Here is a 56,863-nt window from a genome sequence, read left to right on the forward strand (position 1 = left end):
CCATCGCCGACTGGAAGGCGCGCAGTCACATCCTGCTGTCGCTGTTCTCGGCCGGCTTGCTGACGCTGGCCGCGGTGCACGCCGGCCTGCTGGCCGTGCAGGACCGTCTGCTGCACAGTCGCCGCATGACGCCGCTGGCCCGTTCGCTGCCGCCGGTGCAGACGATGGAGCGCCTGCTGTTCCAGCTGATCGGCATCGGCTTTTTCCTGCTGTCGCTGACCCTGCTGTCCGGCATCTGGTTCATCCGCGACTGGATGGCGCAGCACCTGGCGCACAAGACCATCCTGTCGATCGCGGCCTGGATCATCTTCGGCGTGCTGCTGTGGGGACGCGTGCGCTTCGGCTGGCGCGGGCGAACCGCGATCCGCTGGACGCTGGCGGGCTACACCACGCTTGTGCTCGCGTATTTCGGCAGCAAGCTCATTCTCGAACAAATTCTCGGCAGGCACTGGAGTTAGCTTCGATATCTCAAGTCGTTCGGGTTGACAGCGACCCGCCCGCTTGGGTAACAAACAGCATCCACACGGCCACTGCCGACCGCGCTTTTGGACGACATACCCCTATCCGCCCTGTTCGGGCTGCTCTTTGCATTGCTGTGCTGTTCGGCGTTCTTCTCCGGTTCCGAAACCGGCTTGATGACGATGAACCGCTATCGCGTGAAGACGCGTGCGCAGAAAGGCGAACGCAGCGCCAAGCTCGTGTGGGACATGCTGCAACGGCCGGACCGACTGATCGGCACCATCCTGCTCGGCAACAACTTCGTCAACACGCTGGCCGCCTCGGTCGCCACGCTGATCGGCCTGCGGCTGTTCCCCGGCGAGACCGGCATCGCGGTCGCCACCGGCGGACTGACCCTCCTGCTGCTGGTGTTCGGCGAAGTCACGCCCAAGACGCTGGCCGCGCTGCATCCGGAGCGCTTCGGCACACCCGCCGCCTACGTCCTCTGGCCGATGATGCGTCTGTTGGCGCCGCTGGTCTGGGCGGTGACGCTGGTCGGACACGGCATCCTGCGCGTGTTCGGCATCTCCGCGGACGAGGCGGCGCAGCACAGCCTCAGCACCGAGGAGCTGCGCACGGTGGTCGCCGAAGCCGGCGCGATGATTCCGCACCGCCACCAGAAGATGCTGCTGTCGATCCTCGACCTCGAGAAAGCCACCGTCGAGGACATCATGGTGCCGCGCAACGAGATCGTCGGCATCGACATCTCCGAGCCCTGGCCGGCGGTCAAGGAAGCGATCATCGGCAGCCAGCACACCCGCATCCCGGTATTCGACGGCTCGATCGACAACCTCAAGGGCATCGTCCACCTGCGCCGCGTCGTGCGCCTCGCCGCCGAGGATAGCCTCGACGTGCAGAGCCTGCTGGCGCTGGCCCGCGAACCCTACTTCATCCCCGAGGGGACGCCGCTGAACCAGCAGCTGCTCAATTTCCAGAACCAGAAGCGCCGCATCGGTTTCGTCGTCGATGAATACGGCGACATCCAGGGCCTGGTGACCATCGAGGACATCCTCGAGGAGGTCATCGGCGAGTTCACCTCGGATCCGGCGACACGCATCAAGAACGTCTATGCCGATGCCGATGGCAGCTTCCGCGTGAACGGCTCGGTGACGATCCGCAGCCTCAACAAGAATCTCGGCTGGAAACTGCCGACCAACGGGCCGAAGACCATCAACGGCTTGATGCTGGAGAAGCTGGAACATCTGCCGCAGCCCGGCGCCCGCGTCGAGATCGCCGGCTACAGTTTCGAGATCACCGAGATGCGCGCCAACGCGATCAAATCGACGCGCGTCTGGCCGCCCAAGGCCGCGGCACCCGGCACGCGCAAGGCGGCCTGATCCGCAGCCTCAGAGCTGGTCCAGCGCCTGGGCCAGGCGCGTGACCGGCACGACCTCGATGTCGATCTTGGCTGCGCGCCGCGGCTTGTTCGCATCCGGCACGATGGCGCGCCGGAAGCCCTGCTTGGCGGCCTCGACCAGCCGCTCCTCGCCGCCCGCGACCGGGCGCACCTCGCCCGCCAGACCGATCTCGCCGAAGGCGATCCAGTCAGACGGCCAGGGCCGGGAGCGGAAACTGGACAACGCCGCCAGCAGCAGCGGCAGGTCGGCCGCGGTCTCCTGGATGCGCATGCCGCCGACGACGTTGACGAACACGTCCTGGTCGCCCAGCGCGATGCCGCCGTGCCGGTGCAACACGGCGAGCAGCATGTTCAGGCGGTTGCTCTCCAGCCCCAGCGTGACGCGGCGCGGCGTGCCGATCGACGAACGATCGACCAGCGCCTGCACCTCCACCAGCAGCGGCCGGCTGCCCTGCCGCGCCACGGTGATCACGCTGCCCGGCACCGGCTCGGGATGGCGCGACAGGAACAGCGCCGACGGATTGCTGACTTCCTTGAGGCCCGCGTCGGTCATCGCGAACACGCCCAGCTCATTGACCGCGCCGAAGCGGTTCTTGATCGCGCGCACGATGCGGAAGCGCGAACCCGGATCGTGCTCGAAGTACAGTACGGTATCGACCATGTGTTCGAGCACGCGCGGCCCGGCGATCGCGCCTTCCTTGGTGACGTGGCCGACCAGCACGACCGCCGTCTGCGTGGCCTTGGCCTGGCGCACCAGCTGCGCCGCGCACTCCCGCACCTGCGACACCGAGCCCGGTGCCGAATCCAGCGTGTCGGTGTACAGGGTCTGGATCGAATCGACGACTACGAACGCCGGCTTGAGCTGCGTCAGCTGCGCGAGGATCTGCTCGACGCTGGTCTCGGCGAGCACCGGGATGTCCAGATTCGCCAGCCCCAGACGCTGCGCGCGCAGGTGCACCTGCGCCAGAGACTCCTCGCCGGTGACGTAGAGCGTCGTCAGCCGCGGCTGCAGCGACGACAGCACCTGCAGCAGCAAGGTGGACTTGCCGATGCCCGGATCCCCGCCGAGCAGGCACACCGCGCCGCGAACGACGCCGCCGCCGAGCACGCGATCGACCTCGGGCATGCCGGTCGATGCGCGCGGCGCCTCCTGCGTGCCGACCTCGCTGAGCCGCTGCACGCGTCCGCCCGCCGTGCCGCTGATGCCGCCTGCCCGTGCCGAGCTGCGCGGCATCGCCTGCGTCTCGACCAGACTGTTCCAGCTGCCGCAGTCGGCGCACTGCCCTGCCCATTTCGGGCTGCTCGCACCGCAACTCTGGCACACGTACTCGGTCCGCGTTCTGGCCATGGCCCTGCAGGCTTCCGTGGAAATCTGATGTGGCCGCTCGTCGAAAACGGCTAACATGAGCTTAGCTCATGCGCGTCGGGGGACTCCGCGGTGAAACCACAATTCTGGACCCGGGACTGGTTTGCCGCGGTCGCCTTCAGTCTGGTCTTCGCCGTGCTCGCGTTCGCCGTCTTCGCCGACGGCTTCGAGTCGCTGGAACGCTACACCTACGATCTCGGTGTGCGCGCGCGCGAGCGCACGCCTTCCGACCGCATCGCCATCGTCGCCATCGACGACGACTCGATCCGCAACCTCGGCCGCTGGCCGTGGCCGCGCACGCGCCAGGCCGAACTGATCGACAAGCTGCGCGAAGGCGGCGCCAAGGTCATCGGCAACACGGCGCTCTATCTCGAAGCAGAACAGTCTGGCGATGCTGCGCTGATCGCGACGCTGCGCCAGCAACTCGACGCGTCGCCGCTGACCCAGCAGATCCCGGTCGAGATCGAGACCTTCAATCTCATGCTCAAGGACGCGGCGCACGGTTCACCGCAAGTCGGCGAGATCGCGTCGGCATTCGAGACCTCGGCCCTGGTGCGGGACTACGGCCGGCTGGTCACCGAGCTGCTTGGCACCCTCGATGCCGCTGCGCGCGCCTCCGGCGACGGCCGGCTCTCCGGCGCCCTGCAGGCTCAGGGCCGCACGCTGCTGCCGATGGTGTTCACGATCGGCCGGCCGCAGGGTCGCCCGGACGCGCTCCTGCCCGAGTTCGTCCGCCGCAGCGCGCTGACGCGCATCGCGGACCGTGTCGGTGCGCGCGCGGACGGCGCCCTGCCGCTGCCGACGCGCGAGGCTTTCGTCCCCATCGCGGTCCTGGGCGAAGCCGCCGCCGCCGTCGGCCATCTCAACACCACGCCCGACGTCGATGGTGCCGTCCGCTACGAACCTCTCGTGCTCCAGCATTTCGACGAGTTCTATCCGTCGCTGTCCCTGCTGATCGCCGCGAGCGCGCTCAATCTCGGGCCGCAGGACATCGAGGTACGGCTCGGCGAAGGCGTGGCGATGGGCGGACTGGAGATCGGCACCAGTCCGGCGCTGCGCATGTACACGCATTTCTATCGCGGCGATGGCACACGCCCCGCATTCCCGGTCGATTCCGCGTATGACCTGCTGTCCGGCAAGCTGCCGGCGAGCAAGTACAAGGACAAGATCGTGCTGATCGGCACGACCGCGGTCGGCACCGGCGATACCTTCGCCACGCCGGTGTCGCCGGCGACCGCGCCGGTGGTCACCCTCGCCCACGCGGTCTCCAGCCTGCTGCAGGGCGACTACTTCACGCATCCGGCGTGGACCGGATGGGTCGAACTGGCCGTGTTCCTGGCCATCGTCGCCTACCTGGCGCTGGCGCTGCCCCGCCTGGGCCCGACGCCTTCGGCGGCGCTGACGCTGGCGCTCGCCGTCGGCCTGATCGTGACGCAGATCGGCGTCATGGCATCCAGCGCCGTATGGCTCAAGCTCACAGTCGCCGCGGTCTTCCTGCTCGCCGGCCACGCGTTCATGACGGTGAAGAAGTTCAACATCACCGAGCGACTCAAGCAGAGCAGCGAAGTCGAGAGCGCGGAGTCGAACCGCATGCTCGGGCTCGCATTCCAGGGCCAGGGCCAGCTCGACATGGCATTCGAGAAGTTCCGCCGCGTGCAGCCGGTGGACGACAAGCTGCTCGACCTGATCTACAACCTCGCGCTGGACTTCGAGCGCAAGCGGCAGTTCAACAAGGCCGAATCCGCGTATCAGTACATCGCCGGCTTCAACAAGGATTTCCGCGACATCCAGCAGAAGCTCAGCCGCGCGAAGAAGCTGTCGGAGACGGTCATCCTCGGCGGCAATGCCGCCAGCTCGCATCCCGGCGGTACGCTGGTGCTCGACGCCACCGCGCAGATCGAAAAGCCCATGCTCGGCCGCTACCAGGTCGAGAAGGAACTCGGCAAGGGTGCGATGGGCATCGTCTACATGGGCAAGGACCCCAAGATCGGCCGCCAGGTCGCGATCAAGACGATGGCGCTGTCGCAGGAGTTCGAGCCGGACGAACTCGCCAGCGTCAAGGAGCGCTTTTTCCGCGAAGCGGAAACCGCCGGGCGCCTGACCCACCCGAACATCGTCTCGATCTACGACGCCGGCGAGGAACACGATCTCGCCTACATCGCGATGGAGTTCGTGCGCGGCCACGACCTGACGCGCCACACCAAGCCCAATGCCCTGCTGCCGGTGCGCGAGGTCTTGCGGCTGATGGCGGACGCCGCCGACGCGCTCGACTACGCGCATGCCAACGGAATCGTGCACCGCGACATCAAGCCGGCCAACATGATGCTGATCGAGGCCACGCAGACCCTCAAGCTGATGGACTTCGGCATCGCCCGCATCACCGATTCGAGCAAGACCAAGACCGGCATGGTGCTGGGCACACCCAGCTACATGTCGCCCGAGCAGCTCGCCGGCAAGCGCGTCGATGGCCGCTCCGACCTGTTCTCGCTCGGCGTCACGCTCTACCAGCTGCTGACCGGCGCATTGCCGTTCCAGGCGGACTCGATGGTCAACCTGATGATGAAGATCGCCAGCGAGGCGCACACGCCGGCGACCACGCTGCGGCCGGATCTGCCGCCGGCGATCGAACCGATCATCGACAAGGCCCTGCACAAGAATGCCGACGAGCGCTATCAGCGCGGCGCCGACATGGCACGCGACCTGCGCGGCGTGATGTCCACCGTCACCGCGGGGTAGGGCTCATGGCGCTGAAGGACAAGGTCACCACGGCGCTGCTCTCGGACACTGGCCGCGTGCGTCAGAACAACGAGGACGCGGTCGGCGAGGATCCCGACATCGGGCTGCTGGTGCTGGCCGACGGCATGGGCGGCTACAACGCCGGCGAGATCGCCAGCGGCATCGCGGTCACGACGGTTCTCGACGTCGCCAAGCGCAACTGGCCCTCGCTCAAGCATGGCCAGATCGACGCCACGACCGGCCTGGGCGCCGAATCGCAGATGCTCAAGTCGGCGGTGGAGGACGCGCACCGGGCGATCCACGCGGTGGCGCAGAGTCAGCCGCAATGCGCGGGCATGGGCACGACCATCGTCACCTGCCTGCTGCACGACGACCGCATGTCGATCGCCTACGTCGGCGACTCCCGGCTCTACCGCTTCCGCAGCGGCAAGCTGGAGCAGATCACGCGCGACCATTCGCTGCTCGAAGAACTGGTCGCACGCGGACACTACGACCGCGACGAGGCAAAAAAGCTGGTGCGCAAGAACATCGTCACCCGCGCGCTGGGCGCAGAGCCCGACGTCCAGGTGGATGCCATCGAGGAACCAATCGAGGTCGGCGACACGGTCCTGCTGTGCTCGGACGGCCTCACAGATATGGTTTCGGATGAAGTCATCGGCTTAACACTCGGAAAATACGCTGATAATCTTGAGTACGCCGCAAAGGAACTGGTCGCGCTGGCCAATGAGGCCGGCGGCAAGGACAATATTTCCGTGGTCCTGGCCCGCCTGAACGCCTCGCTGGTCGCCGGCAAGCGCTGGTACGAACGTCTGATGGAGTGGTTCTGAAACTATGGGCAAGCTCATCGTCACCGACAGCAGCGGCCAGACCCGGGACGTTCCGCTCAACAAGGAGCGGATCACCATCGGACGCCATCCCGACAACGACATCTGCCTCAACGACAAGGCGGTGTCCGGTCACCACGCGGTGGTGATCACGATCCTGCAGGACTCGTTCCTCGAAGACCTCGATTCGACCAATGGCACCCAGGTCAACGGCAAGCAGATCGCCAAGCATCCGCTGACCCACGGCGACACCATCGCGATCGGCCGCAACACGCTCAAGTACGAGGGTGAGGGCGCTGCCGACGACGATTTCGAGAAGACTATGATCCTCAAGCCGGGCCAGTTCGGCGCGGCATTCGATGCGCAGGTCAGCAAGGCGGCCGCGCCCGCTGCAGCCGCAGCACCGGCGGTGCCGCCTGCCCAGCCCGCGGCGACGCCGGCACCCGCCAAGCCGATGCTCGGCAAGCTGCGTGTCACCACCGGCCCGAATGCCGGCAAGGAGCTCGAACTGTCCAAGGCGCTGACGACCATCGGCAAGCCTGGCGTCCAGGTGGCGGCCATCACACGCCGTGCCGACGGCTACTACATCGTCCACGTCGGCGGCGAGAGCGGCGGCACCAAGCCTCTGGTCAACGGCGTGCCGCTCGATGTGCAGGCGCGCAAGCTCAACCCCAACGACACCGTCGAGCTCGTCGGCACGCGCATGACCTTCACGCTCAGCGGCTGATCCCGGCGCGTTCAGCCGACGGACAGCGCCGGGGCGCACAATCTAAACCGGTCCCTCTATCCGGAGGCCCTCATGAATGCCCGGATCTGCGTGCTCTGCACCCTGCTGCTCGCCGCCTGTGCGGCACCCGCCCCGAAGGAGGCCGTGCCCGATACGGCAACGGCCCAGAACGTGTCGCCGAACTGCCTGCAGCAGACCGGCAGCCATCTACAGCGCAGCGAGGACCGCCCCTGCGTCGCCGCTCCCGGGCAGGTGATCACGCGCGAAGACATCGACCGCAGCGGCGCGACGACCACCAGCGAAGCGCTGCGCAAGCTGTCGCCCGCGGTGCGCTGAACCGCGCGGGAACCATCCTGCCCGCTCAGTCCGCCCCGTTCAGGTGGCGGAAGTGGACGCGCTGCGTCAGCCCGCAGAGCAGTTCGTAGGACAGCGTACCGGCCCACTCGGCGATTCGTTCCGCCGGCAGACCGTCGCCCCAGAGCAATACCGGATCGCCCACCGTGGCATCCGGAACTTCGCGCAGATCGACGGTGATCATGTCCATCGACACGCGGCCGGCCAGGTAGGCACGACGCCTGCGGATCATCACCGGCGTACCGCTGCGGAACGCGCGATGCATGCCATCGGCATAGCCCACCGCGACGACGCCGATGCGCATGCGCTCGGGACAGCGGTAGGCCAGACCGTAGCCCACACCTTCGCCGGCAGCGTACTCGCGCACGGCGATCAGGCGGCTCTCCAGGCGCATCGCCGGCCGCAGCCCCAGGCTCGCCGCGCTGACGCCCGGCAGCGGCGAGCAGCCGTACAGCGCCAGACCCGGCCGCACCCAGTCCACACGCGCCTGTGGCCAGGCGATCAGACCGGCGGAATTGGCGATCGAGCGCGCACCGGCAATGCCGCGCAAGGCCGCGTCGAAACGGCCGATCTGCTCGCCGGTGAACGGATTGTCGGGCTCGTCCGCGCAGGCGAGGTGCGTCATCCAGCCCTGGAAGTCCCAGCCCGGATGACGCTGGAGTGTCTCGACCAGCCGCGGCACATCGGCAAGCGGAAAGCCGAGCCGATGCATGCCCGTATCGAGCTTGAACCACAGCGACAGGCGCGCGCTCGCCGGCAGCGATTCGAGCAGCGCGATCTGCCAGTGGTCATGCACCACGATCTGCAGCTGCTCGTACACCGCCTGCGCCGCCTCCTCGCCAGAGATCACGCCTTCGAGCAGCGCGATCGGCGCCTGCACACGCGCCTGGCGCAGCGTCATCGCCTCCTCCAGGCAGGCGACCGCGAGCACATCGACACCCGCAGCGACCAGCGTCCGCGACACCGGCACGGCGCCATGACCGTAAGCATCCGCCTTGACCGCCGCCATCACCCGGGACGCCGGCGCCAACCGCCGCACGACGCCGAGATTGTTGCGCAGCGCCGACAGGTCGATGGTCGCAGTGACGCGCGGAATCATGCGTAGCCGTCGTCGAGGCCCTGCGCGAGATTGTCGAAGCGCGTGTACTCGCCCAGGAACGCCGTCTTGACCACGCCCAGCGGGCCGTTGCGCTGCTTGGCGATGATGATCTCGGCGGTGCCCTTGTCCGGCGAATCCTTGTTATAGACCTCGTCGCGGTAGATGAAGACGACGAGGTCGGCGTCCTGCTCGATGCCACCGGACTCGCGCAGGTCGGCCATGCGCGGCCGCTTGTTGTCGCGCTGTTCGACGCCGCGATTGAGCTGCGACAGCGCGATCACCGGCACCTCCAGCTCCTTGGCCAGCGACTTGAGGCTGCGCGAGATCTCGGAAATCTCGTTGGTGCGGTTCTCCTTGGTCCCCGGTACCTGCATCAGCTGGATGTAGTCCACCACGATCAGGCCCAGGCCATGCCGCGCCTTGATGCGCCGCGCACGCGCACGCAGCTCCAGCGGCGACAGCGCACCGGTTTCGTCGATGTACAGCGGCGCATCGCGCAGCAGGCCGCTCATCGACACCAGGCGGTCCATGTCGCGGTCTTCGAGTTCGCCGCTGCGCAGCCGGCCCATCGGGATGCGCGCGAACGACGACAGCATGCGCAGCGCCAGCTGCTCGGCGGGCATTTCCATGCTGAATACCGCCGCGGGCTGCCGGTCGGGCGAAGTCACCACGTGTTCGGCGATGTTGAGCGCAAAGCTGGTCTTGCCCATCGACGGCCGGCCCGCGACGATGACCAGATCGCCGGGATGCAGGCCGGTGGTCTTGGCATCCAGATCGGCGAACCCGGTGGACAGGCCGGCGACACCGCTGGGGTTCTGGCGCAGGAAGTCGATCTTGCGTTCCAGCGTGTCCATCAACTGTGGCATCGCGAAATAGCTGGAGCGCGCGTGCTCGGCGCGATTGCGCAGCGCGAACACTTTCTGCTCGGCCATGTCGAGCAGCTCGGCGTAGCTGCGGCCTTCGGTGCGGAAGCCCAGCTCGGCGATGTCGCCGCCCGCGGCGATCAGGCCGCGCAGCACCGCGCGCTCGCGCACGATCTCGGCGTAGGCCGTGACGTTCGCCGCGCTGGGCGTATCGTTGGCCAGGCTGCCCAGATAGACCAGGCCACCGGCCGCATCGAGCTGGCCGTGTGCCTTGAGATGTTCCGTGAGCGTGACGAAATCGCAGGGGCGGCCGGAACCGACCAGCTCGCTGATCGCACGATAGATCAGCTGGTGGTCTTCACGGTAGAAATCCTCCGGCGTCAGAACATCGCCGAGCTCGTTCCACGCGCGGTTGTCCAGCATCAGTCCGCCGAGCACCGACTGTTCCGCTTCGATCGAATACGGCGGTGTCTTGGGCGAGGCCTGGAATCTCGAAACGGTGGCGTTCATGGCAGCGACGATTCTCGCCCCTCGGTACGGTCGGCGGAAGCACCCGTGACTGGGCCATTCCTGGGCAGTTCCTGGGGAATTCCTGTGGATGATTCGCGGGGGCTGCATCCGCCGGCGGCAACCACGGCCCCGGTGCCGGGAACCCGCAAACACAGCGGCCCGCACGTGGCGGGCCGCTGGGACGACGCGGGCGTGAGTCTCAGGCCTGCGCCTTCTGCTCCTCGACGACGACCGTCAAGCTCGTCCCGACCTCGGAGTGCAGCTGCACACCCACCGTGTACGTGCCCAGCGCACGGATCGGGCCGCTGACCATGTCGATCTCGTTCTTGTGCAGCTCGACACCGCGCTCCGCGGCCACCGCGACGATCTCGGCCGGACCGACCGAACCGTACAGCTTGCCCTCCTCGGAGGCGAGCGCCCTGACCGTGAGGCTCAGGCCGGCGAGCTTCTCGGCGCGGATCTTCGCGGCATTGAGGCTGTCCTGGGCCTTCTTGACCAGATCGGCCTTGCGCGCCTCGAACACCTTGCGATTTTCCTCGGTCGCCGGCAGCGCCTTGCCCTGCGGCAGCAGGAAGTTGCGGCCGAAACCGGGTTTGACGTTGACGGTGTCGCCCAGATCGCCCAGCTTCTTGATCTTTTCAAGCAGAATCACTTGCATGGTCCGCTCCCCTCAGACGTGACGGTCGGTGTAGGGCAGCAGCGCCAGGAAGCGCGCGCGCTTGATCGCCAGCGCCAGCTCGCGCTGGTAGCGCGACTTGGTGCCGGTGATGCGGGCCGGAACGATCTTGCCGTTCTCGCCGATGTACTGCTTGAGCATGTTGAGATCCTTGTAATCGATCTCGGGTGCGCCCTCGGCGCTGAACTTGCACGACTTCTTGCGGCGGAAAAACTGCGCCATGGCTTAGGCTCCTGCTTCTTCGGCGCCGGCGTCGGCACCCTCGGACTCGCCGGCTTCGGCGTCGGACTTGCGGGCGCGGTACTCGCCCTTCTTCTCCTCCTCCGGAGCCTTGAACAGCGGTGACTGCACGCTGACCGGCCCGTCCTTCTTGACGATCAGGCGACGGATGACGGCGTCATTGAACTTGAAGGCATTCTCCAGCTCGTCCAGCGTCGGCTGGCCGATCTCGAGGTTCATCAGCACGTAATGGGCCTTGTGCGCCTTGGCGATGGGGTACGCCAGCTGACGCCGGCCCCAGTCTTCGAGACGGTGGACCTTGCCACCGCCGGCTTCGACCATGCCCTTGTAGCGTTCGATCATGGCCGGAACCTGTTCGCTCTGGTCCGGATGCACCATGACCACGATTTCGTAGTGTCGCATTGCATCTCCTTGTGAACGCACGCCCGGCCGAAGATGGCCCTGGCGCACGGCCCCCGGTCCGGCGCAGCCGTCCGTGGAGCAAGGTGGTGGAAACAAAAAACCGCCCGTCGCCGAGCGGGGCGGGAATATTAGGGGAATCAGCGCCTTGGTGCAATCGTCGCGCCGACCCTGCTCAGGCGCCGCCCTTGCGCGCGCGGCTGCGCTGGCGCCAGGCCTCGTACAGGCAGACGGCCGCGGCGACAGACACGTTGAGGCTCTCGGTCTTGCCCTGCATCGGGATCTTCACCAGGCGGTCGCAGGTTTCGCGCGTCAGGCGGCGCAGGCCCTCACCCTCCGCGCCCATGACCAGCACTGCAGGACCTGTGAAATCGACGTCGTACAGCGTTTCCTGCGCCTCGCCGGCGAGGCCGGTGATCCAGTAGCCCAGTTCCTTGAGCCGCTCCAGCGTGCGCGCCAGGTTGGTGACGGTCACGATCGGCACGCGCTCGGCGGCCCCCGCCGCGGCCTTGCGCGCGACCGCGGTCAGCCCTGCGCTGCGGTCCTTGGGAATGATGACCGCGGCGACGCCGACGGCCTCGGCGGTGCGCAGGCACGCGCCCAGATTGTGCGGATCCTGGACGCCATCGAGCGCCAGCAGCAACCGCTGCGGCTCAGCCGAGCGGTACAGCAGGTCCTCGGCCTCGAAAGCCTTCTCCGGCACATAGGCGAGCACGCCCTGGTGGCGCAAACCCGCGGCCTTGAGGTCGAGTTCACTCCTGGGCACCACGCGCAAACGCACATTGGCACGCTGCGCCAGCTGCTGCACCTTGTGCATCCGTTCGTCGCGACGCGAATCCGCGATGAGGACTTCGAAAGGTTTGTCGTGCGCGTCCTCGAGCGCCGCCAGCACCGCATGGAAACCGCCGATCAATGTTGTCTTCGCCATGCACGGAGCATTCAGCCAGTTGCCGGAAAAAGCAAAGCCCCCGACCGATACGGGGGCTTCGCGTCGAAGCAGACCAGCATCAACTGCCGAGATAAGGCGGCGGCGCCCAGGCCTGCTGCTCCTGCCCTTCGACCACCGGCTTGATGACGATATCGACGCGGCGGTTCTTGCGGCGGCCTTCGGCGGTGCTGTTCGACGCGACCGGTTCGCGCTTGCCGCGACCTTCCTGGCGCATGCGCGTGCCCGGCACACCCTGCCCGGCCATGTAGCTGGCGACCGCCGCGGCGCGGCGTTCCGAGAGGCTCTGGTTGTGCTCGTCGCTGCCGGTCGAATCGGTATGGCCGACGACGTGAATGACGGTGCGGTCGTAGTTGCGCAGCACGCCGGCGATCTTGGCGTAGGTGTTCAGCGCGGCCGGCATCAGCTGCGCGCTGTCCACTTCGAAACTGACGTCGCTGGCGACACCGACCTTGAGCGAGCCGTCACTCAGCCGCACGATCTGCAGCTCCCGGCGCGCCGTCTCCTCGGCGAGCTGACGCTCCAGCTCGGCCTGCTGCCGATCCATGTAGCCGCCGACCGCACCACCGGCAATGGCGCCGACGACGGCACCGACGATCGGCGCCCCGCGCGCATGGCTGACCTGGTTGCCGATCGCAGCGCCGGCAACCGCGCCGATCACCGCACCGGTCTTCGCGCGCCGGTTCGGATCGTCCGCGGCACAGGCCCCCACACCGACTGCCAGCGCCGCGACGACCGCCATCCTGAACATGTTCATCGCTTCGTCCTCTTCTGTTTTCCAGCCCTTCGGTTCGTTGCGGATTCTGGCCGCGCGGACTTAATCCGGGATGAATGCTGAATCACACGCAACAGCTCCAAGTCGATCTTGCGCTCATCGAGATTGACGCGCGCCAGCTTCACCCGCACGCGATCACCGAGTCCATAGACCGTCTTGCTGCGACTGCCGACCAGACGCTGCGCCGCCGCATCGTGCTCATAGTAGTCGTTGCGCAGCGACGAGACATGCACCAGTCCCTCGATGTACAGGCCCTCGAGTTCGACGAACAGACCGAACGGCGCGACGCTGCTGACCATACCGTCGAACTCCTCGGCCAGCCGATGACGCATGAACTCGCACTTGAGCCAGGTCGTGACGTCGCGCGTCGCCTCGTCGGCGCGCCGCTCCGTCATCGAGCAGTGCGTGCCCAGCGCAGCCATGCGTTCATGGTCGTATGTGAATGCAGTGGGCTTGCCCTTGCGCAGGCCGTGCTTGATCGCGCGGTGCAGCAGCAGATCGGGGTAGCGCCGGATCGGCGACGTGAAATGAGCATAGTGCGTCAGCGCCAGACCGAAGTGGCCGATGTTGTCGGGCGAGTAGCGCGCCTGCATCATCGACCGCAGCAGGACCGTCTGCACCAGCGCGGCATCCGGGCGCCCCTTGAGCTGTGCCAGTGTGCGGCTGTAGTCCTTGGCGGTCGGCTTCTCGCCACCGCCCAGATGCAGGCCGCGCAGCGCCAGAAACTCCCGCAAGGGCTGCAGCTTGACCGGATCGGGCGATTCGTGGATGCGATACAGATTCGCGAGCTTGTGCTTCTCGACGAAGCGCGCGGCCTGCACGTTGGCAGCGATCATGCATTCCTCGATCAACCGATGCGCACGGTTGCGCTGTACCGGCACGATGCGCTCGATCTTGCGCTCGTCGGAGAACACGATGCGCGTCTCCGTCGAATCGAAATCGATCGCTCCGCGCCGCTCGCGCGCCGCGAACAGGGCTTCGAACACCTCCTGCAGCGCCTGCAGATGCTCGACGAACGGTGCGCGCTCGCGTGCCTTGTCACCCTCCGGCCGGTCGAGGATCTCCGCCACTTCGTCGTAGGTCAGGCGTGCCTGGGAGCGCATCACCGCTTCATAGAAGCGTGACCTGGCGACCTCGCCATCGGGCATGATGCGCATCTCGCAGACCATGCACAGGCGATCGACCTGCGGATTGAGCGAGCACAGCCCGTTGGAAAGCTTCTCCGGCAGCATCGGAATCACGCGCTGCGGGAAGTACACCGAGTTGCCGCGCCGCACGGCCTCCTTGTCGAGCGGCGACTCGGGATGCACATAGGCGGCGACATCGGCGATCGCCACCCACAGCGTCCATCCCCCCTTCGAAGTCGCACCGCCGCGCTGCGGCCGGCAATAGACGGCGTCGTCGAAGTCACGCGCATCGACACCGTCGATCGTGACCAGCGGCAGATGGCGCAAGTCCTCGCGGCCGGCGACGTGCGCCTCGGTGACCTCTTCCGGAAGCGCCGCGGCCTCGGCTTCGACGGCCTCCGGCCAGTCGTGAGGCAGGCTGTGCGCGCGGATCGCCGCCTCGATCTCCATGCCGGGAGCCAGGTGCTCACCGAGGATCTCCTCGATCCTGCCGACCGGCAGCGTGCGGTTGCCCGGCGGCGTCACGATCTGTGCGACGACCATCTGGCCGTGACGTGCGCCCTGAAGGTGTTCGGGCGGGATCAGCAGGTCGTGCTGCACGCGCGGATTCTCGGGAATCACATAGCTGACGCCCTGCTCGACGTGCAGGCGGCCGACGACACTGCGGCTGACCCGCTCGATCACCTGGGCGACCGCCCCCTCCGGCCGTCCCTTGAAGTCCCGCCCGACGACGCGCACCAGCACGCGGTCGCCGTTCATCAGCGCGCGCATCTGCCGCGGCGGAAGGAAGATGTCGTCGCCCCCCGTGTCCGGGATCAGGAAGCCGAATCCGTCGCGATGCGCCTGCACGCTGCCGGCGACCAGGTTCATCCGCGTCACCGGCCCGAACGCGCCGCGCCGGTTCTGCACGATCTGCCCATCGCGAACCATTGCCACCAGGCGCTTGGACAAGGCCTCCTGCTGTGCGAGGCGGCCGAGTCCGAAGTGGCCGACCAGGTCATCCAAGGTCATGGGCCCGTCCTGTGCCGCCAGGGTTTCCAGGATCAGCGGCCGGCTCGGAATCGGTTCCGTGTACTGCTGCGCCTGCTGCTGATACTCCGGATCGGCGTCCTGCCAGCGCTGCGGATGCGGCGCCACAGACGGCCGCTCGTCCCGCGGCCGCTGCGGTGCGTGTGCATGTTTTTGCGATGTTTTCTTTTTCATTGACAAAGGTTCGGTGCGTCGCCAAAATGCGCGCCCTCATGCCGAGGTGGCGGAATTGGTAGACGCACCAGTTTCAGGTACTGGCGGGTAACACCGTGAAGGTTCGAGTCCTTTCCTCGGCACCAAACAACGAAGGCCGGCTTTGCCGGCCTTTTTAGTTTCCGGTTTCCCGGCCGGGGTTTCCAGTTGAAGCCGTCTTGCGGCTGCAAACCGGAAACCGGCGAATGGGAGCGGTTGTTCAATCGAAGGGATTGCGCAGCACGATGGTGTGCTCGCGGTCGGGGCCGGTCGAGACGATGGCGACTTCGGTCCCCGCCACCTCTTCCAGGCGCCTGAGATAGCGGCGCGCCAACTCCGGCAGCTGCTCGTAGCGGGTCACGCCGTAGGTGTTGCTCTTCCAGCCCGGCAGTTCCTCGTAGATCGGCTCGATGCGCGCGAAACCCTCGGCACCGATCGGCGGCGTCTCGACCGGTACGCCATCGACCTTGTAGCCGACGCAGATGCGGATCGTGTCGAGCTCGTCGAGCACGTCGAGCTTGGTCACGCACAGGCCCGAGACGCTGTTGTTGAAGATCGAACGGCGCGCGGCGACGGCGTCGAACCAGCCACAGCGCCGCGGACGCTTGGTCACCGTACCGTACTCGGCACCCTTGTCGCGGATGTGCTGGCCAACGTCGTTGTCCTGTTCAGTCGGAAACGGCCCGGAGCCGACACGCGTCGCGTAGGCCTTGACGATGCCGAGCACGTAGCCCAGTTCGCGCGGACCGACGCCGGTGCCGGTGGCCGCGCCGCCGGCGGTCGTGTTACTGGATGTCACGAACGGATAGGTGCCGTGGTCGATGTCGAGCAGCGCACCCTGCGCGCCCTCGAAGAGCACGTTGTCGCCGCGGCGCAGATGCACGCGCAGCAGTTCGGTGACATCGGCGACCATCGGCCGGATCGTCTCGGCATAGCCCAGCAGCTCGTCCAGCGTGCGCTGGAAATCGACCGGCTGTTCCTTGTAGTAGTTCTGCAGCACGAAGTTGTGATACGCGAGCAGCTCGCCGAGCTTGGCCGCGAGCTGTTCGCGGTGGAACAGGTCGCCGACTCGCACGGCGCGGCGCGCGACCTTGTCCTCATAGGCCGGGCCGATGCCCTTGCCGGTCGTGCCGATCTTCGCCTCGCCGCGCGCACGCTCGCGCGCCTGGTCGAGTTGTGCGTGCACCGGCAGCACCAGCGGTGCGGCTTCGGAGATGCGCAGGCGATCGCGCACCGAGGCACCAGTCGCCTCCACCTTCCCGATTTCCGCGACCAGGTGCGGCAGCGATAGCACGACGCCATTGCCGATCAGGCAGGCCACGCCCGGGCGCATGATGCCGGACGGAATCAGGTTCAGTGCCGTCTTGACGCCATTGATCACGAGCGTGTGGCCGGCGTTGTGGCCGCCCTGGAAGCGCGCCACGGCCTGCACGCGATCCGTCAGCAGATCGACGACCTTGCCCTTGCCCTCGTCACCCCATTGGGCGCCGATGATGACCACTGATTTGCCCATATGTCGTCTCTCTTGATCCAGTATGTCGATGACATCCGTGTCGTGGCCTGGCCACCATGCCCGCCCCCGGCGGCGGGGCCGCGTGCCATTCAAGGCTCTCGGCCTTCATCCGACGCGCCCCAGCCGCAGCAGTTCGTTGAGGTCGGCCGAGAAGCCCGTGGCCGGCCGGGACGCGCCGAACTCGCTGCCGACACCGTCGTAGCGCCCGCCGCGCGCGATCTCGCGGCCATGTCCCGGCACGAAGGCCGCGAACACGATGCCGGTGTGGTAGCGGTAACCGCGCAGCTCGGCCAGGTCGATGTGGACACGCGCCGCCGGCGCCACCTTGGCCAGTTCCAGCACCGTGCGCTCCAGTGCGTCGAGCGCGCCTTCGACGGCAGCACCGCCGGCGCGCAACACCTCCCGCGCACGCGCCAGCACCTTCGGCTCGCCATTGAGATCCATCAGCTGCGACACCAGCTCGATCGCACGCGGCTTGAGCCGGCGAGCCTGTGCGAACTCGGCCAGATCCGGATGTGACTTGCGCTGCAGGATTTCGAACAGCGCCGACTCCTCGGCGGCATTGAGCCCGAGCCTGGCAGTCAGCGCGCGATAGATGCCGACGTGGCCCAGATCAAGATATATGCGACGCACACCGGCGAGGCGCAGCGTCTTGAGCATCAGATCGAGGATTTCCAGATCACCGTCAGGACCCGCCAGACCGAACAGCTCGCAGCCCACCTGGCGCGGTGAACGCGAACCGCCGAGACTGTCGGCCTCGGTGCGCAGTACCGTACCCAGGTAACACAGACGCACCACCGACTGATCCGCATAGCGGCGCGACGCGATGCGTGCCGCCTGCGGCGTCATGTCCGCACGCAGGCCGAGCAGCCGACCGCTGGCCGGATCCGTGAGCTTGAACGTCTGCTGCTCCAGACCCTGCGCCGTTCCGGTCAGCAAGGTGTCGAGATGCTCGATCAGCGGCGGCAGGATCAGCTGATAGCCGCGCTTGCGGTAGTGGTCGAGCAACCGGCGCCGCAGCGCCTCCATCTGCCACGACAGCGGCGGCAGAGACTCCTCGACGCCCTCTGGCAGCATCCATTTGTTGATCGTCATCGTCAGGCGAGATTGAGCAGCAGCAGTCCGCCGCACAGACTGAGAAAGCCGATCAGGCGCAGGCTGCGGGCTTCCATCTGCGCCAGCGTCAACAGCATGCGCCGCCACTGTGACGGCGCCGCGAATGGCATCAGGCCTTCGATCACCATCACCAGCCCCAGCGCACGAATCAGCTCGGTCCAGTCCAGGCTCAAGGCGTGCCGCCGCGGAAATACTTGAAGAATGGGCCGTTCGGCTGCAGCACGAGTACGTCCTGTCCGCCGCCGAAGCTGCCGGCATAGACGTTGAGCGAGCGGTAGAAGCTGTAGAACTCGGCGTCCTGGCCATACGCCTTGGCGTAGATCTCGGCGGCGCGCGCGTCGCCGCCGCCGCGCAGCTCCTCGGCCTCCTTGTAGGCGTTGGCCAGCAGCACCTGCGCCTCGCGGTCGGCGCCGGCGCGGATCTTCTCCGCCTCCTCGGCGCCCCGCGCGCGCAGGTCCGCGGCCACCCGCGCGCGTTCGGCGCGCATGCGGTCGTAGACCGATTCGCTCACCGACTGCGGCAGATTGATCGACTTCAGGCGCACATCGATGATCTCGACGCCGAGATCCGCGACATTCTTCACGACCTTGCGCTCCAGTTCCGACATGATGACGTCGCGTTCGTCGGACACCGCCTGCTGGATCGTGCGCGATCCGAACTCGTCACGCAGGCCGCGGTTGATGATCGCCGAAAGACGGTCGAGTGCCAGCAGCTCCTGCCCACCGGTCGCGCGGTAATACACGGCCGGGTCCTGGATGCGCCATTTCACGAAGAAATCGACTTCGACGTTCTTTTTCTCGACGGTCAGGAAGTTCTCCGTCTGGTTGTCGAGTGTCAGCACGCGCCCGTCGAACTTGCGGACGCTCTGGAAGAACGGGATCTTCGCGTGCAGGCCCGGCGCGAACTCCGCGTCCTTGAGTTCGCCGACCTGGAACAGCAGCGCGCGTTCACGCTGATCGACGATGAAAAAGGTGTTGGACACCAACAGCAGCGCGGCCAGCGCGGCGATGGCGAGCACAAGGGGACTGGTGTTGTTCATCAGCGGCCTCTCTCACGCGAACGCAGGTTGTCGCTTCCCGATGACGCGGGGCCGCTGCGCACCGCCGGCGGCGCGGTCACGAAGTCACCCGGCGCATCACTGCGCGGCGCCGCGCGCATCAGCTGGTCGAGGGGCAGGTAGAGCAATGGCGCCCCCTTGTCCACGTCGAGCAGGATCTTGCTGCTGTTGCCATACACGGTATTCATCGTGTCGAGGTACATGCGCTCGCGCATCACCTTGGGCGCCTTGCGGTATTCGCTCAGCAGTTGATTGAAGCGCGCTGCGTCACCCTCCGCCTTGGCGACGACCTGGTCGCGGTAAGCCGTCGCCTCCTGGACTTGCCGCGCCGCGGCACCGCGCGCCTTCGGCAGGCGGTCATTGGCATAGGCTTCGGCCTCGTTCTTCAGGCGCTGCTGGTCCTCGCGCGCCTTGATCGCATCGGCGAACGCCGCCTGCACCGGCTCCGGCGGCTGCGCCTGCTGCAGACTCACTTCGGTCACGAACAGGCCGGTCTTGTACTCGTCCATGCGCTCCTGCAGCAACACCTTGGTCCGGTCGCCGATCTCCTGGCGGCCGTCGGTGAGGATGAAGTCCATCTTCGACTGGCCGACGATCTCGCGCACCGAGGACTTGGTCGCCTGGCGCATCGTCAGCTCGGGATCGGCGACGTTGAACACGTAGTCTTCGACGCTGGACACGCGATACTGAACGGTCAACTCCAGATCGACGATGTTCTCGTCCTGCGTGAGCATCGTCGCGCGGTCCCGTGTCGAACGCACCCCGGTGACATTGATGACCTCCTCCCTCTCGATCGGCCATGGCAGGCGCCAGCGCAAGCCCGGCTCGGTGGTCTGCACGTACTTGCCGAAACGCAGCACCACGGCGCGCTCCTGCTCGTCCACCACGTAGAAGCCCGACGCGATCCAGAGCAGTGCCAGCGCCAGGATGACCAGGCCGACCAGCCCGCCCGGCGCGGCACCGCGCGGCGCCGCACCGCCGCTGCCGCCCCGGCCACCACCGAAGCGTGCCTTCAGTCGCTTGAGCATCTCGTCGAGATCCGGCGGTCCGTCGCCGCGCTTGGGTCCCTGGTTCCACGGATCGCGGCCGGGTCCCGGCTCATTCCAGGCCATTGGCTACTCCACAATTAGTTGGGTGTCGATGTTCGAAGCGCCGCCAGACCGCCGCGGTCTGCAGGCGCACAGGATTCAGACTGGTGACCGGCACCAATGGTGCCGCGGGATTCTAGCAGTCCGCTCGCGGCCGCACTCACGGGCTGCTTTCGGTCAGCCCCGCGAGTCCGGCCTCCCGGCACATGCGCTGCAGCTGTGCTGCCGGCATCGACACGGTCAGGCAGGCATTGCCGGCCTCGTCCGTGCGTTCCTTGAGCACGGCACGCCGCGCAAACAGCTGCGCACGCAGCCGCGCCGCCGACGGCGGCACGATCAATTCGCGCACCTCTGGCGCCAGGTCCAGTCGCTCGGCCACCGCGTCGCGCAACAGGTCGAGGCCAGCACCAGTGCGCGCCGACACGAACACGCGGCAGATGACGCCGAGTTCGTCGCGCTCGATGCGTGGCGCTTCGTCGTCGCGCAGATCGATCTTGTTGAACACCTGGAGGCGGGGCACCTCTGCGGCACCGATCTCCTCGAGGACGCTTTCGACCTGGGCGATGCGCCGAGCCCGTTCCGGATCCGCACCATCCACCACGTGCAGCAGCAGCGCCGCCTCGCGCGCTTCCTCCAGCGTGGCCCGGAACGCGGCGACCAGGTCGTGCGGCAGATCGCGGATGAAGCCGACGGTGTCGGCAATCACGACCGGCTCGCCGGACTTGAGCGGCATGCGCCGGACCGTCGTGTCGAGCGTCGCGAACAACTGGCTCGACGCAAAGGCGGTGTCGCCGGTGAGCGCATTGAACAGTGTCGATTTGCCGGCGTTGGTATAGCCGACCAACGACACCGTCGGCACTTCGCGGCGCAGTCGTGCGGCACGGCTGCGCGCGCGGCGGCCGCGCACGTCTTCGAGCTGGCGCTTGAGCGATGCGATGCGGTCACGGATCAGGCGACGGTCCGTTTCCAGCTGCGTCTCGCCGGGGCCGCGCAGACCGATGCCGCCACGCTGACGCTCGAGGTGCGTCCAGCCGCGCACCAGACGCGTGGCGATGTGCTGCAGCTGTGCTAGCTCGACCTGGAGCTTGCCTTCGTGGGACCGCGCCCGCGTCGCGAAGATGTCGAGAATCAGTCCGGCACGATCGAGCACCCGCGCCTTGAGCAGCCGCTCCAGATTGCGCTCCTGGCTCGGACTGAGCGTGTGGTTGAAGATCACCAGCTCGGCACCGCTCTCGGCGACCCGCGCCGCGATCTCCTCGGCCTTGCCGCTGCCGACGAACAGTCCGGGATCCGGCAGCCTGCGGGTTCCGCCCACCACCGCGAGAATCTCCGCGCCGGCGGAACGGGCCAGTTCGACGAACTCCTGACGATCCGAATCGAAATCGGCGCCGGGGAACTCCAGGTGGATCAGTATCGCGCGCTGCCCCGCCTTCGGACGTTCAAACATCCAGCCCGACCCGCTGTTTCGACAGGTGCTCGCGATGCGGCGCTATCGGCTCAACCGCACACATCAGCTCGCCGCGCTGTCTCCGCCCGGCTCGGCAGCCTCACCCGGCTCCGCCGACGGATCGTAGATGCGCACCGGGCGCGCCGGCACGACCGTCGAGATCGCATGCTTGTACACCATCTGGCTGACGCTGTTGCGCAGCAGGACGACGAACGAATCGAAAGACTCGATCTGCCCTTGCAGCTTGATGCCGTTCACGAGGTAGATCGAAACGGGAATGCGCTCCTTGCGCAGCGCGTTGAGAAACGGTTCTTGTAGTGTATGACCTTTGGACATCGGCTTACCCCGGGACTGACGCTGTTCATATCGCGGTCGGACCGCGTTGTCTTGCATCGGACAACGCCTGCAGTGTAGCACGCAGCGCCGACCGATCCGCGCGCGGGCTCACACCGACGGCGTGAATCCTTTCGCGACACCCACGGATTGCTAGGGCTTCGCCAGCGCGGCCTCGCTCACGGACTGCCGTACGGACGTCGCCGCCGCGTAATCGCGTCCGATGTACAGGTACATCGCCGGCACCACGTACAGGGTGAACAACGTGCCGATGGTCATGCCCGCGGCGATCACCAGCCCCATCGAGAAGCGCGCCGCCGCGCCGGGACCCGAGGCGAGCAGCAAGGGCACCATGGCGATGACCAGCGCCGCCGTGGTCATCAGCACCGGACGCAGTCGGATCGAGGCCGCCTCTTCGATCGCGTCGCGCTTGCTCAGGCCCTGCTGCTGCAGCTTGTTGGCGAACTCGACGATGAGAATGCCGTGCTTGGAAATCACGCCGATCAGCGTGACCAGACCAACCTGCGTATAGATGTTGAGCGTCATCCCCGGCAGGTGCGTCAGCTGCATGCCGTTGGTGATCGACAGGATGTTGATGACCAGCAATGCGCCGCTGATCGACATCGGCACGGTCACCAGCATGATCAGAGGGTCGCGGAACGACTCGAACTGCGCAGCGAGCACCAGGAAGATGATGATCAGTGCAAAGAAGAAGGTCAGCGCCAGTGCGGTCCCCTCCTCCTTGAATTGCCGCGAGGGACCGGCGTAGTCGGCCTGGAAGTCTGCGGGGGCAAGCTCTGCGAACAGATCCTCGAACACCTTCAGCGCCTCGCCCTGCGTGACGTCCGGGCGGGGCACGGCAATGATGGTGTTCGAGTTCATCTGCTGGAAGTGTTCGATCGTGCGCGGCACCGTGCGGTTGCTGATCGACACCAGCGTCGCGATCGGAATCAGCTCGCCGCTCGCCGAGCGGGTGTAGTAGCCCTCCAGGTCGCGGGGACTCAGCCGCTCGCCGCGCGTCGCCTGCTGAATCACCTTGTACGAACGGCTGTCGAATGCGAAGCGATTGACCTCTCCGCCGGCGAGCAGCGCCGACAGATCAGCGGAGATGCGGCTCATGTCCACGCCCAGTAAGGCCGCCTTCTCGCGGTCGATCTCGATCGAGGCCTCCGGGCGGTCGATACGCAGGCGTCCTGCGACAAAGAAGAATTTCTTGGTTGCCATCGCCCGGCCGATGATCTCGTCACCGACCCTGGCCAGAGTCTCCGGTGTCGCGGTGGACTTGAGCACGAACTCGACCGGATAGCCCTGCCCGGGCGTCGGCAGCGCGGGCGGCTGGATGCCCGTCCAGCGCAAGCCCGGAATCTGGCTCAGCTTGCCCTGCAAATCGGCGAGGATCTGCTGCGTCGAACGCACGCGCGTGGTCCACTCGCGCATGATCATGCCCATGAAGCCGGTGTTGGAGCTTCCACCCTCGTTGAGGCTGAACGCGAAGATGTGCATCACGTCGGGGTCTGCCAGCGTGATCTTCTGCGCCTCCTGGAAGTACTGCTCCAGGTACTCCGGCGAAGCGTAGCCGTCGGTCTCGTTGATCGAAAACGCAAAACCGAAATCCTCCTGGGGCGCCAGCTCGGCCGGCGTCAGGCGGTAGAGGAAATAGCACGAGGCCAGAACGATGAGACCGAACACGCCGATCACGTGACGCGTCTCGAGCGCACTGTGCAGCCGCCTCTTGAAGGCACTGCGCCAGGCGTCGAACTTGCCATCGATGTATTCCGCCAGCCGGTTCGGCTCCGCACCCTCGCCATGCGTCGGCTTGAGGATGCGCGCGCACATCATCGGCGTCAGCGTCAGCGCGATGATGCCCGAGATCAGCACTGCGCCGGCCAGTGTGAAGGCGAACTCGCTGAACAGCTTGCCCGTGATGCCCGTGAGGAAACCGATCGGCGCATAGACCGCCACCAGGGTGATGGTCATGGCGATGACCGGGCCGACCAGTTCGCGAGCGCCGCGGACCGCCGCATCGAAGGGTTTCATCCCCTCCTCGATGTGGCGATGGACGTTCTCCATCACGATGATCGCGTCGTCCACGACCATGCCGATCGCCAGCACCATCGCCAGAAGCGTCAGCAGATTGATCGAGAACCCCATCGCATACATCAGGAACAAGGCGCCGACCAGCGACACCGGCACCGTCACGGCCGGAATCAGCGAGCTGCGCACCGAACCGAGGAACAGGAAGATCACCACGACGACGATGACGACCGCCTCGACCAGCGTGGTGCGCACTTCCGAGATCGCCTCGCGGATGTACTCCGTGCTGTCATAGCCAATCTGCGCGTCGAGACCCTGCGGCAGGGCACCGACGATGTCCGGCCAGACCTTGCGTACACGTGCGATCACGTCGAGGACATTGGCCTCGGGCCTGACCTCGATGCCGATGAAGATCGCGGGATCACCGTCCCAGCCGGCGCCGCCATCGTAGTTCTCCGAACCGAGCACGATGTCGGCGACGTCGGCCAGACGCACGACCGTGTCGCCCTCGGAGCGCAGTACCAGCTGCTTGAACTCCTCGACGCTGCGCAAGTCGGTGCGCGCGGACAGGCCGATGCGAACATAGCTGCCCTTGGCTTCGCCGACGGCCGACAGCACGTTCTGGTTGCGGATGCGAGCGTAAACCTCGCTGGCGGTGAGGTTGAACGCAGCCAGCCGGTCCGGCTTGAGCCAGACGCGCATCGCGTAGGTCCGCTCGCCCAGTATCTTCGCCTTCTCGACGCCCGGGATGGCCGCCAGCTGCGGTTCGACCACCCGGATCAGGTAGTCGGTGATCTGGCTCTTGTCGAGCACCTTGGAGTAGAACGACATGTACATCGCCGCCGTGCCGCCGCCCTCGGCGATCTCGATGATCGGATCCTCCGAGCCTTCTGGCAGCTGATTGCGCAGCTTGTTGACCTTGGCGGAGATCTCGGTCAGAGCCTGATTGGGGTCCTTGTCGAGGCGCAGGTTCGCCGTGATCGTCGCGAAGCCCTGCGCGGTACTGGAGGTCATGAACGCGATGCCGTCCGCCGAGGCGATCTCGCGTTCCAGCGGCGTCGTCACGAAACCTTCCATCAGCGAGGCTTCGGCGCCCGGATACGCGACGCTGACGTTGATCTGCGCGTTCTGCAGTTCGGGATATTCGCGAATCGTCAGTTCGCCGGCCGCACGCAGCCCGAGCAGCACGATGACCAGACTGACGACGGTGGCCAGGACCGGACGCTTGATGAAGATGTCGGTGAATTGCATGGGAGCCCCAGCCTCAGGTCTGCGGCGGCTTGGGTTCGAGCCGCACGTCCGGCGTCACCGTGTTGTTGATCGTCACGGGCTGGCCGTTGCGCAGCTTGAGCAGTCCCGACGTCGCGATCCGTTCGCCGGCGCTGAGGCCATCGATGATGGCGACGAAGTCGCCGCGGCTGTCGCCGATGCGAACGAAGCGCTGCACGACCTCGAGCGTCTCTGTGCCGTCGCCTGCGGCCGATGCCGCATCCGTGCCGCCCGCCTTCTTCGGTTGAATCACGAAAACCGAGGTGCCGTAGGAGTTGTAGCTGATCGCCGTACGCGGAATCGCCAGCACTTCCCGCTCGCCCGGCAGCTGCAGGACGACCCGGCCGAACTGGCCGGGACGCAGTGCGCCGTCGGTGTTGGGCAGGCGTGCGCGCAGCCGGAAGTTGCGCGTGGCCTCGTCCACCCGCGGTTCGACCGCGAGGACACTGCCCTTGAACCTGCGCTCCGGATAGGCATCGACCCGGACCTCGACCGCGAAACCCGGCAGGACCTGGCCGACGTACTGTTCGGGCAGAGCGAAATCGAAGTCGATCGGGTCGATCGACTGCAGCGACACGATCGGCGTGCCCGCCGCGACGTACTGGCCGATGTTGACGCGGCGCACGCCCAGCGTGCCGGAAAAAGGCGCGCGCAGCTCCTTCTGGGCGATGCGGCCCGCCTGCGCCTCGACCGCTGCCTGTGCGGCATTGGCTTCGGCCACCGAGGCGTCGTAGTCGGACTTGGAGATCGCTTCGAGCCGGAACAGCTGCTCGCGCCTGCGCCGATTGAGTTCCGCGAGCTCTGCCTGTGCCTGCAGACGCTTGAGCTCGCCGCGCTCGTTGGCGGTGTCGAGCGTCAGCAGCAGTTCACCTTCTCGGACCTTGGCGCCGGACTCGAAGTGGATGGCCTGCACGATGCCACTGGCGGCCGTCGTCAGATCGGCGCCGTTCACCGCAACCAGGGAGCCGACCGCTTCATAACGGTTGTCCCAGGACATCACCGTCGCCTCGCCGGACGTGATCGTCGCCGGCGGGATCGGCATGTTCTCCAGGTACTGCACCATCATGCGGTTGCCGAACCATTTCATGAAGAACACGCCACCGAACAGCACGAACACCAGTGCGAGCAGGATCGCGAGGCGCTTGGTGGCGCTCGGCTTGCGGGCCTGGATACCGATGCCGCCGGCGGTTCGTGTCGGGGATCCAAAATCGTTCATGTGCGCTTCCTGCAGCGGATGCGGCGCTCAGCGCGCCGCGGGATAACGGAGGAGGTCGTCGATGCGGGCAAAGTCCTGCTCGGTCAGCTCGCCGGTGGTCTGACGCAGCTGGATCAGCAGCTGCAGCAGGCGGTACCGCGTGCCGTTGAGGTCGCGCCGCGCCTGCACGACGCGCGACTTGGCGTCGAGCACGTCGGTGATCGTCCGCGTGCCGGCATCGTAGCCCGCGCGCGTCGCCGCCTCGGCCGCCTGCGCCGACTCCAGCGACTTCTTGAACGCATCGGACTCGTAATAGGCGGTCACGACCTGGCGGTAGAGCTGGCGCGCCGAGCGTTCCGTCTCCAGCGTCACGCGCCGGAGCTCGGCTTCGGCGGCCGCGGCGTTGGCCTTGGCCTGCCGGATGCGAGCGGTGTTCACGCCGCCCGTGTAGAGCGGCATCTGCAGCTCGACGCCGACGCGCGCGTCGTCCACCTTTTGTCCGAAGTCGTACTCGCTGTTGTCCTGCCGGCTCACCGAGGCGACGACATCGAGCGTCGGCATCGCGCTGGACAGCGCGCTGCGGCGGTCCGCGTCCGCGATCTGCGCGGCCTGGCGCGCCAGCGCAATCGCCGGACTTTGCGCGCGCGCGGCCTCGACCCATTGCTCGGCGTCCGCCGGCTGCAGCGCCGGAAAGGCGACATCCTCGGGCAGCACCGGCAGCGCGACATGACCGTTTCCGGTCACCTCGTCGAGCGCCTCGCGCGCGGTTTCCAGCGCGGTACGCGCCGACAGCAGCCGCGCCTGCGCCAGATCGTCACGCGCCTGCGCCTCCTTGAGGTCGGTGCCCGGCACCAGTTCGACTTCGTAACGCTTGCGCGTATCCTCGAGCGACTCGCGCACGGCCTTGGCCTCGGCCTCGGCCTGGGCGAGCTGGTCCTGCGCGTTGAGCACGCCGAAGTAACGTTCGGCAACGCGCACCAGAATCTTGAGCCTGCGATCGATGCGTGCCGCCTCGGCGCGGTCGTCGAGCGCCCGCGCCCGTTCGCGCCGCGCGAACCAGTCGAGACGGAACAGCGGCTGGCGCGCCTGCACCTGCGCCGACCATGCCGGATAGCTGTCCCGGGAACTGCCGAACACGCCGCTGCCGTCGGTCTGGGCGTAGTCGTAGGCGCCGCCGATGCCCAGCGTCGGCAACAGGCTGCCACGCTCCTGCGCACCCAGCTCGCGCTCGGCTTCGTACTGCGCCAGTGCCACCGCGACCGCCGGGTCACGCTCGGACGCCCGTTGCAGCGCCTCGCCCAGGGTCATCGCCGAAACCGGCGCCGCGGCAACGAACGCAAGCAGCGCCAGCGCGCAGCTAGTTTTCGCAGCAGAAATCATGGAACACCTCGTTCTTGATTCTTTGAATGAGCCGGTGCATGGCCTGCGTGTCCGTCGGATCGGCCAGCGGCTTCCAGCCAAAACCGTTGAGCATCACCTGGATGTGCTGACACATCACGCGATAGGCATCGCGGACCGCAAAGTCCTCGAGCACCCCTTCGGTGTGCACGAGATTGTGTGTGCCATTGCACAGCGCCCACAGCCCCGTGCACAGCTCCTGCACAGTGACGCCATTGAGCTCCAGATCACCGTCACGCACCCCGTCCTCGACGATGCTGGCGACACAGCGCCCGATCGGCTGGCAGACGGCCAGAAAATCCTCGCGCCGGTCCGGCGAGGCGGCCCGCCACACCACCTCGCACAGCGCGTACTGCGAGATCCGGAAATGATCCGGATTGCGCTGCACGAAAATCTTGTCGGCCACGCCGATCGCGAACATGCGCTCGCGCGACAGCGTCTTCCATTCGGCGACCCGGCGGAACAGTTCGGTGTGCTCCTGTGCCTGCGCCGTGGTCAGCGCCAGCAACAGATCCTCCTTGCTGGCGAAGTGCTGGTAGAGGGTGCCCACCGCGTACTCGCATTTCTCGGCGAGACGCGACATCTGCAGATTCAGCAGCCCGCTCTCACGGATCAACTCGCGCGCGTGCTCCAGAAAGAGCTGCTCACGCTCGGCGAACTGGCGCTGTCGTCTCTCCTTGGTGCCCACGCTGCGACCCGGTACGTGATGCTTTTGCAAGCGGAGCCGAATTTTGAACCATCTTCATTTTCCTTGCAAAGATTCACCGCACTGCACCATGCGGCGGCCAGACGCACCCGCCGTCGGGATGGCCCCGCTTCCGTCGTCAAGAGCAACTGCGATCGAATTGGCGCGCCCGGAGAGACTCGAACTCCCGACCCTCTGGTTCGAAGCCAGATGCTCTATCCAACTGAGCTACGGGCGCGTCGCGGCGATAAGGCCCGTCACCTTACACGAAGCGCGGGACGCGATCAGACCCCAGGCGCGCACCCGCGCCGCATTCCCCCGCGGTCTTGCTCGAGCGCGTCGAGGATGGTGGCCACGGGGTCGGCGCGGTCACTGTCCAGAACGGACAGTCCCGGCTCGCCGCGCAGCCAGGTGAGCTGGCGCTTGGCGTACTGCCGGGTCGCCGCCTTGCCCTGTGCAACGGCTTCGTCGAGCGTCAGCCGCCCGTCCAGATGCGCCCACAGCTGCCGATAGCCGACCGCGCGCATCGACGGCAGGTCGGTCCGCAGGTCGCCGCGCGACCACAAGCGCCGCACTTCGTCGAGGAAGCCCTGACGCATCATCTGCTCGAAGCGCTGGTCGATGCGGGCGTGGAGCTCGGCGCGCCGTTCCGGCACGAGTGCGAAACGCAGCACGCGCCCTTCCAGAGCCGGCTTCCCCGCCGGTCCATGCAGCGCGCTCGCCGGCTTTCCGGTCAGTTCGACGATCTCGAGCGCTCTTGCGATCCGCTGCCGGTCGTTCGGGTGCAGCCGCGCCGCGGTCACCGGATCGACCCGTCGCAGGCGCTCGTGCAGCGCCGGCCAGCCGTGTTCGCGGGCCAGCGCCTGCAGCCGGGCGCGCAGGCTCGGGTCCGCAGGCGGCAGCTCGCTCAAACCGTGCAGCAACGCGCGGAAATAGAGCATCGTGCCGCCGACGAGCAGGGGCACGCGCCCGCGCTGCCGGATCTGCTCGATCAACACCCGCGCCTCGGCCGCGAAACGGGCAGCGGAGTAACTGTCCGACGGATCGAGGATGTCGATCAGATGATGCGGGACGCGGGCACGTTCCGCCGCCGATGGCTTGGCCGTGCCGATGTCCATGCCGCGGTAGATCTGCGCGGAGTCCACGCTGATGATCTCGACCGGCACACGCTCCGCCAGCGCCAGCGCGAGCCCGGACTTGCCCGCAGCGGTCGGCCCCATGAGCATGAGTACCGGGGACAGATCGCGCCCGGACTCCGGATCGTGACGCTGGCGCGCGACCGCAGCCGCCATGGACCGGACGCCGGAGCCGGGCAACCGCCTTTCAGCGCCCACGCAGGAACAGCCGGTCGAGATCCGCCATGCCGATCTGCACCCAGGTCGGGCGGCCGTGATTGCACTGACCGGACAATTCGGTGCGCTCCATGTCGCGCAGCAGCGCGTCCATCTCCGGCAGCGTCAGGCGGCGGTTGGCCTTGATCGCGGCCTTGCACGCGATATCGGCGAGCACGCGATACTGCGCTTCCAGCGCCTGGCCGAAATGGCTCAGCGACTCGCGGCGCTCCTCGTCGTGCACCAGGTCGCGGATCAGCGCCTGCACTTCACCCAGCGGCAGCAGGGACGGCAGGGCGCGCACGCGCACCGCCGCCGGGCCGGCACGATCGATGTCGATGCCAAGGCGATACAGCTCGTCACGTCTGGCTTCGAGCGCGTCGGCCTCGTCCTCGTGCAACGCGATCGTCTCCGGCACCAGCAGTGCCTGCGCGGGGATCCCTCCCTGCTCCAGCTGCGTCTTCATGCGCTCGTAGAGGATGCGCTCGTGCGCCGCGTGCGCATCGACGACGATCAGGCCGTGGCGATTCTGCGCGAGCACATAGACTCCGTGCAGCTGCGCGAGCGCATGGCCGAGCGCCGGCTCGGCTGCGGGCGGTGTCGGCAACCGGTAGTTCGCGGCCGCCTCGGCGACGGCCGTGCTCGGCATCGACTCGGGCCCGGCCGACTGCGGCGGATCGTAGTGCATCGATACCTGTGCCGGCTGCGACGCAGGTACGGTCTGCGTGGCGAGCGTCAGGCGATGGTGGTGCTCGGGCTCCGGTCGCACCCGGCGCAGTGCCTGGTGCACTGCGCCGAACAGCATGTCGTGGACGCGGCCGGCGTCGCGGAAACGCACCTCGGTCTTCTGCGGATGCACGTTGACATCGACCGCCTGCGGATCGAGCTCCAGGTAGAGCACATAAGCCGGGAAATGCGTCGAGTGCATGACGTCGGCAAAGGCGCGTCGCAGCGCGGCGCCCGGCAGGCGATCGCGCACCAGCCGCCCGTTGACGTAGAGGAACTGCAGGTCGGCCTGGGTGCGCGCGAAACTCGGCAGGCCGATCCAGCCATGCAGGCGCATGCCCATCCTGGATTCGTCGAGCGTCACCGCTTGCGTGACGAACTCGGCGCCGCAGATCGCCTCGATGCGCGCCTGGCGCGCCCGCGCGCTGTCGGCGGGCGCCAGTTCCCAGACGCGGCGCTGGTTGTGCCGCAGCGCAAAGGCGACGTCGAAGCGCGACAGCGCGATGCGTTCGAGCGCCTGCTGTGCGTGCCGGAACTCGGTGCTCTCGGCCTTGAGGAACTTGCGGCGTGCAGGCGTGTTGAAGAACAGGTCGCGGACCTCGACACTGGTCCCGGGCGGATGTGCGCACGGCGCCGGACGCGCGCCGTCCAGCTGCCCGTCGCCGCCCACACCCCAGCCGTGGGTCGCATCGGCGGTGCGCGAGACGAGCCGCAGGCGCGCGACCGACAGGATGCTGGGCAAGGCCTCGCCACGGAAGCCCAGCGTGGCGACGCGCTGCAGGTCGTCAAGGCTGGTGAGCTTGCTGGTCGCGTGCCGCTGCAGCGCGAGCACCAGCTCGTCCGCGTCGATGCCGGTGCCGTCGTCGCGCACGCGGATCAGCCCGATGCCGCCGCGCTCCAGTTCGACTTCGACGCGCCGCGCGCCGGCATCGAGGCTGTTCTCGACCAGTTCCTTGACGACCGCGGCCGGCCGCTCCACGACCTCGCCGGCTGCAATCTGATTGATGAGCTGATCGGGGAGGACGCGAATCATCGCGCTAGTTTACGCGGCCCGCCGGTCTCGACAGCAGCGGACGGAGCCTCCGTCTCGCACGGAATGCCCGTCCCGTGACCAACAAAAAACCCGGTGACCAACAAAAAACCCGGACGGCAGAGCCGTCCGGGTCAATGCAGCCCCCGTTACCGGGAGACGCCTTGGGTGAACGAAGTCTCGCGCAGCGCCCCCTCGCCGGAGCGGCCGGCGTACTGCAGTGGTGCATCGGTCTGCACGACCTGCTGCTGGGGCCGGTAGCTGTTGAAGTAGCCGTGGATACCTTCGAGGATCTGCTGCGCCAGCTTGGACTGGAACGTCGCCGACGCCAGCAGCTTCTCTTCATGCGGGTTGGTGATGAACGCCGTTTCGACCAGCACCGAGGGGATGTCCGGCGCCTTGAGCACGGCAAAGCCCGCCTGCTGGATCTCCGGCTTCTGCAGCTGGTTGACCTTGGCCATGGAGCCGAGGATGCGGCTGCCGACGTCGAAGCTCGCCTCCATCGTCGCCCCCTGCGAAAGGTCGATCAGCACTGCGGCCAGCTCGTTGTCCTTGTCGTGGATGCCGACGCCGCCGACCAGATCGGCCGCGTTCTCCTTGTGCGCGAGCCAGCGGGCGTGCTCGCTGGTCGCGCCGCGGTTGGACAGCACATAGACCGCCGTGCCGCGCATGTCGCGGCGCGTGAACGCATTGCAGTGCACCGACACGAACAGATCGGCCTGATGCCGGCGCGCGACGTTGACACGGTCGCGCAGGCCCACGTAGTAATCGCCGTCGCGGGTCAGCACCGCACGCATGTTCGGCGTGTCGTTGATCAGCTTCGCCAGCTTGCGCGCCACGGCCAGCGCGACGTCCTTCTCCAGCAGGCCGCTACCGCCCTTGGCGCCGGGATCCTCGCCGCCATGCCCGGCATCCACGGCAATCACGATCGGCTTGTCACGCAGCTGCACGGCCGACGCCGGCTCGGGACGCGGCGGCGCCGCAACCGCGGCGAGCTCGCCGGCCGGATTGGCCAGATCGACGACGAGCCGGTAGCCGTAGTCGGCGTTGGGGGGCAGCACGAAGCTGGTCGCGAAGACCTTGTCGCGCACATCGAGCACCACGCGCACGCTGTCGCCGCGTGCGCCACCGCGCAGGCGTTCGACCACACCACGCCCCGTCGCAGCTTCGATGCGCGCGATCGCGCCGCGCGTGAGACCGTCGATATCGACGACGACCCGCTGCGGATCGCTGAGCGTGAACAGCTTGTGCTGGACCTCGCCGTCGAGATCGAACACCACGCGGGTCGCTTCGGGGCCTTCCCACAGGCGCAGGTCGCGCAACTCCGCCGCACCGACCGCAGGCGCAACGAGCATTCCGACAAGGACCCAAGCCCAACGCATAGCGACAATCCGCAGGATTTGCCCGAACGCTACTCCCATCGCCGGCAAAGCGCAAGATGCCTTTCCCTCAGTAAACATCAAGATAGGCAACTTACTTCATGCAAATCCTGCAACTCGGCCAGGAGCCGGTCCAGCAGCGCGCCGTCGGCCGCCACCTCGAACCGGCGCACCTGGCCGGCGCCCTGCAGACGCACGCGGATGCGCGGCACCGGCAAACGCGCCTCCGCGCGCTCCGGCCATTCGACCAGCCAGACGTCCCGGTCGGGCGGATAGCTGTCCAGCCCCAGCCCCCACAGCTCCTCGGCGTCCTGCAAGCGGTACAGGTCCATGTGCACGACGGTGCAGGCGCCGATGTCGTAGGGTTCCATCAGCGTGTAGGTCGGACTGCGCACGGTCGAGCGCACGCCCAGCGCGCGCAGGAATCCGCGCGCCAGCGTCGTCTTGCCGGCACCGAGTTCGCCTTCGAGGAACACGATGGCCGGCTCGCCGCGCAGGGACCGCGCCAGCGCCGCGCCGGCCGCCTCCGTGGCAGCCGCGCCGCGCAGCTCGCAGCTCAGCGCCCGCGTCATGGGTTCACGATCCCGCGCAGTTCGGCGAGCAGATCCTGCGGCAGCAACCCACGCTCGCCCCGCAGCGCGGCGCGGTCGCCGGCCAGCGCATGCGCGAGGACACCGAGCTCGGCCGCCTGCTGCGGTCCGTGCCCCTGCGCCCACAGTGCCGCGATCACCCCGGTCAGCACGTCGCCCATGCCACCACAGGCCATGCCGGGATTGCCATACGGGCAGATCCGCGGCGTCACGCCGCCGACGAGGCTCCCGGCGCCCTTGAGCACCACCGTGCCCCCGTAACGCCGTTCGAGCGCGGCGACGCTGCCGGGGCGATCGAGCTGAACCTCCGCGGTGGTACAGCCGAGCAGACGCGCCGCCTCGCCCGGATGCGGCGTCAGGATCCAGCGCTCGCGGCGGCGCGGCAGGCGCGCCAGCAGGTTGAGCGCATCGGCATCGACGACCAATGGCGGATCCGCAGTGAGCACATGCGCGAACAAGGCCCGCGCCCACTCGTCCTGCCCCAGACCCGGCCCCAGCGCGACGACGCTCGCCCGCGCCAGTAGAGCATCGAGCTGCGCCACCGCGTCGATGCCGTGCACCATCAGCTCGGGCTGCGCGGCGGTCAGTGCCGCCGCATGCGCGGTCCGCGTCGCGACCGTCACCAGCCCCGCGCCGGCGCGTAGCGCGGCCCGGCCGGCCAGCAGGGCCGCGCCGGCCATGCCCAGATTGCCGCCCACCACGAGCACGTGTCCGGATCCGCCCTTGTGCGCGTCGCGTGGCCGGCGCCCGAGCCGACCCAGATCCGACTCGTGCTGCAGCCAGGCGGCCGGCTCCAGCTCGGCGAGGATTCCGGCCGGCACGTCGAGCGTGTCGAAGCAGCGCAGCCCGGCGCAATCCGGGCCGTGCCCGGTCCACAGGCCGAGCTTGTTGCCGATGAAGCTGACGGTCACATCGGCGCGCACGCAGGCACCGGGCGCGGTGCCGCGGCTCGCATCGAGACCGGAGGGGACATCCACCGCCAGCACGCGCGCGCCACGCCGTGCGGCGAGGTTGATCGCCTCGATGGCCTGCGCCGCCGCGCCCTCGGGGGGGCGCGACAGGCCCGTGCCGAACAGTGCGTCGATGACCCAGTCGCACGCCGGCAGCTGCGGCGGACAGTCCGCGCTGTCGCCGCCCTCGGCGAGCCAGGCCGCGCGCGCGGTGGCGGCATCGCCGCGATCCGGCGGCCGACCCACGCAGTACAGCTCGACCTCGGCGCGTGCCCGGCGCGCCAGTCGCGCGATCTCGTAACCATCGCCGCCGTTGTTGCCGCTGCCGCAGACAACGACCACGCGCCGCGGCACGCCCCAGCGTTCGGTCAGCACGCGCCAGCACGCCGCGGCCGCACGCTGCATCAGCGCATAGCCCGGAATGCCGCCGGCGATCGCACGGCGGTCGAGCTCGCGCACCTGGTCGGCCACGTACAATCGGCGCTGGATCTCCTGCATCGCCACAGTATAGGGGGCGGCCGTTGCACCCCGACACGCCGACTGCAATCGCCCGCCAGATCCCCGTGTGGGCGCGCGAACTCGGATTCGCCGACGCCGAGGTGTCGGCGCGCCGGCTCGATGCCGACCGCGTGCACCTCGCCGACTGGATCGCGCTGGGCCGGCACGGCGGCATGTCGTTCATGGCACGCGACCCCGATCTGCGCGCCGAGCCCGAGCGCCTGCGCCCCGGCACGCTCAGCGTGATCAGCGCGCGCCTGCCCTACCGTCCCGACGCGGCCGACGCGCTGGCCCTGCTCGACGATGGCGCCCACGCCTACATCTCGCGCTACGCGCTGGGCCGCGACTACCACCGCGTCGTGCGTGCGCGCCTGCTCAGGCTCGGCCGACGCATCGAGCAGGCCGTCGGTCCGCACGGCTACCGGGTGCTGTGCGACAGCGCGCCGGTTCTGGAAAAGGCGCTGGCACGGGATGCTGGCCTGGGCTGGATCGGCAAGCACACGCTGCTGCTGAACAAGCAGGAAGGGTCCTGGTTCTTCCTCGGCGAGATCTACACCGATCTGCCGCTGCCGCCGACGCCGGGTGCGCCGCCGGATAACGGCTGCGGGCGCTGCACGGCCTGCATCAAGGTCTGCCCGACCCAGGCGATCGTCGCCCCGTACCAGCTCGACGCGCGCCGCTGCATCTCCTACCTGACCATCGAGCATCACGGCAGCATCGACGAAGACCTGCGCCCGCTGATCGGCAACCGCATCTTCGGCTGCGACGACTGCCAGCTGGTGTGCCCCTGGAACCGCTACGCACGGCTGAGCGCCGACCCCGACTTCGCGCCGCGTCATGGACTGGACCGCGCGCGCCTGATCGACCTGTTCGGCTGGGACGAGGACGAATGGCTGCGCCGTACCGAGGGCATGGCGCTGCGCCGCGCCGGCTACGCGCGCTGGCTGCGCAATCTGGCGGTGGCACTCGGTAACGCGCCGGCTTCGGACGAGATCATCGCGGCCTTGCAGCGACGCCTCGACCACCCCGACGAGATGGTGCGCGAGCACGTGCGCTGGGCGCTGGCCCGGCACGATCTGGCGATCAGCGGCGCAGGCCGGTCCGCTGCATCAGCACCGCCGTCGAGGGATCGATGACGGCATCCGACTGACGATCGAGGATCCGCCGGGTGAGCTGCTTGCCCAGTTCGACACCCCACTGGTCGAAGGAATTGACGCCCCAGATCACACCCTGCACGAACGCCCGGTGCTCATAGAGCGCCAGAAGGGCCCCCAGATGCGCGGGATCGAGGCGCGGCAGCAGCAGGGTGTTGCTCGGTCGATCGCCGGGAAACACGCGGTGCGGGACGGCTGCCTCCAATGCCGCACCGGACAGGCCCGTCGCCTGCAGCTCCGCGCGCACCTCGTGCACCGACTTGCCACGCATCAGCGCCGCCGACTGCGCCAGACAGTTGGCCACCAGCATCCGCTGCATCTCGTCACAACCGGCGTCGCCCTCGACCGGCAGGATGAAATCGATGGCGTGAACCGCCGGTCCCTGATGCAGCATCTGGAAATAGGCATGCTGCGCGTTGCTGCCAACGCTGCCCCACAGCGCCGGCGTCGTCGGGTGATCGACCGTGCGTCCGTCGCGGTCCACCCCCTTGCCGTTCGACTCCATCTCCAGCTGCTGCAGCCAGCCGCAGAACAGGGCGAGGCGCTGCGCGTAGGGCACGACGACCTGGCTCGCACAGCCGAGGAAGTTGCTGTTCCAGATGCCGATCAGCCCCAGCAGCACGGGCAGGTTGGCAGCTGCCGGCGCCTCGATGAAATGCCGGTCCATCGCGTGTGCGCCGGCGAGCAGCGCATCGAAGCGCTCCGGCCCGAGCGCCAGCATCGCGCTGAGCCCGACGGCGCTCCATAGCGAATACCGGCCGCCGACCCAGTCCCAGAAGCCGAACATGTTGGCCGGCGCGATGCCGAACAAGGCGACCTCGCGCACGTTGGTCGATACCGCGACGAAGTGATGCGCCACCGCGGCCTCGCCCAGGGACTCGACCAGCCAGCTCCGCGCGCGACGCGCATTGGCCAGCGTCTCCTGCGTGGTGAACGTCTTGCTGACGACGACGAACAGGGTGGTCGCCGGCGCGAGCCCGGCCAGCACGTCGTTGAGATCGGCAGGATCGACGTTGGCGACGAAGCGCGGCCGTGGTCCGTCGACGAACGGCCGCAAGGCCTCGCAGACCATGCGGGGTCCGAAATCGGAGCCGCCGATGCCGATGTTGACGACATCGGTGATCGCCGCACCGGTCGCGCCGCGCCAGCCGCCACCGCGGACCGCGCCGGCGAACCGACGCATCGCGTCGAGCGTGGCGTGCACGTCGGCGAGCACATCGCCGTGGCGGCTGTCGATGAAGCGCGCGCCCCGCGGCGCACGCAGCGCCATGTGCAGCGCGGGCCGCGCTTCGGTGCCGTTGACGCAGTCGCCGGCGAACAGCCGCTCGCGCCACTGCGCCAGCTCGCGCTCTTCCGCCAGGGCGATCAGCGCGTCGATCGCCGCTGCGTCGAGGCGCTGCTTCGCGTAATCCAGGTACAACCCGCAGGCCTGCGCCGAACAGCGCGTGACCCGCTGCGGATCGCGCGTGAACAGCTCGAGCGTGCGCATGGCGCGCAGGCGCTGCGCGTGCGCCTGCAGCGCTCGCCAGCGCCCGGTCTGCGTGGGCGAGGGCTGCAAGCGCTTACCGGATCAGTCCGGGCGGTACGGTCACGGCCGGCGGTTCCGGGGGTTCCGGCAGTTCGACGCCACCGACGCCGGCAGACGGACGTCTGCGCTGTTGCTGTTGCATCGCCTGCTGCCGGCGCATGTCGTCCTCGGCCTCGCGACGCCCGCGCTCCTCCGCGGCACGCTCGCGTGCCAGTGCCTTGTCCTCGGCCGACCGCGGCTCGTTGCTCGCGCAGGCGGGCAGCAGCACCGACGCCACCACCAACAGGGCCGCCCAAGATCCGTGCTTCATGATGATTCCTCGACTCCAGCTCAGTGCCGTGGATTGTTCCATAGGCGCAGCCGTTGCGGCGACTGGCGTCGTGCCGCACGCCCCGCAGCGCTGAACACGGCATTAACGGGCGGCGTTCCGGGCACGCGCCTGATCCATCGGCGGCACCAGCATCTGCGCATCGACGCGCGCATCGAACCAGTTGACGCGCCAGTCCAGGTGCGCGCCGGTCGCGCGGCCGGTCGCACCGGACAGGGCGATCGGCTCGCCCTGGCGCACGGCCTGACCCTCTTTGACGAGCAGCTTCGACAGGTGCAGGAACGCCGACGACAGGCCATGACCGTGATCGATCATCAGCGTGCCGCCGGTGTAGTACATGTCGGGATGCGCGAGGCTGACGATGCCGCTGGCCGGTGCGAACACCTTCGTCCCGGTGGGTACGGCCACATCGACCCCGTAGTGCGGCTGTTTGGGTTCGCCGTTGAGGATGCGCTGGCTGCCGAACACGCCGGACACCGGGCCGATACACGGCCAGATGAAGGACTCGGCGAAACCCGCCAGGGGACTGTCGCGGTCCCGGGCCCTGGCCACCGCCGCTTGGTCGGCGGCGATGCGCGCCTGCACCTCCGGCGGCGGGGCCACCATCTTCGGCGGCAGCCCGTCGATGCGCTGGATGTCGTACCGACGCGCCTTGACCTGGGTCCGATAGCTGAGGCTCGCCGGCTCGTCGGGCAGCTGCACGCGCAGCTCGGCGGTCGGAGGCTCGTCGCGGTGCAAGCCGAAGACGAAACGACCGTCGGCATCGAGCCGCAGCTCGCGCGCATTGAACCAGACCCGCGCACCGACCGGCGCGCGGCCCACCAGCACGCCGCCCTGCACCCACTCACCGCGCAGCGTCACGCCGGGGATGTCCGTGCCCTCCATCGCCAGGGCCGCGGCCGGCAGCACGCTGACCAACACCATCCAGAACCAGGACCTCACGTCGCCTCGCCCCCCGACTCGGTCGGCGTGACCGCCTTGAGCGTGAAATGAAACGTCGAGCCCTTTCCCGGCGCCGACTCGACCCAGATACGCCCGCCGTGGTGCTCGACAATCTTCTTGCAGATTGCCAGACCCACTCCCGTCCCCTCGTATTCCTCCGCGGTGTGCAGCCGCTGGAAGATCAGGAAGATCTTCTCGTGGTGTTCCGGCGCGATGCCGATACCGCGGTCGGTCACCGTGAAATGCCAGCCCTGACCCTCCGGATGCGCACTCACGTGCACGCTGGGACGCTCCGCAGGCTGGAATTTCAGACCGTTCGAGATCAGGTTCTGGAACAGCTGCAAGAGCTCGTGCTCGATGCCCATCACCGTCGGCAGCGGATCGTGGGTGATGCTGGCCTGGCGTGCGTCGATCGTCGCCTTGAGCTGCGCCTCGACCTTGGCCAGCAAGGCCTCGCAGTCCACCGTCGCCGGCGGCTGCTGAGCGCGGCTGACGCGCGAGAACAGCAGCAGATCGTCGATCAGCGACTGCATCTGCTTGGCGCTCTGCGTGATGTAGCCGAGGAACTCGACCGCCTCCGGCGCCAACGCAGCCGCGTGTTTCTTGTTCAGCAGCTGTGCAAAGCCGGTGATGCTGCGCAGCGGTGCCCGCAGGTCGTGCGAGGCGATATACGCGAACTGCTCGAGTTCGCGGTTGCTGCGCTTGAGACTGTCGGCGTAGTCGGCGAGCTGGCGTTCGAAATTCTTGCGTTCGGTGATGTCTCGCACCGCCGCCGTGATCAGCGTTCCGTCCTCGGTCTGCAACGGCCCGAGGCTGATCTCCACCGGGAACTCACTGCCGTCCTTGCGCCGCGCCCACAGGTCGAGGCCGCTACCCATCGGCCGCTGCCGCGGATCGCTTGCATAGTCGGCGCGGTGCTGGCGGTGGCGCAGCTGGAAGCGTTGCGGAATGAGCAGTTCGATCGGCTGGCCGATCATCTCGTCGCGCGCATAGCCGAACAGACGCTCGGCCTGCGCATTGATCAGCGTGATGCGGCCGTCGGTGCCGATGATCACCATCGCATCCGGCGCCGCGTCCAGCAGGTCGCGGAACTTGCGCTCGGCGCTCTTGCGTTCGGTGATGTCCCGGCCGATCGTCGATGCGCCGACGATCAGGCCCTGCGCATCGTGGATCGGCGATATGGTCAGCGACACCTGGATGCGCCGCCCGTCCTTGGTGAGGCGCTCGGTTTCATAATGCTTGATCTGCTCGCCGCGACGCACCCGCGCCAGGATTTCGGCCTCCTCCTTTCGGCGCTCGAGTGGGAACAGACGTTCGACCGGCTGGCCGATGATCTCGGCGGCCGCGTAGCCGTACATGGCCTCGGCGGCGCGGTTCCAGCTGGTGATGCGGCCGTGCAGATCCTTGCCCATGATCGCGTCGTTGGACGACTCGACGATCGCCGCAAGACGCGCGGTGGCATCGCGTTCGCGCTTGCGGTCGCTGACGTCGCGGACCGCCGCGGAGGCCCAGACCCCCTCTTCGGTCTGCAACGGGCTGAGACTGATCTCCACCGGGAACTCGCTGCCGTCCTTGCGCCGGCCGAGCAGTTCCAGGCCGACGCCCATGTCGCGCACGTTCGGCCCGAGGAAATAGCGGTCACGGTGCTGCGTATGACGGCCACGCAGGCGCTCCGGGATGAGGACCTCGATCGACCGTCCGACGATCGTCTCGCGGCGATAGCCGAACAGACGCTCGGTCTGCGCGTTGACCAGGCGGATGGTGCCGCTGCGGTCGATGATGACGATCGCGTCCGGCGCGGTCTCGAGCAGGGCACGGAACTTGTCGTTGGCGCGCTTGCGCTCCTCGGCGTTGCGGATCGCGGCCATCACGAACAGGCCGCGCTCGGTGCGCAGGGGGCTGAGCGAGATTTCGACCGGGAACTCCGTGCCGTCCTTGCGACGTCCCGGCAGTTCGACGCCGGCACCCATCTCGCGTGCCCGCGGCTCCGCGAAGAAGCCCTCGCGGTGATGGACATGGCCCCCGCGGAACTTCTCCGGCACGAGGCATTCGACGCTCTGGCCGAGCAGCTCCTCGCGCTGGTAGCCGAACAGGCGCTCCGCCTGCGCGTTGACCAGGACGATGCGTCCCTCGGCGTCGATCAGCACCATGCCGTCGGGTGCCGACTCGACCAGATCGCGGTACCAGCGGGGATCGACGTCCGCCGGCATCCGCTCACCCGATGTCCGCTCCGGCTGCATCCGCTGCACGCTCCGTTCCACGATGTGCCGTCATCATCGCACGGCGGGCGGCCGGAGAACGCTCAGCGCGTCGCCGCGAGCCGCGCGACGGCTTCGCCCAGAGGCAGCGTCTCCTGCTTCTCCTCGCCGCGGTAACGCAGCGTCACGGTGCAATCCTCGGCCTCCTTGCGGCCGACGATGGCCATCACCGGGATCTTCTGCAGCGCGTGTTCGCGGATCTTGTAGTTGATCTTCTCGTTGCGCAGGTCGGTCTGTGCGCGCAGACCGGCGTCCCTGAGCAGCTCGCAGACCTCGGCCGCATACCGGTCGGCGTCCGAGACGATCGGCGCGACGACCACCTGCACCGGCGACAGCCAGAACGGCAGGCTGCCGGCATGATGCTCGATCAGGATGCCGATGAAGCGTTCCATCGACCCGAGCATCGCGCGGTGCAGCATCACCGGCACCTGACGGTTCGAGTGCTCATCGACGTACTCGGCGCCGAGCCGGCCGGGCATCGAGAAATCCACCTGCATCGTGCCGAGCTGCCACGACCGGCCGATCGAGTCCTTGAGGTGATACTCGATCTTGGGCCCGTAGAACGCCCCCTCGCCGGGCAGTTCGGTCCACGCCACACCGGCGGCGCGCAGCGCCGCGCGCAGTGCCTGTTCGGCGCGGTCCCAGATCTCGTCGGCGCCGATCCGCTTGTCGGGGCGCAGCGCCAGCTTGACGGCGACCTCCGAGAAGCCGAAGTCGGCATAGACCTGCATCGCCTGACGATGGAATGCGGTGACTTCCGGCTCGATCTGTTGCTCCGTGCAGAAGATGTGACCGTCGTCCTGCGTGAATGCGCGCACGCGCATGATGCCGTGCAGGGCTCCGGACGGCTCATTGCGATGGCAGCTGCCGAACTCGGCGTAGCGGATCGGCAGGTCGCGGTAGCTGTGCAGGCCGGCGTTGTAGATCTGCACGTGGCCCGGGCAGTTCATCGGCTTGACCGCGTAGGTGCGCTTCTCCGACTCGGTGAAGAACATGTGTTCGTGGTAGTTGTCCCAGTGCCCGGACTTCTTCCACAGGCTCACGTCCAGGATCTGCGGACCGCGCACCTCCTGATAGCCGTTCTTGCGGTAGGTGCTGCGCACGTACTGCTCCACCGCCTGCCAGATCGCCCAGCCCTTCGGGTGCCAGAACACCATGCCCGGCGCCTCTTCCTGCTGGTGGAACAGATCGAGCTGGCGCGCGAGCTTGCGATGATCGCGCTTCTCGGCCTCCTCGACCATCTTCAGGTAGGCCTTGAGCTCGTCGTCGGTGGCGAAGCAGACGCCGTAGATGCGCTGCAGCTGCGCGTTGTTGGCATCACCGCGCCAGTACGCACCGGACACCCGGATCAGCTTGAATGCGGTGCCGAGCCGGCCGGTCGATGGCAGGTGCGGTCCCAGACACATGTCGAGCCAGCGGTCACCCTGGCGGTAGATGCTGATCTCCTCGTCGGGACCGATGCCCTCGGCCACCCACTCGGCCTTGAAGCGCTCGCCGTGCTGCCTGAAGTACTCGATCACCTGGTCGCGGGGCCAGACTTCGCGCCGGATCGGCAGGTCGCGCTTGACGATCTCGCGCATTCTCTGCTCGATCGTTTCCAGGTCGGCTTCCGTGAACGGCGTATCGCGTGCGAAGTCGTAGTAGAAGCCGTTCTCGGTCGCCGGACCGAAGGTAATCTGCGTGCCGGGAAACAGCTCCTGCACCGCCTGCGCGAGCACGTGGGCCGCATCGTGGCGGATCACCTCCAGCGCTTCCGGCTTGTCGCGCGTGACGATGCTGATCGCCGCATCGCGGTCGATCGGGCGCGTCAGGTCCCACAGCTCGCCATCGACCAGGACGACGGCGGCCTTCTTGGCCAGGCCCGGCGAGATGCCCTGCGCGATCGCCAGACCGGTGACCGGCTGGTCGAACGACTTCTTGTTACCGTCCGGAAATGTGATTTCGATGCTCATGGCCTTGCTCTACGAATTTGCTCGGGACTTGCCGTGGACGTGTTCGACGGCGGCCGTCAGCCGCGCGAGCGTGCGGGTTCGCCCCAGCAGCGCCAGCGTCTGATCGATCGGCGGCGATACGGCCATGCCGGCGACCGCGACGCGGATCGGCTGCGCGACCTTGCCCAGTCCCAGACCACGGCTCTCGGCGAAGCCGTTGACCGCCGCATGCAGCGCCTCGGCGGTCCATGCCGGCAGGCCGGCGAGCACAGAGGCGAGTGCTTCGAGCAGCTCGGCCGCATCCGCAGTCAGGTGCTTGGCCGCGTCCTTCTCGTTGTAGCCGGTCAGATCGGCGTAGAAGAAGTGCGACTTCTCCGCCATCTCCAGCAGCGTGCGGCAGCGCTCGCGCTGCGCGAGGATCACGTCCTCCAGCCTCGGACCTTGCGCCGGATCCAGCCCCATGCGCCGCAGATGCCAGTCGAACTCCGGCACGACCACGTCCAGCGGCGCGGTCTTCAGATACTGGTGGTTGACCCAGTAGGCCTTCTCCATGTCGAAGCGCGCCGGCGAAGCCGAGACGTGATCGAAGTCGAACTTCTCGATCATCTCCTGGCGCGTGAACAGCTCCTGGTCACCGTGGCTCCAGCCCAGGCGCACCAGGTAGTTGAGCATCGCCTCGGGCAGGAAGCCCATCGCGCGGTATTCCATCACGCCCAGCGCGCCGTGGCGCTTGGAGAGCTTGGTGCCGTCGGCGCCGAGGATCATCGACACGTGCGCGTACTGCGGCGGCGTCGCGCCCAGCGCCTTGAGGATGTTGATCTGGCGCGGCGTGTTGTTGACGTGATCGTCGCCGCGGATGACATGAGTGATGCCCATGTCCCAGTCATCGACGACGACGCAGAAGTTGTAGGTCGGCGTGCCGTCGGCGCGCGCGATGATCAGGTCGTCGAGTTCGGCGTTGTCGAAGACGATCTCGCCCTTGATCAGGTCCGGGATCACCACCTGGCCGTCGGCCGGGTTCCGGAAGCGCACGACCGGCTGCACGCCCTCCGGGACCGGCGGCAGCCGCTTGCCCGGCTCGGGACGCCAGCGGCCGTCGTAGCGCGGCTTCTCCTTGCGCGCGATCTGCTCGTTGCGCATCTGCTCCAGCTCCTCCTTGGAGCAGTAGCAGCGGTACGCGGTACCGGCGGCGAGCATCTGCGCGATGACCTCCCGGTACCGATCGAAGCGCTGGGTCTGGTAGATGGGCTCGACATCGGACTTCAGGCCCAGCCAGGCCATGCCCTCGAAGATCGCATCGACCGCCTCCTGCGTCGAGCGCTCGCGGTCGGTGTCCTCGATGCGCAGCAGGAAGCGGCCGCCGTGGCGCTTGGCATAGAGATAGGAGAACAACGCGGTGCGCGCGCCGCCGATGTGCAGGAAGCCGGTGGGACTGGGCGCGAAGCGGGTGACGACGGTCATCGATTCTCGGGAGGCGGGAGGCGGGAAGCCGGAGGCGGGCCGATGCGGCACACCACGCCGACAGGTCGCGCATTCTAAACTATGGTCCGTGTGCACCCTGCACAAACCGGCGCCATCCGTGGCGCCGACTTTCAAGACAGTCTGGAACCGGCTCTCTCTCGTCGAATGACCACCTTGTTTGTCGAGCATCTGACCGTGATCGACTGCGCCTACCTGGACGCGGCGCGCGGCCTGGTCGGTGAAAGCTGGATCGTGGACGTCGAACTCGAAGGCGGCCTGGATGCACAGTCGATGGTCCTCGACTTCGTCGAGGTGAAGCGCCGCATCAAGCAGGCGATCGACGGCAGCGTCGATCACCGCCTGCTGCTGCCCGCGCTGGCCGCGGAAACCGAGATTCATGAGGATGGCGACGACCTGCACGTGCTGTTCCGCGCCGACATCGGCGCGATCGAGCACCGTTCGCCGCGTAGGGCCGTCAGCGCGATCGACGCCGCCGAGATCGACGCTTCCAGCGTGGCGGCGCACCTGGCGCCGCGCGTGCTCGCGCTGCTGCCGGACAATGTCGGGGAACGGCGGCTGCTGCTGCGGCCGGAGCGCATCGACGGCGCGTACTACCACTACGTGCACGGGCTGAAGAAGCATGCCGGCGCCTGCCAGCGCATCGCCCACGGCCATCGCTCGAGGATCGAGGTGCGGGTCGAAGGCGAGCGCGACACCGAACTGGAGATGGAGATTGCGCGGCGCTGGCTGGACATCTACCTCGGCACGCGCGCCGACATCGTCGCGCGCGGCAACGGCCGCGTCCGCTTCGCCTACCGCTCGGCCGAAGGCCATTACCAGCTCGCGCTGCCGGAGACCCATGTGGACCTGCTCGACACCGACAGCACGGTGGAATGCATCGCCGAGCATCTGGCCCGCCGCTGCGCGGCTGCCCGCCCGGGACGCCGGATCGAGGTCCGCGCCTTCGAAGGCGTGATGAAGGGCGCGGTCGCCCGCGCCTGAGCCGCCGGCTGCAGTTCAGACCCGGTTCATGCCCGCCGCGCCAGACTCGGTGCCATGATTCGATTCTCGCGCATGGTCCGCAGCCTGACCGCCCTGATCCTCGGCGCCAGTGCGACGGCCTGCGTGAGTTACCCGGTTTACGATGCCCAGCCGGCCCCCTCGACGACGTACACCGTCGTGGATCCATGGGCCTGCGACCCCTACTACGGCCCGTGCGCGCCGCGTTACAGCTACCCATCGGTGTACTGGACCCGCATCTATTACGGCTATCCGTACTACGGCTACCCGTACTATGGATACCCGTATTACGGCTATCCCTACCGCGGCTATCCACGCCACGACCCACCCCGTCACGATCCACCCCGTCACGATCCACCGCGCCACGATCCGCCCCGCGAACGGCCCGGCGAAGGGGCCGACTGGATCCGCAACTGGCCGCCGCGCGATCGTCCCGCCGATCCGCCCGGCAACAAGCCGGGAATCGTCTATGCGCCCAAGCCGCCACGGCTGATCCCCGACGACCGCAAGATCCCGCGCGATCCGGGCCCGCGCGCGCAGGGCAGCCCGGGTCGGGTGATTCCGACCGGCGAGTCGGCCGGCGCGTCGTCTCCGCCGCCGCGAACCGCGGATCGGCCGCGCGGCGACCGCGAAGCCCCGCGCGTCGAACGCGGCAGCGTCAGGCCGCAGGGGTCCGAAGCCGACCCCGCAGCCGGCGCGCCCCAGACGCCCGCGAAGCCGCAAGCGCCCCAGTCACGGCGCACCCGCGACAACCGCCGGGCGGAGTGATCCGGCCGCCGCTGCCGGCGCTTGTGGTATAAAAGCGCCCCCTTTTTTTGCCCCCGCAGCCGCGATGGCCACCGATCCGCAGCCCGACGTCCGCTTCTTCTCCCGCGTCAGCATCGAGCAGGTCGAGGAAGGCCACGAACTGGCGCCCAAGTTCGACGAACACGGTCTGATCCCCTGCGTGACCACGGCGGCGAAGACCGGCGAAGTGCTGATGCTCGGCTACATGAACGCCGAGGCGCTCAAGCGCACGATCCTGACGGGCGAGGCCCACTACTGGTCGCGCTCGCGCCAGGTACTCTGGCACAAGGGCGCCACCAGCGGTCTGGTGCAGAAAGTCGTCGATCTGCGCATCGACGACGACCAGGATGCGCTCTGGCTGCAGGTGGACGTCGTCGGCGACGCCAGCTGCCATGTCGGCTTCCGTTCCTGCTTCTACCGTTCGGTGCCGACCGGCGCCGGCCCGGCCGAACGCACGTTGATCTACCGCGAGGCGGAAAAGACCTTCGATCCGAAGGAGATCTACGGCGACGCGCCGAACCCGACGAAGCTGTAGCAGCACGAGAGCCGGTTGCAGACCGCGGGTTGCGGGCTGCGTGAGGACAAGCGTCTTTTCTGCAACCTGCACCCTGCAACCTGCAAGCAATGTTGACGCGTCACGGCTCCGCGGCTGCATTCCACCAGCGCGCGTGCTCGCGCCGGTACTCTTCGACACGCAGACCGCCATCGTCGGCCTGACGGATCGTCACCGCACCGACGACACCGGTGACGTACTGCCGCGCGCCGATGTCGGCATAGCGCTCGCGGACTTCCGGCCGGGGATGACCGAAGCGGCTGCGCCAGCCCGCCGAGTGCACGACCACGGCAGGCCGCGCCGCGGCGACGAAATCCGCGCTCGACGACGTGCGGCTGCCATGATGCGGTGACAGCAGCACGTCGGCGGCCAGGTCGGCGCGACGCTCGCGCAGCAGACGCCGTTCTGAGCGGCGCTCGATGTCGCCCGGCAGAAGGACGCTGTACGGCCCCTCGATGCGCAGGACACAGGACTGCTCGTTGTCGTCACCGCGTGCGGTCTGCGGATGCAGGAGACGGAAGCGCACGCCGTCCCATTCCCAGCCTTCGTCCTCGACGCACGGCCGACCCTGCGCGGTGCCGATCTCGTCGGCGACCGGCAGTAGCGCGCGCAGCGCGCCGATTCCGCCGGCGTGATCGTTGTGATCGTGCGAAAGCACCAGGCGATCGATCCGGCGCAGTCCCTGTGCCAGCAGGTATGGCGCCACCACCGATCGCCCGGCGTCGAATCCCTCGTCGAACGCCGGTCCGGCGTCGTACACCAGCGTGTGGGCCGCCGTGCGCACGACGACGGCGAGACCTTGCCCGACGTCGAGCGCCGTGACTGTCAGCCCTTCGGCCGACGGCGCGCGCGGCCACAGCAAGGGCACCATGCACACCACGCCGAGCGCCCGGCTCGGCAGGCCCCACGGCGCGAAAATCAGCACGGCACCCAGCGCCGCAAGCAACAAGGCCGCCGGCGCTGCACTGGCCGGCAGCCAGGTCTGCGGCAGCGTGGCGACCAACCCCAGACCCGCGTGAATGCCGTCCAGTCCCTGCGCGATCCAGCGCAGCGCCCACTCCGCGATGGCACCGGAGAACATCGACAGCAGCACGGCCACGAACAGGGCGGGCACCAGCAGGCCGAACAGCGGCACGGCAGCCAGATTGACCAGTGGCGACAGCCAGCTCAGCCCCTGGAAGAAATACAGCGTCAAGGGCAGCGACACCGCGCTGAGCAGCAGCTGCACACGCACCAGCAGCCGCCAGGCCGAAGGCTGCCGCAGCCGACCGGACGAGACATAGAAGATCGCGGCGACCGCGGCAAACGACAGCCACAACCCGGGACTGAGCACCGCGAACGGATCGAGCAACACGATCAGCCCCCAGGCCAGTGCCAGCGCCCGGCTGGGCTGATGCAGGCGGTGCGTCGCCGCCGCGAGCACCAGGACGAGCAGCATGACCAAGGCGCGGGTCACCGGTGTACCCATGCCACTCACCAGGGCATAGCCGGCCGCGACCAGCGCGGAGCCGAACAGCGCGACCCGCTGCGCCGGCAGCCAGAGGCACAGCGCCGGCCACAGCGACCACAGCCAGCGCAGCAGCAGCAACGCGAAGCCCGCGACGATCGCCAGGTGGAAACCGGAAATCACCATCAGGTGCGTGGTGCCGGTGCGACGGAAACGGTCCCAGTCGGCATCGCGCAGGACGCTGCCGTCGCCCACCACGAGTGCCACGGCGAGCGCCGCCGCCGGACGCGCCCCGAGCCGCTCCAGCAAGTGCTCGGCGATGCGCTGGCGCAGCTGCAAAACCCTCTGCCCGCCCGCCATCCCGCAGAACTCGCCGCTGCGCACCGTCGCCGTGGCGTCGATGCGCTCGCGCAGCAGCCAGCCTTCGTAGTCGAAGCCGCCGGGATTGAGCGAACCGTGCGGCGTGCGCATGCGCAGCCGCAGCCGCCAGCAATCGCCGCCACGCACGACGGACTCGCTGCCATACCAGCTCACGCGCATCCGCCGCGGCGCGATATCGGATTCCGGTTCGAACTCGAAGCGCAGATCGGCACCGCCATCGGCACCGGCGCGCCGTTCCGGCAGAGACACGACCGTGCCGCGCAGTTCGATTTCCTCGCCGTGCCGCGACGCCGGCCAGCGGCGATCCAGTGCCTGCTGCCCGTGCCAGCCCGCCAGCAGCACGCCGAGCACGGCCGCCGCCCACAACGCGCGGCCGCGCCAGGGCAGCGCCGCCGTCACGGCCAGCGCGGCGTAGAGTTCCAGCGACGGCAGCGTCCGCAGCGCGAAGACCGCCAGAACGCCGACAGTGAAGGCCACCACCAGCGCACGCAGATCGCCCGCCATGCGTTCGAGCACCGTACCGCCCCATGCGGCCTGCACCCTTCACCTCCCTCCGGCCGCTGCGCGGCCTCGCTGCGTACCGCGCTTACGGCGCGGACTGCGTCACCAGCTGCCCGCCTTCGAGCGTCAGCACGCGGTCCATGCGCTGGGCCAGGCCCGTGTCGTGCGTGACGACGACCAGACTGGTCCCGAGTTCGCGGTTGAGTTCCAGCATCAGTTCGAACACGCGCTCGGCGGTCCTGCGGTCGAGATTTCCGGTCGGCTCGTCGGCGAGCACGCAGGACGGATGCGTGACCAGCGCACGCGCCACCGCCGCCCGCTGCCGCTCGCCGCCGGACAACTCGCCGGGCTTGTGCTCCAGCCGCTCGCCCAGCCCCACGCGCTGCAGCAACTCGCGCGCCCGCGCATAGGCGTCGCGCTCGCCGCAACGCCGGATCAGCAGGGGCAACGCGACGTTTTCCAGCGCGGTGAATTCCGACAACAGGTGATGGAACTGATAGACGAATCCGAGCGCCCGGTTGCGCAGGCGGCCGCGCGCGGCGTCCGACAGCGCCGACATGCGCTCGCCGTCCACCCAGACCTCGCCGGCGCTGGCCGCATCCAGTCCGCCGAGGCAGTGCAGCAGTGTGGACTTGCCGGTGCCGCTCGCGCCGACGATCGCCACGCGCTCGCCGCGGCGCACTTCGAGGTCGATCCCGTGCAGGACCTCGAGCCGCAGGCGGCCATCGTCGAAGGTCTTGGCCAGATTCTGCGCGCGCAGGACGACATCCGCCGCCGTCGTCTCATTCATAGCGCAGCGCCTCGGCCGGCTGCACGCGCGACGCGCGCCAGGCCGGATACAGGGTGGAGAGCAGCCCCAGCGCGAGCGACAGCGCGGCGATGCGGACGACGTCGCTGGCCTCGAGTTCCGACGGCAGGTCGCTGATGTAGTACACGTCCGGCGACAGGAACTGCTGACCCGTCAGACGTTCGAGCAGCGGCACCAGGCTCTCGACATTGAGCGCCAGCGCGATGCCGCCGGCGACACCCAGCAGCGTGCCGACGAAACCGATGATCGAACCCTGCACCATGAAGATCGCCATGATCGAACGTGGCGTGGCCCCCAGCGTGCGCAGGATGGCGATGTCGGCCTGCTTGTCCTGCACGACCATCACCAGCGTCGAGACGATATTGAATGCGGCGACGCCGACGATCAGCGACAGGATGATGAACATCACCATCTTCTCGGTGCGCACCGCGCGGAAGAAATTGGCGTGGCTGCGTGTCCAGTCGTTGACGTAGTACAGCCCCGGCAGCTCGGCGGCCAGTTCGCGCGCCACGCGCGGCGCGTCGAACAGATCGCGCAGCTTCAGGCGCACGCCGGTCACCGTCTCCCCCATGCGCAGCAACGCCTGCGCGTCGGCCAGGTGCACCAGCACCAGTCCGCGGTCGAACTCGTACATGCCGATACGGAAGATGCCGGTCACGGTGAAGCGGCGGAAACGCGGCAGGACACCGGCCGGCGTCACGCTGGCCTGCGGGATCATCAGGTCGATCCGGTCGCCGATCGTTGCGCCCAGCGCCGTCGCCAGCTCATACCCGAGCACGATGTTGAACGCACCCGGCTGCAGCGACTCGAGCGAACCGGCGGTGATGTGCGCGCCGATGTCCGAGACCTTGCGCTCCTCGTCGGGCAGGATGCCGCGCAGCAAGGTGCCGGACAGTTCACCGCCGACCTTGACCATGCCCTCGCCTTCGATGTACGGCGCCAGCCCCACGATCTGCGGATTCTGCGCCGCCTGCGCGGCGACACCGGACCAGTTCTCCAGTCCGCCACGAAAGGCCGAAATGGTGGCGTGCGAAGCCATGCCGAGAATGCGCGCGCGCAACTCGCGCTCGAAGCCGTTCATCACCGACAGCACGGTGATCAGCGCGGTCACGCCGATGGCGATGCCGAGCATCGACGCCAGCGAGATGAACGAGATGAAGTGATTGCGCCGCTTGGCGCGCGTGTAGCGCAGTCCGGCGTACAGCTCGTAGGGATGGTGCATGCGCGCGCATTAGAGCACAGGAGCGCGCGGCGCCGCTGCACACGTGCCGCTACGGCGCACGCTGCTTGCCGAACACGCCGCCGAACGTGAAACCGATGAAGTCACTGTCCGGGTTGAGGTTGCCGTGCACGCCGACTTCCAGACCGCGCGTCGGATAGAACAGCAGCTCGATGGGCACGCCCACGGTCGGCGACTGCTGCGTGTTGGAGACGTCGGTCAGACGCGATACACCGGCGGCCAGATAGAGCTGCCGGCCGGGTGCCAGCGGCAGTCCGACCAGCGCGGCGACTTCCTCGGCGGTGTTGCTCGTGAAGTCGAACATCCAGGTCGAGCGCAGCCGCAGCAGCACCGGCCCCGCGTGGTTGAAGGCCAGCATGGCCTCGTAGCCGCCGACGCGTTCCGCGTCGCCCTTGGGACTTCCGGCAGGCGCTTCGTAGTCCTGGCCGTTGTAATAGCCGCCACCAAAGCTGATCCAGCCATCGGCCGCTGCCGGTGCGGACGCCGGCTTGCGCGCCTGCGCCGGCATTGCCGCCAAGACCAGCACGCCCATCACCATGACGAAACGATGCAGCCGCACCATGACGCTCCTCCGGAAGTTCCTGCGACGCAGGGGCTCAGATGGTAGCCCGCGCGCGGCGCGGATCAAGCGCATCGCCGTGCCTTTTGGCCAACTCGGTCACGGTGCTATAGTCCGCTGAAGGTTTGCCATCCAAGTCCTCTCATGCGCAAGACTTTTCTGCTGGCTGCGACTCTCGTCCTCGCGCTGGTTCCGCTCGCGCGCGCGGAGGTGCTGAACCTGCCGCCGGACTCCGACGCCGTGCCGGCCAACCTGCCGATGCGCGGCCTGAGCCAGGCCAACGTGCTGCACGCCTATGGCGAGCCGCTCAAGCGCCACCCCCCCGCAGGCGGCGGCCACCCGCGCCAGCCGCCGATCACGCGCTGGGACTACGACGGATACTCGGTGTTCTTCGAAAACAACATCGTCATCGACGTCGTCGTCAAGGATGCGCCCAAGCCGCTGCACAACGTGGACGAACTGCAGCCCGAACCCTAGAATTCGCGGCCGTCTTGATCCGATGGGGCGCGCGAGCGCCCCTTTGTGTTGGGAGAGTCCGGATGAGCATCGTGTTGCCGGCCGAATGGGCGCCGCAAGCCTTCGTGCAGCTGACCTGGCCACGGCCGGACGGCGACTTCGCCGAGAACTTCGCGGCGGTCGAGCGCACCTTCACCGCGCTGGCGCTGGCGATCGCGCGCTTCGAGGATCTGCTGATCGTCTGCGGTGCGGACATCGAGTCGTTGCGCCGTCGGCTGCTCGACGCCGGTGTGCGTGCCGACCGTCTGCGGCTGCACGCGGTTCCGGCCAACGACGTCTGGGCGCGCGACCACGGGCCGATCACCGTGTTCCGCAACGGCGCGCCGGTCCATCTCGACTTCACCTTCAACGGCTGGGGCGGCAAGTTCGACGCCCGCCTCGACGACCGTATCACCCGTGCGCTCGCCGCCGACGGCCTGCTCGCCGCGCCGGTCGAGTCGCTCGACTTCGTGCTGGAGGGCGGCGGCATCGAGTCCGATGGCGAAGGCACGCTGCTGACCACCGAGCGCTGCCTGCTCGCGCCGACGCGCAATCCGCAGTTCGACAAGGCGCAGATCGAAGCGAAACTCAAAGCCTGGTTCGGCCTGCGTCGCGTGCTGTGGCTGCGCCACGGCGACCTCATCGGTGACGACACGGACGGCCACATCGACACGATCGCACGCTTCTGCGACCCGCACACCATCGCCTACCAGGCCTGCGACGACGCGCGCGACGCGCATTACGCCGATCTCAAGGCCATGGAAGGCGAACTCGTGGCGCTGCGCACGCTCGACGGCCGGCCCTACCGCCTCGTGCCGCTGCCGCTGCCAGCGCCGATCCACGATGCGAACGGCAGGCGCCTGCCCGCCGGCTATCCGAATTTCCTGATCCTCAACGGTGCGGTGCTTGTGCCGACCTACGCGGACGCCAACGACGCCGTGGCTCTGGAACGTCTGCGGCCCTGCTTCCCCGGCCGCGAGGTGATCGGCGTTGATTGCCGCGCCCTCATTGCGCAGTATGGCAGCCTGCATTGCGTGACCATGCAGTATCCGAGTGCACCGCGATGACATCCAACCGCAAGACGCTCCGTGTCGGCCTCGTACAGCAGGCCTGCACCGACGATGCCGAAATCAATCTGCGCGCCTCCGAGGCCGGCATCCGCGCCGCGGCGGCGCAGGGTGCGCAGCTGGTGCTGCTGCAGGAACTGCACACCTCGCTGTACTTCTGCCAGCACGAATCCACCGAGCTGTTCGATCTGGCCGAACCGATTCCCGGTCCGTCGTCGGACTTTCTCGGTGCGCTCGCCTCGGAGCTGGGCGTCGTCATCGTCGGCAGCCTGTTCGAGCGACGCGCGCCCGGCCTCTACCACAACACCGCGGTCGTGCTGGAGCGCGACGGCCGGCTCGCCGGCACCTACCGCAAGATGCACATCCCGGACGACCCGGGCTACTACGAGAAGTTCTACTTTACGCCAGGCGATGCACAAGCCAGTTCTGCCGGCGGGGGCTTCACGCCGATCGACACCAGCGTCGGCCGCCTCGGCGTGCTGGTGTGCTGGGACCAGTGGTATCCGGAAGCCGCGCGCCTGATGGCGCTCGCCGGCGCCGATCTGCTGCTCTACCCGACTGCGATCGGCTGGAATCCGCAGGACGTGCCCGAGGAACAGGTCCGCCAGCGCGACGCCTGGGTCACGATCCAGCGCGCACACGCGGTGGCCAACGGCCTGCCGGTGCTGGTCGCCAATCGCGTCGGCTTCGAGGCCGACCCCAGCGGCCAGTGGCCCGGCTCACAGTTCTGGGGCCACAGCTTCGTCGCCGGGCCACAGGGTGAGATCCTCGCCGCCGCCGGCACCGATCCCGATCTGCTGGTCGTCGATGTCGATCTCGCCCGCAGCGAGAACGTGCGGCGCTGGTGGCCCTTCCTGCGCGACCGCCGCATCGACGCCTACGGCGATCTCGTGCGCCGCTACCGAGACTGATCCTCCGCCCCCTGACCGAACCCTCCGATGAGCACACACGCCGAAGAACTCGAACTGTTCCGCGACACCGTCGTCCGCTTCTTCAAGGACAACGTCGAACCGCACTACGAGAAGTGGGAGCGCGACGGCATCCTGCCGAAAGAGCTCTACCTGAAGATGGGCGAAGCCGGGCTGCTTTGCGTGGACCAGCCGGAGGAGTACGGCGGCATCGGCGCGCCGTTCGCGTTCTCCTGCGCCGTCGTCGAGGAAGCCGCGCGCATGGGCTTCCTGGCGCTGGCCTCGAACCTCACCGTGCATTCGGACATCGCCGCGCCGTACATCCTGCACCTGGGCACCGAGGCGCAGAAGAAGAAGTACCTGCCGAAGATGGCCAGCGGCGAGTGCATCGGCGCGATCGGCATGACCGAGCCCGGTGCCGGTTCCGACCTGCAGGGCATCAAGACTTCGGCAACGCTCGACGGCGACCACTACGTCATCAACGGCTCCAAGACCTTCATCACCAATGGACAGCACGCCGGGGTGGTGGTACTCGCGACCAAGACCGATCCGAAGGCCGGCGCCAAGGGCACCACACTGTTCACCGTCGATACCTCCCTGCCCGGCTTCAAGCGCGGGCGCAACCTCGACAAGGCCGGACTGCACTCGGCGGACACCTCCGAATTGTTCTTCGACAACCTGCGCATCTCCAAGGACGAGGTGCTCGGGCGCATTGGCGGCGGCTTCGGTCACCTGATCGACGAACTGCCGCGCGAGCGCCTGGTACTCGCGGTCTCGGCCGTCGCCCACGCACAGGGCGCGCTCGAAAAGACCATCGAGTACGTGACCCAGCGCAAGGCCTTCGGCCAGACCATCGCCAGCTTCCAGAACACGCGCTTCGTGCTCGCCGGCTGCAAGACCGACATCGAGGTGCACCGCGCCTATGTCGAGAAGTGCACGCAGTTGTACGCCGACGGCAAGATGGACGTGCCGACCGCGGCGATGATCAAGCTGGCGACCACCGAGATGGAAGGCCGCGTCACCGACGCCTGCCTGCAGCTGTTCGGCGGCTACGGCTACATGACCGAGTACGCGATCTCGCGCTACTGGGCCGACGCGCGCATCCAGCGCATCTACGGCGGCACCAGCGAGATCATGAAGGAAGTCATCGCGCGCTCACTGGTCGGGCGCTGAGTCCGTGGCCGCTTGTACAGATCAGGCGCCGGAGTCCGGCGCCTGATCCGTTCCCGGCGCATCCTTCAGTTCCGACTTCTTCTTGATCTCGCGCGGGTCGTCCTCGCCGGTCTGCATGAAACGCAGTTCCGGCGGCAAGCCCCAGTCGCCGAGCTCGTAGCCGCCGGCCTTCATCTTGCGCGCCAGGCCCTCCAGCGTCCTGATGTTGCCGCGCGTCGCCGCCTGCGTGCCGGGTCGTGAGATCAGCGTGCCGATCTGCTCGAAGAAGCGCCCGCGATCGGTGACGCGGTTGCCGGACGCCGCCTTGCGCTCGGCCCACTTGCGCGCCTGGCTGAACTCTTCGAGCGTCGTCACGAACGCGCCGCCGCCATCGATGACGACCTGCACGAGATCGCCCTGCTTGACGACCCTCGCCTGTGCCGTCGCCGCCTCGAACAGGTTTTGCTTGCTGGCCATGTCCTGCAGTGTAGCCCGCCCGCGCCGGACACCCTATTGGCTGCGCCCGCCGAAAGTAATGCCGATCTGCGCGCCGATGTGATTGCTCACCTGCCCCGCCGATCCGGTCAATGCGAACTCGAAGCCGACGCCGGAACGCCGCACCGCGGTGCTCCAGCCCAGCATCGCCGGCACACCGACGCCGATGTCGTCACGGGAATCGGTCTTGCGGTTGTCCGAATAAGACTGCCGCGCGATGCCGATGGCGGCGAACCAGCGCGAATCGGAATCCAGACGACGGCCGATCAGCACCCCGGTTTCGGTGACGGAGGCCACATCCGGGCTGAACAGATCGAAAAATGCATCGAAGAAGCACGCAAAGAACCAGCAGTCGTCGTCATCCGGCTGTTCCGGTCCACGCTCGTCCACGAGCAGCGTGTGATGCTGCAAGCGGAAGAACGTCCCGTCGCCTTCGAGGTAATTCAGCGCGACAAAGGCGCCGGCACCCGCATCCATGCCGCCGCCGCCCTT

At 67.9% G+C, this 56,863-nt stretch carries 51 protein-coding genes and 2 tRNA genes (2 of these 53 only partly in view); 15 read left to right on the forward strand and 38 right to left on the reverse strand.

The genetic code is table 11. The annotated features are described in order from the left end of the window. Together ccsA and AAG565_RS09330 are read left to right on the forward strand one after the other, a co-directional pair. Positions 1–458: the 3' portion of a cytochrome c biogenesis protein CcsA gene (gene ccsA / locus AAG565_RS09325; RefSeq protein WP_348819313.1), read on the forward strand. 325 nt of this gene lie to the left of the window's left edge; only the last 458 of its 783 coding nucleotides appear in the window; its start codon lies off the left edge, out of view; it ends in the stop codon at positions 456–458. A gap of 87 nt (positions 459–545) precedes the next feature. Further along, positions 546–1,835 carry an HlyC/CorC family transporter gene (locus tag AAG565_RS09330; protein WP_348819314.1) on the forward strand — a complete coding sequence of 430 codons (1,290 nt, stop codon included), beginning with the start codon at positions 546–548 and terminating at the stop codon, positions 1,833–1,835. 9 nt (positions 1,836–1,844) lie between these two features. Here the strand turns inward: AAG565_RS09330 and radA are convergent, their stop codons facing one another. After that, complete coding sequence (radA, locus tag AAG565_RS09335; RefSeq protein ID WP_348819315.1) at positions 1,845–3,203, reverse strand: DNA repair protein RadA; 1,359 nt, start codon at positions 3,201–3,203, stop codon at positions 1,845–1,847. A 90-nt stretch (positions 3,204–3,293) separates the two neighbouring features. Between radA and AAG565_RS09340 the strand changes: the two genes are divergently transcribed. The 4 genes from AAG565_RS09340 (at position 3,294) to AAG565_RS09355 (ending at position 7,844) form a co-directional block, all read left to right on the forward strand. After that, positions 3,294–5,957: a serine/threonine-protein kinase gene (locus AAG565_RS09340; RefSeq protein WP_348819316.1), complete on the forward strand. Its 2,664-nt coding sequence runs from the start codon at positions 3,294–3,296 to the stop codon at positions 5,955–5,957. Between the two features lie 5 nt (positions 5,958–5,962). Further along, positions 5,963–6,784, forward strand: coding sequence for a Stp1/IreP family PP2C-type Ser/Thr phosphatase (locus AAG565_RS09345; protein WP_348819317.1), 822 nt, complete (start codon positions 5,963–5,965; stop codon positions 6,782–6,784). 4 nt (positions 6,785–6,788) lie between these two features. After that, complete coding sequence (locus AAG565_RS09350; RefSeq protein WP_348819318.1) at positions 6,789–7,508, forward strand: FHA domain-containing protein; 720 nt, start codon at positions 6,789–6,791, stop codon at positions 7,506–7,508. A 72-nt stretch (positions 7,509–7,580) separates the two neighbouring features. Then, positions 7,581–7,844, forward strand: a complete 264-nt coding sequence (locus AAG565_RS09355; RefSeq protein ID WP_348819319.1) for a hypothetical protein — start codon at positions 7,581–7,583, stop codon at positions 7,842–7,844. 25 nt (positions 7,845–7,869) lie between these two features. On the opposite strand, the gene alr is transcribed toward AAG565_RS09355, so the two are convergent. The 8 genes from alr to rnr form a co-directional block, all read right to left on the reverse strand. Beyond that, entirely contained in the window at positions 7,870–8,961 is a 1,092-nt protein-coding gene (gene alr, locus AAG565_RS09360) for an alanine racemase (protein WP_348819320.1), read from the reverse strand. Beyond that, complete coding sequence (gene dnaB, locus AAG565_RS09365; RefSeq protein ID WP_348819321.1) at positions 8,958–10,334, reverse strand: replicative DNA helicase; 1,377 nt, start codon at positions 10,332–10,334, stop codon at positions 8,958–8,960. The genes alr and dnaB overlap by 4 nt, the downstream gene beginning before the upstream one ends. Positions 10,335–10,533: 199 nt before the next feature. Next, on the reverse strand, positions 10,534–10,992 hold the full coding sequence (gene rplI, locus AAG565_RS09370; protein ID WP_348819322.1) for a 50S ribosomal protein L9: 459 nt from the start codon (positions 10,990–10,992) through the stop codon (positions 10,534–10,536). A gap of 12 nt (positions 10,993–11,004) precedes the next feature. Then, positions 11,005–11,232, reverse strand: coding sequence for a 30S ribosomal protein S18 (rpsR, locus tag AAG565_RS09375; RefSeq protein ID WP_348819323.1), 228 nt, complete (start codon positions 11,230–11,232; stop codon positions 11,005–11,007). Positions 11,233–11,235: 3 nt separating this feature from the next. Further along, positions 11,236–11,652: a 30S ribosomal protein S6 gene (rpsF, locus tag AAG565_RS09380; protein ID WP_348819324.1), complete on the reverse strand. Its 417-nt coding sequence runs from the start codon at positions 11,650–11,652 to the stop codon at positions 11,236–11,238. Positions 11,653–11,824: 172 nt separating this feature from the next. Continuing rightward, the gene (gene rlmB / locus AAG565_RS09385) at positions 11,825–12,577 is read right to left on the reverse strand and encodes a 23S rRNA (guanosine(2251)-2'-O)-methyltransferase RlmB (protein WP_348819325.1); all 753 of its coding nucleotides are present in this window, start codon (positions 12,575–12,577) and stop codon (positions 11,825–11,827) included. A 79-nt stretch (positions 12,578–12,656) separates the two neighbouring features. Continuing rightward, positions 12,657–13,352, reverse strand: coding sequence for an OmpA family protein (locus AAG565_RS09390; RefSeq protein WP_348819326.1), 696 nt, complete (start codon positions 13,350–13,352; stop codon positions 12,657–12,659). After that, positions 13,349–15,634, reverse strand: coding sequence for a ribonuclease R (rnr, locus tag AAG565_RS09395; RefSeq protein ID WP_348819327.1), 2,286 nt, complete (start codon positions 15,632–15,634; stop codon positions 13,349–13,351). Before rnr ends, AAG565_RS09390 begins: the two co-directional genes overlap by 4 nt. A gap of 106 nt (positions 15,635–15,740) precedes the next feature. On the opposite strand from rnr, the gene AAG565_RS09400 reads away from it, so the two are divergent. After that, positions 15,741–15,825 (forward strand) — tRNA-Leu (locus AAG565_RS09400). Positions 15,826–15,938: 113 nt separating this feature from the next. On the opposite strand, the gene AAG565_RS09405 is transcribed toward AAG565_RS09400, so the two are convergent. The 17 genes from AAG565_RS09405 to AAG565_RS09485 form a co-directional block, all read right to left on the reverse strand. Beyond that, complete coding sequence (locus AAG565_RS09405; protein ID WP_348819328.1) at positions 15,939–17,231, reverse strand: adenylosuccinate synthase; 1,293 nt, start codon at positions 17,229–17,231, stop codon at positions 15,939–15,941. Positions 17,232–17,336: 105 nt separating this feature from the next. Continuing rightward, positions 17,337–18,326: an ATP phosphoribosyltransferase regulatory subunit gene (locus tag AAG565_RS09410; protein WP_348819329.1), complete on the reverse strand. Its 990-nt coding sequence runs from the start codon at positions 18,324–18,326 to the stop codon at positions 17,337–17,339. Between the two features lie 2 nt (positions 18,327–18,328). Beyond that, complete coding sequence (locus tag AAG565_RS09415) at positions 18,329–18,520, reverse strand: DUF2065 domain-containing protein (protein ID WP_348819330.1); 192 nt, start codon at positions 18,518–18,520, stop codon at positions 18,329–18,331. Further along, on the reverse strand, positions 18,517–19,386 hold the full coding sequence (gene hflC / locus AAG565_RS09420; RefSeq protein ID WP_348819331.1) for a protease modulator HflC: 870 nt from the start codon (positions 19,384–19,386) through the stop codon (positions 18,517–18,519). Before hflC ends, AAG565_RS09415 begins: the two co-directional genes overlap by 4 nt. After that, complete coding sequence (gene hflK, locus AAG565_RS09425; protein WP_348819332.1) at positions 19,386–20,516, reverse strand: FtsH protease activity modulator HflK; 1,131 nt, start codon at positions 20,514–20,516, stop codon at positions 19,386–19,388. The genes hflC and hflK overlap by 1 nt, the downstream gene beginning before the upstream one ends. Before the next feature lie 136 nt (positions 20,517–20,652). Beyond that, on the reverse strand, positions 20,653–21,939 hold the full coding sequence (gene hflX, locus AAG565_RS09430; protein WP_348819333.1) for a ribosome rescue GTPase HflX: 1,287 nt from the start codon (positions 21,937–21,939) through the stop codon (positions 20,653–20,655). Between the two features lie 63 nt (positions 21,940–22,002). Then, positions 22,003–22,275, reverse strand: coding sequence for an RNA chaperone Hfq (hfq, locus tag AAG565_RS09435; protein ID WP_348819334.1), 273 nt, complete (start codon positions 22,273–22,275; stop codon positions 22,003–22,005). A 150-nt stretch (positions 22,276–22,425) separates the two neighbouring features. Further along, positions 22,426–25,557, reverse strand: coding sequence for an efflux RND transporter permease subunit (locus tag AAG565_RS09440; RefSeq protein ID WP_348819335.1), 3,132 nt, complete (start codon positions 25,555–25,557; stop codon positions 22,426–22,428). Positions 25,558–25,570: 13 nt separating this feature from the next. Further along, positions 25,571–26,791: an efflux RND transporter periplasmic adaptor subunit gene (locus tag AAG565_RS09445; RefSeq protein ID WP_348819336.1), complete on the reverse strand. Its 1,221-nt coding sequence runs from the start codon at positions 26,789–26,791 to the stop codon at positions 25,571–25,573. A 27-nt stretch (positions 26,792–26,818) separates the two neighbouring features. Next, positions 26,819–28,150 carry a TolC family outer membrane protein gene (locus tag AAG565_RS09450; RefSeq protein ID WP_348819337.1) on the reverse strand — a complete coding sequence of 444 codons (1,332 nt, stop codon included), beginning with the start codon at positions 28,148–28,150 and terminating at the stop codon, positions 26,819–26,821. Continuing rightward, a complete protein-coding gene (locus tag AAG565_RS09455; protein ID WP_348819338.1) occupies positions 28,128–28,856 on the reverse strand; it encodes a TetR/AcrR family transcriptional regulator in 729 nt (242 codons plus the stop codon). Before AAG565_RS09455 ends, AAG565_RS09450 begins: the two co-directional genes overlap by 23 nt. A 158-nt stretch (positions 28,857–29,014) precedes the next feature. Further along, positions 29,015–29,091 (reverse strand) — tRNA-Arg (locus AAG565_RS09460). Between the two features lie 46 nt (positions 29,092–29,137). Next, positions 29,138–30,145 carry a tRNA (adenosine(37)-N6)-dimethylallyltransferase MiaA gene (miaA, locus tag AAG565_RS09465; protein ID WP_348819339.1) on the reverse strand — a complete coding sequence of 336 codons (1,008 nt, stop codon included), beginning with the start codon at positions 30,143–30,145 and terminating at the stop codon, positions 29,138–29,140. A gap of 31 nt (positions 30,146–30,176) precedes the next feature. Further along, positions 30,177–31,943: a DNA mismatch repair endonuclease MutL gene (gene mutL, locus AAG565_RS09470; protein ID WP_348819340.1), complete on the reverse strand. Its 1,767-nt coding sequence runs from the start codon at positions 31,941–31,943 to the stop codon at positions 30,177–30,179. A 146-nt stretch (positions 31,944–32,089) separates the two neighbouring features. Continuing rightward, positions 32,090–33,295, reverse strand: a complete 1,206-nt coding sequence (locus tag AAG565_RS09475) for an N-acetylmuramoyl-L-alanine amidase (RefSeq protein WP_348819341.1) — start codon at positions 33,293–33,295, stop codon at positions 32,090–32,092. A 104-nt stretch (positions 33,296–33,399) separates the two neighbouring features. Then, complete coding sequence (gene tsaE / locus AAG565_RS09480) at positions 33,400–33,891, reverse strand: tRNA (adenosine(37)-N6)-threonylcarbamoyltransferase complex ATPase subunit type 1 TsaE (RefSeq protein WP_348819342.1); 492 nt, start codon at positions 33,889–33,891, stop codon at positions 33,400–33,402. After that, positions 33,888–35,357: an NAD(P)H-hydrate dehydratase gene (locus tag AAG565_RS09485; protein ID WP_348819343.1), complete on the reverse strand. Its 1,470-nt coding sequence runs from the start codon at positions 35,355–35,357 to the stop codon at positions 33,888–33,890. The genes tsaE and AAG565_RS09485 overlap by 4 nt, the downstream gene beginning before the upstream one ends. A gap of 23 nt (positions 35,358–35,380) precedes the next feature. Between AAG565_RS09485 and queG the strand changes: the two genes are divergently transcribed. Beyond that, the gene (gene queG, locus AAG565_RS09490) at positions 35,381–36,493 is read left to right on the forward strand and encodes a tRNA epoxyqueuosine(34) reductase QueG (protein WP_348819344.1); all 1,113 of its coding nucleotides are present in this window, start codon (positions 35,381–35,383) and stop codon (positions 36,491–36,493) included. On the opposite strand, the gene pgi is transcribed toward queG, so the two are convergent. The 6 genes from pgi to gltX all read right to left on the reverse strand — a co-directional run bounded on the left by pgi (position 36,441) and on the right by gltX (position 44,959). After that, positions 36,441–38,069: a glucose-6-phosphate isomerase gene (gene pgi / locus AAG565_RS09495; RefSeq protein WP_348819345.1), complete on the reverse strand. Its 1,629-nt coding sequence runs from the start codon at positions 38,067–38,069 to the stop codon at positions 36,441–36,443. The two genes, queG and pgi, sit on opposite strands and share 53 nt — an antisense overlap. A gap of 4 nt (positions 38,070–38,073) precedes the next feature. Continuing rightward, positions 38,074–38,349, reverse strand: coding sequence for a hypothetical protein (locus tag AAG565_RS09500; protein WP_348819346.1), 276 nt, complete (start codon positions 38,347–38,349; stop codon positions 38,074–38,076). Positions 38,350–38,451: 102 nt separating this feature from the next. Beyond that, complete coding sequence (locus tag AAG565_RS09505) at positions 38,452–39,309, reverse strand: M23 family metallopeptidase (protein ID WP_348819347.1); 858 nt, start codon at positions 39,307–39,309, stop codon at positions 38,452–38,454. Further along, on the reverse strand, positions 39,306–41,519 hold the full coding sequence (locus AAG565_RS09510) for a PAS domain S-box protein (protein WP_348819348.1): 2,214 nt from the start codon (positions 41,517–41,519) through the stop codon (positions 39,306–39,308). The genes AAG565_RS09505 and AAG565_RS09510 overlap by 4 nt, the downstream gene beginning before the upstream one ends. A 92-nt stretch (positions 41,520–41,611) precedes the next feature. Continuing rightward, a complete protein-coding gene (gene thrS / locus AAG565_RS09515) occupies positions 41,612–43,519 on the reverse strand; it encodes a threonine--tRNA ligase (protein WP_348819349.1) in 1,908 nt (635 codons plus the stop codon). Between the two features lie 9 nt (positions 43,520–43,528). Continuing rightward, the gene (gltX, locus tag AAG565_RS09520) at positions 43,529–44,959 is read right to left on the reverse strand and encodes a glutamate--tRNA ligase (protein ID WP_348819350.1); all 1,431 of its coding nucleotides are present in this window, start codon (positions 44,957–44,959) and stop codon (positions 43,529–43,531) included. Positions 44,960–45,124: 165 nt separating this feature from the next. On the opposite strand from gltX, the gene AAG565_RS09525 reads away from it, so the two are divergent. From AAG565_RS09525 to hisI, 3 genes are all read left to right on the forward strand, one after another. Then, positions 45,125–45,961 (forward strand): 6-carboxytetrahydropterin synthase, encoded by an 837-nt coding sequence (locus tag AAG565_RS09525; RefSeq protein WP_348819351.1) that lies wholly within the window; start codon positions 45,125–45,127, stop codon positions 45,959–45,961. Between the two features lie 54 nt (positions 45,962–46,015). Continuing rightward, positions 46,016–46,747, forward strand: coding sequence for a hypothetical protein (locus AAG565_RS09530; protein ID WP_348819352.1), 732 nt, complete (start codon positions 46,016–46,018; stop codon positions 46,745–46,747). 64 nt (positions 46,748–46,811) lie between these two features. After that, positions 46,812–47,300, forward strand: a complete 489-nt coding sequence (gene hisI / locus AAG565_RS09535) for a phosphoribosyl-AMP cyclohydrolase (RefSeq protein ID WP_348819353.1) — start codon at positions 46,812–46,814, stop codon at positions 47,298–47,300. Between the two features lie 100 nt (positions 47,301–47,400). On the opposite strand, the gene AAG565_RS09540 is transcribed toward hisI, so the two are convergent. The 4 genes from AAG565_RS09540 to AAG565_RS09555 are packed head-to-tail and all read right to left on the reverse strand — an operon-like array spanning position 47,401 to position 52,257. After that, complete coding sequence (locus AAG565_RS09540) at positions 47,401–49,686, reverse strand: DNA internalization-related competence protein ComEC/Rec2 (protein ID WP_348819354.1); 2,286 nt, start codon at positions 49,684–49,686, stop codon at positions 47,401–47,403. 46 nt (positions 49,687–49,732) lie between these two features. Then, positions 49,733–50,437, reverse strand: coding sequence for a lipoprotein-releasing ABC transporter ATP-binding protein LolD (lolD, locus tag AAG565_RS09545; protein ID WP_348819355.1), 705 nt, complete (start codon positions 50,435–50,437; stop codon positions 49,733–49,735). Next, positions 50,430–51,677, reverse strand: a complete 1,248-nt coding sequence (locus tag AAG565_RS09550; protein ID WP_348819356.1) for a lipoprotein-releasing ABC transporter permease subunit — start codon at positions 51,675–51,677, stop codon at positions 50,430–50,432. Before AAG565_RS09550 ends, lolD begins: the two co-directional genes overlap by 8 nt. Before the next feature lie 49 nt (positions 51,678–51,726). Then, positions 51,727–52,257 (reverse strand): hypothetical protein, encoded by a 531-nt coding sequence (locus AAG565_RS09555; RefSeq protein WP_348819357.1) that lies wholly within the window; start codon positions 52,255–52,257, stop codon positions 51,727–51,729. 141 nt (positions 52,258–52,398) lie between these two features. Between AAG565_RS09555 and AAG565_RS09560 the strand changes: the two genes are divergently transcribed. The 4 genes from AAG565_RS09560 to AAG565_RS09575 all read left to right on the forward strand — a co-directional run bounded on the left by AAG565_RS09560 (position 52,399) and on the right by AAG565_RS09575 (position 55,897). After that, the gene (locus tag AAG565_RS09560) at positions 52,399–52,731 is read left to right on the forward strand and encodes a hypothetical protein (protein ID WP_348819358.1); all 333 of its coding nucleotides are present in this window, start codon (positions 52,399–52,401) and stop codon (positions 52,729–52,731) included. Positions 52,732–52,793: 62 nt separating this feature from the next. After that, entirely contained in the window at positions 52,794–53,816 is a 1,023-nt protein-coding gene (locus AAG565_RS09565; RefSeq protein WP_348819359.1) for an agmatine deiminase family protein, read from the forward strand. Further along, positions 53,813–54,727, forward strand: a complete 915-nt coding sequence (locus tag AAG565_RS09570; protein WP_348819360.1) for a carbon-nitrogen hydrolase — start codon at positions 53,813–53,815, stop codon at positions 54,725–54,727. Before AAG565_RS09565 ends, AAG565_RS09570 begins: the two co-directional genes overlap by 4 nt. Before the next feature lie 27 nt (positions 54,728–54,754). Further along, positions 54,755–55,897, forward strand: coding sequence for an acyl-CoA dehydrogenase family protein (locus tag AAG565_RS09575; protein ID WP_348819361.1), 1,143 nt, complete (start codon positions 54,755–54,757; stop codon positions 55,895–55,897). A 21-nt stretch (positions 55,898–55,918) separates the two neighbouring features. Here AAG565_RS09575 and AAG565_RS09580 read toward each other — a convergent pair whose 3' ends face one another. Beyond that, positions 55,919–56,353: a hypothetical protein gene (locus AAG565_RS09580; protein ID WP_348819362.1), complete on the reverse strand. Its 435-nt coding sequence runs from the start codon at positions 56,351–56,353 to the stop codon at positions 55,919–55,921. 33 nt (positions 56,354–56,386) lie between these two features. Beyond that, positions 56,387–56,863 carry the 3' portion of a hypothetical protein gene (locus AAG565_RS09585; protein WP_348819363.1) on the reverse strand. Its footprint extends 222 nt past the window's final position, so the window shows 477 of its 699 coding nt (coding positions 223–699); the start codon falls outside the window, past its right edge; the stop codon is at positions 56,387–56,389.

This window comes from Fontimonas sp. SYSU GA230001 (assembly GCF_040066175.1).
In the GTDB taxonomy this organism is placed as follows: domain Bacteria; phylum Pseudomonadota; class Gammaproteobacteria; order Nevskiales; family Nevskiaceae; genus Solimonas.

Excerpts from the sequence above, each read along its gene's own strand:
- radA (WP_348819315.1), bottom strand. The coding sequence starts at position 3,203 with ATGGCCAGAACGCGGACCGAGTACGTGTGCCAGAGTTGCGGTGCGAGC.
- AAG565_RS09345 (WP_348819317.1), top strand. The coding sequence starts at position 5,963 with ATGGCGCTGAAGGACAAGGTCACCACGGCGCTGCTCTCGGACACTGGC.
- AAG565_RS09350 (WP_348819318.1), top strand. The coding sequence starts at position 6,789 with ATGGGCAAGCTCATCGTCACCGACAGCAGCGGCCAGACCCGGGACGTT.
- AAG565_RS09355 (WP_348819319.1), top strand. The coding sequence starts at position 7,581 with ATGAATGCCCGGATCTGCGTGCTCTGCACCCTGCTGCTCGCCGCCTGT.
- alr (WP_348819320.1), bottom strand. The coding sequence starts at position 8,961 with ATGATTCCGCGCGTCACTGCGACCATCGACCTGTCGGCGCTGCGCAAC.
- dnaB (WP_348819321.1), bottom strand. The coding sequence starts at position 10,334 with ATGAACGCCACCGTTTCGAGATTCCAGGCCTCGCCCAAGACACCGCCG.
- rplI (WP_348819322.1), bottom strand. The coding sequence starts at position 10,992 with ATGCAAGTGATTCTGCTTGAAAAGATCAAGAAGCTGGGCGATCTGGGC.
- rpsR (WP_348819323.1), bottom strand. The coding sequence starts at position 11,232 with ATGGCGCAGTTTTTCCGCCGCAAGAAGTCGTGCAAGTTCAGCGCCGAG.
- rpsF (WP_348819324.1), bottom strand. The coding sequence starts at position 11,652 with ATGCGACACTACGAAATCGTGGTCATGGTGCATCCGGACCAGAGCGAA.
- rlmB (WP_348819325.1), bottom strand. The coding sequence starts at position 12,577 with ATGGCGAAGACAACATTGATCGGCGGTTTCCATGCGGTGCTGGCGGCG.
- AAG565_RS09390 (WP_348819326.1), bottom strand. The coding sequence starts at position 13,352 with ATGAACATGTTCAGGATGGCGGTCGTCGCGGCGCTGGCAGTCGGTGTG.
- AAG565_RS09405 (WP_348819328.1), bottom strand. The coding sequence starts at position 17,231 with ATGGGCAAATCAGTGGTCATCATCGGCGCCCAATGGGGTGACGAGGGC.
- AAG565_RS09410 (WP_348819329.1), bottom strand. The coding sequence starts at position 18,326 with ATGACGATCAACAAATGGATGCTGCCAGAGGGCGTCGAGGAGTCTCTG.
- hflC (WP_348819331.1), bottom strand. The coding sequence starts at position 19,386 with ATGAACAACACCAGTCCCCTTGTGCTCGCCATCGCCGCGCTGGCCGCG.
- hflK (WP_348819332.1), bottom strand. The coding sequence starts at position 20,516 with ATGGCCTGGAATGAGCCGGGACCCGGCCGCGATCCGTGGAACCAGGGA.
- hflX (WP_348819333.1), bottom strand. The coding sequence starts at position 21,939 with ATGTTTGAACGTCCGAAGGCGGGGCAGCGCGCGATACTGATCCACCTG.
- hfq (WP_348819334.1), bottom strand. The coding sequence starts at position 22,275 with ATGTCCAAAGGTCATACACTACAAGAACCGTTTCTCAACGCGCTGCGC.
- AAG565_RS09440 (WP_348819335.1), bottom strand. The coding sequence starts at position 25,557 with ATGCAATTCACCGACATCTTCATCAAGCGTCCGGTCCTGGCCACCGTC.
- AAG565_RS09445 (WP_348819336.1), bottom strand. The coding sequence starts at position 26,791 with ATGAACGATTTTGGATCCCCGACACGAACCGCCGGCGGCATCGGTATC.
- AAG565_RS09450 (WP_348819337.1), bottom strand. The coding sequence starts at position 28,150 with ATGATTTCTGCTGCGAAAACTAGCTGCGCGCTGGCGCTGCTTGCGTTC.
- miaA (WP_348819339.1), bottom strand. The coding sequence starts at position 30,145 with ATGGCGGCTGCGGTCGCGCGCCAGCGTCACGATCCGGAGTCCGGGCGC.
- mutL (WP_348819340.1), bottom strand. The coding sequence starts at position 31,943 with ATGATTCGCGTCCTCCCCGATCAGCTCATCAATCAGATTGCAGCCGGC.
- AAG565_RS09475 (WP_348819341.1), bottom strand. The coding sequence starts at position 33,295 with ATGCTCGTTGCGCCTGCGGTCGGTGCGGCGGAGTTGCGCGACCTGCGC.
- tsaE (WP_348819342.1), bottom strand. The coding sequence starts at position 33,891 with ATGACGCGGGCGCTGAGCTGCGAGCTGCGCGGCGCGGCTGCCACGGAG.
- AAG565_RS09485 (WP_348819343.1), bottom strand. The coding sequence starts at position 35,357 with ATGCAGGAGATCCAGCGCCGATTGTACGTGGCCGACCAGGTGCGCGAG.
- AAG565_RS09500 (WP_348819346.1), bottom strand. The coding sequence starts at position 38,349 with ATGAAGCACGGATCTTGGGCGGCCCTGTTGGTGGTGGCGTCGGTGCTG.
- AAG565_RS09510 (WP_348819348.1), bottom strand. The coding sequence starts at position 41,519 with ATGCCGGCGGACGTCGATCCCCGCTGGTACCGCGATCTGGTCGAGTCG.
- thrS (WP_348819349.1), bottom strand. The coding sequence starts at position 43,519 with ATGAGCATCGAAATCACATTTCCGGACGGTAACAAGAAGTCGTTCGAC.
- gltX (WP_348819350.1), bottom strand. The coding sequence starts at position 44,959 with ATGACCGTCGTCACCCGCTTCGCGCCCAGTCCCACCGGCTTCCTGCAC.
- AAG565_RS09525 (WP_348819351.1), top strand. The coding sequence starts at position 45,125 with ATGACCACCTTGTTTGTCGAGCATCTGACCGTGATCGACTGCGCCTAC.
- AAG565_RS09530 (WP_348819352.1), top strand. The coding sequence starts at position 46,016 with ATGATTCGATTCTCGCGCATGGTCCGCAGCCTGACCGCCCTGATCCTC.
- hisI (WP_348819353.1), top strand. The coding sequence starts at position 46,812 with ATGGCCACCGATCCGCAGCCCGACGTCCGCTTCTTCTCCCGCGTCAGC.
- lolD (WP_348819355.1), bottom strand. The coding sequence starts at position 50,437 with ATGAATGAGACGACGGCGGCGGATGTCGTCCTGCGCGCGCAGAATCTG.
- AAG565_RS09550 (WP_348819356.1), bottom strand. The coding sequence starts at position 51,677 with ATGCACCATCCCTACGAGCTGTACGCCGGACTGCGCTACACGCGCGCC.
- AAG565_RS09555 (WP_348819357.1), bottom strand. The coding sequence starts at position 52,257 with ATGGTGCGGCTGCATCGTTTCGTCATGGTGATGGGCGTGCTGGTCTTG.
- AAG565_RS09560 (WP_348819358.1), top strand. The coding sequence starts at position 52,399 with ATGCGCAAGACTTTTCTGCTGGCTGCGACTCTCGTCCTCGCGCTGGTT.
- AAG565_RS09565 (WP_348819359.1), top strand. The coding sequence starts at position 52,794 with ATGAGCATCGTGTTGCCGGCCGAATGGGCGCCGCAAGCCTTCGTGCAG.
- AAG565_RS09570 (WP_348819360.1), top strand. The coding sequence starts at position 53,813 with ATGACATCCAACCGCAAGACGCTCCGTGTCGGCCTCGTACAGCAGGCC.
- AAG565_RS09575 (WP_348819361.1), top strand. The coding sequence starts at position 54,755 with ATGAGCACACACGCCGAAGAACTCGAACTGTTCCGCGACACCGTCGTC.
- AAG565_RS09580 (WP_348819362.1), bottom strand. The coding sequence starts at position 56,353 with ATGGCCAGCAAGCAAAACCTGTTCGAGGCGGCGACGGCACAGGCGAGG.